This is a genomic window from Pseudomonas sp. MF6767 (genome assembly GCF_016405475.1).
Classification (GTDB): domain Bacteria; phylum Pseudomonadota; class Gammaproteobacteria; order Pseudomonadales; family Pseudomonadaceae; genus Aquipseudomonas; species Aquipseudomonas paracarnis.
In genome coordinates, this window is sequence record NZ_JAEKCY010000018.1 from 57,546 (window position 1) to 111,588 (window position 54,043).

42 protein-coding genes and 3 pseudogenes (1 of these 45 running past the window's edge) are annotated in these 54,043 nt (G+C 61.9%); 33 read left to right on the plus strand and 12 right to left on the minus strand.

Annotation, left to right across the window (positions count from 1 at the left end; all coding sequences use genetic code 11):
• Together JFT58_RS23650 and JFT58_RS23655 are read left to right on the plus strand one after the other, a co-directional pair.
• Window positions 1–1,179, plus strand: partial view of an MATE family efflux transporter gene (locus JFT58_RS23650; RefSeq protein ID WP_054896400.1) — the 3' portion only. Its footprint begins 168 nt before the window's first position; the window shows 1,179 of its 1,347 coding nt (coding positions 169–1,347); its start codon lies off the left edge, out of view; the stop codon is at window positions 1,177–1,179.
• Between the two features lie 100 nt (window positions 1,180–1,279).
• Window positions 1,280–1,606 (plus strand): hypothetical protein, encoded by a 327-nt coding sequence (locus tag JFT58_RS23655; protein ID WP_054896399.1) that lies wholly within the window; start codon window positions 1,280–1,282, stop codon window positions 1,604–1,606.
• An 80-nt stretch (window positions 1,607–1,686) separates the two neighbouring features.
• On the opposite strand, the gene speA is transcribed toward JFT58_RS23655, so the two are convergent.
• The 4 genes from speA to JFT58_RS23675 all read right to left on the minus strand — a co-directional run bounded on the left by speA (window position 1,687) and on the right by JFT58_RS23675 (window position 6,027).
• The gene (gene speA / locus JFT58_RS23660; protein WP_034126423.1) at window positions 1,687–3,600 is read right to left on the minus strand and encodes an arginine decarboxylase; all 1,914 of its coding nucleotides are present in this window, start codon (window positions 3,598–3,600) and stop codon (window positions 1,687–1,689) included.
• Between the two features lie 142 nt (window positions 3,601–3,742).
• Window positions 3,743–4,114 carry a translation initiation factor Sui1 gene (locus JFT58_RS23665; RefSeq protein WP_003188201.1) on the minus strand — a complete coding sequence of 124 codons (372 nt, stop codon included), beginning with the start codon at window positions 4,112–4,114 and terminating at the stop codon, window positions 3,743–3,745.
• Window positions 4,115–4,420: 306 nt separating this feature from the next.
• On the minus strand, window positions 4,421–4,957 hold the full coding sequence (locus tag JFT58_RS23670) for an NUDIX hydrolase (RefSeq protein WP_034126422.1): 537 nt from the start codon (window positions 4,955–4,957) through the stop codon (window positions 4,421–4,423).
• A gap of 2 nt (window positions 4,958–4,959) precedes the next feature.
• Window positions 4,960–6,027, minus strand: a complete 1,068-nt coding sequence (locus JFT58_RS23675; RefSeq protein WP_003188197.1) for a DUF2333 family protein — start codon at window positions 6,025–6,027, stop codon at window positions 4,960–4,962.
• A 298-nt stretch (window positions 6,028–6,325) separates the two neighbouring features.
• On the opposite strand from JFT58_RS23675, the gene JFT58_RS23680 reads away from it, so the two are divergent.
• From JFT58_RS23680 to JFT58_RS23740, 13 genes and pseudogenes are all read left to right on the plus strand, one after another.
• The gene (locus tag JFT58_RS23680; protein WP_034126420.1) at window positions 6,326–7,996 is read left to right on the plus strand and encodes a response regulator; all 1,671 of its coding nucleotides are present in this window, start codon (window positions 6,326–6,328) and stop codon (window positions 7,994–7,996) included.
• 1,499 nt (window positions 7,997–9,495) lie between these two features.
• A pseudogene (locus JFT58_RS30855) lies at window positions 9,496–10,011 on the plus strand (methyl-accepting chemotaxis protein); the annotation flags it as partial.
• Between the two features lie 304 nt (window positions 10,012–10,315).
• Window positions 10,316–10,771, plus strand: coding sequence for a type II 3-dehydroquinate dehydratase (aroQ, locus tag JFT58_RS23690; protein WP_003188192.1), 456 nt, complete (start codon window positions 10,316–10,318; stop codon window positions 10,769–10,771).
• Between the two features lie 24 nt (window positions 10,772–10,795).
• Complete coding sequence (accB, locus tag JFT58_RS23695) at window positions 10,796–11,260, plus strand: acetyl-CoA carboxylase biotin carboxyl carrier protein (protein WP_003188191.1); 465 nt, start codon at window positions 10,796–10,798, stop codon at window positions 11,258–11,260.
• A 17-nt stretch (window positions 11,261–11,277) separates the two neighbouring features.
• Window positions 11,278–12,639, plus strand: a complete 1,362-nt coding sequence (gene accC / locus JFT58_RS23700; protein WP_003188188.1) for an acetyl-CoA carboxylase biotin carboxylase subunit — start codon at window positions 11,278–11,280, stop codon at window positions 12,637–12,639.
• A gap of 262 nt (window positions 12,640–12,901) precedes the next feature.
• Window positions 12,902–13,780: a 50S ribosomal protein L11 methyltransferase gene (gene prmA / locus JFT58_RS23705; RefSeq protein ID WP_034134793.1), complete on the plus strand. Its 879-nt coding sequence runs from the start codon at window positions 12,902–12,904 to the stop codon at window positions 13,778–13,780.
• A gap of 30 nt (window positions 13,781–13,810) precedes the next feature.
• Entirely contained in the window at window positions 13,811–15,058 is a 1,248-nt protein-coding gene (locus JFT58_RS23710; RefSeq protein ID WP_054896397.1) for a DUF3426 domain-containing protein, read from the plus strand.
• A gap of 185 nt (window positions 15,059–15,243) precedes the next feature.
• The gene (dusB, locus tag JFT58_RS23715) at window positions 15,244–16,257 is read left to right on the plus strand and encodes a tRNA dihydrouridine synthase DusB (protein WP_034126416.1); all 1,014 of its coding nucleotides are present in this window, start codon (window positions 15,244–15,246) and stop codon (window positions 16,255–16,257) included.
• A complete protein-coding gene (fis, locus tag JFT58_RS23720) occupies window positions 16,254–16,574 on the plus strand; it encodes a DNA-binding transcriptional regulator Fis (RefSeq protein ID WP_002555375.1) in 321 nt (106 codons plus the stop codon). The genes dusB and fis overlap by 4 nt, the downstream gene beginning before the upstream one ends.
• 82 nt (window positions 16,575–16,656) lie before the next feature.
• A complete protein-coding gene (gene purH / locus JFT58_RS23725) occupies window positions 16,657–18,264 on the plus strand; it encodes a bifunctional phosphoribosylaminoimidazolecarboxamide formyltransferase/IMP cyclohydrolase (RefSeq protein WP_054896396.1) in 1,608 nt (535 codons plus the stop codon).
• Window positions 18,265–18,389: 125 nt separating this feature from the next.
• Complete coding sequence (gene purD / locus JFT58_RS23730; RefSeq protein ID WP_014716727.1) at window positions 18,390–19,682, plus strand: phosphoribosylamine--glycine ligase; 1,293 nt, start codon at window positions 18,390–18,392, stop codon at window positions 19,680–19,682.
• A gap of 116 nt (window positions 19,683–19,798) precedes the next feature.
• Window positions 19,799–22,573: a hybrid sensor histidine kinase/response regulator gene (locus tag JFT58_RS23735; RefSeq protein WP_034126413.1), complete on the plus strand. Its 2,775-nt coding sequence runs from the start codon at window positions 19,799–19,801 to the stop codon at window positions 22,571–22,573.
• A gap of 456 nt (window positions 22,574–23,029) precedes the next feature.
• Entirely contained in the window at window positions 23,030–23,626 is a 597-nt protein-coding gene (locus tag JFT58_RS23740; protein WP_003171467.1) for a MarC family protein, read from the plus strand.
• Here JFT58_RS23740 and JFT58_RS23745 read toward each other — a convergent pair.
• From JFT58_RS23745 to cobG, 5 genes are all read right to left on the minus strand, one after another.
• On the minus strand, window positions 23,623–24,402 hold the full coding sequence (locus JFT58_RS23745) for a hypothetical protein (RefSeq protein WP_054896395.1): 780 nt from the start codon (window positions 24,400–24,402) through the stop codon (window positions 23,623–23,625). The two genes, JFT58_RS23740 and JFT58_RS23745, sit on opposite strands and share 4 nt — an antisense overlap.
• A 237-nt stretch (window positions 24,403–24,639) precedes the next feature.
• Window positions 24,640–26,277 (minus strand): precorrin-3B C(17)-methyltransferase, encoded by a 1,638-nt coding sequence (gene cobJ, locus JFT58_RS23750; protein ID WP_054896394.1) that lies wholly within the window; start codon window positions 26,275–26,277, stop codon window positions 24,640–24,642.
• Window positions 26,277–27,008, minus strand: coding sequence for a precorrin-2 C(20)-methyltransferase (locus JFT58_RS23755; RefSeq protein ID WP_054896393.1), 732 nt, complete (start codon window positions 27,006–27,008; stop codon window positions 26,277–26,279). The genes cobJ and JFT58_RS23755 overlap by 1 nt, the downstream gene beginning before the upstream one ends.
• Entirely contained in the window at window positions 27,008–27,634 is a 627-nt protein-coding gene (locus JFT58_RS23760) for a precorrin-8X methylmutase (RefSeq protein ID WP_054896392.1), read from the minus strand. Before JFT58_RS23760 ends, JFT58_RS23755 begins: the two co-directional genes overlap by 1 nt.
• Window positions 27,627–28,973: a precorrin-3B synthase gene (gene cobG / locus JFT58_RS23765; RefSeq protein ID WP_054896391.1), complete on the minus strand. Its 1,347-nt coding sequence runs from the start codon at window positions 28,971–28,973 to the stop codon at window positions 27,627–27,629. Before cobG ends, JFT58_RS23760 begins: the two co-directional genes overlap by 8 nt.
• A gap of 38 nt (window positions 28,974–29,011) precedes the next feature.
• Between cobG and JFT58_RS23770 the strand changes: the two genes are divergently transcribed.
• The 18 genes and pseudogenes from JFT58_RS23770 to ureC all read left to right on the plus strand — a co-directional run bounded on the left by JFT58_RS23770 (window position 29,012) and on the right by ureC (window position 46,759).
• Window positions 29,012–30,217, plus strand: coding sequence for a bifunctional cobalt-precorrin-7 (C(5))-methyltransferase/cobalt-precorrin-6B (C(15))-methyltransferase (locus JFT58_RS23770; protein WP_054896390.1), 1,206 nt, complete (start codon window positions 29,012–29,014; stop codon window positions 30,215–30,217).
• Entirely contained in the window at window positions 30,214–30,933 is a 720-nt protein-coding gene (locus JFT58_RS23775) for a cobalt-precorrin-6A reductase (protein WP_054896389.1), read from the plus strand. The genes JFT58_RS23770 and JFT58_RS23775 overlap by 4 nt, the downstream gene beginning before the upstream one ends.
• Before the next feature lie 424 nt (window positions 30,934–31,357).
• A complete protein-coding gene (locus tag JFT58_RS23780) occupies window positions 31,358–31,750 on the plus strand; it encodes a DUF2946 domain-containing protein (protein ID WP_034126406.1) in 393 nt (130 codons plus the stop codon).
• Between the two features lie 47 nt (window positions 31,751–31,797).
• Window positions 31,798–32,280 (plus strand): copper chaperone PCu(A)C, encoded by a 483-nt coding sequence (locus JFT58_RS23785; protein WP_054896388.1) that lies wholly within the window; start codon window positions 31,798–31,800, stop codon window positions 32,278–32,280.
• 10 nt (window positions 32,281–32,290) lie between these two features.
• Entirely contained in the window at window positions 32,291–32,689 is a 399-nt protein-coding gene (locus JFT58_RS23790; RefSeq protein WP_034126404.1) for a DUF2946 domain-containing protein, read from the plus strand.
• Between the two features lie 93 nt (window positions 32,690–32,782).
• Entirely contained in the window at window positions 32,783–34,843 is a 2,061-nt protein-coding gene (locus JFT58_RS23795; RefSeq protein ID WP_054896386.1) for a TonB-dependent copper receptor, read from the plus strand.
• A 118-nt stretch (window positions 34,844–34,961) separates the two neighbouring features.
• Complete coding sequence (locus JFT58_RS23800; RefSeq protein ID WP_054896385.1) at window positions 34,962–36,323, plus strand: PepSY-associated TM helix domain-containing protein; 1,362 nt, start codon at window positions 34,962–34,964, stop codon at window positions 36,321–36,323.
• A 193-nt stretch (window positions 36,324–36,516) separates the two neighbouring features.
• Window positions 36,517–37,782, plus strand: coding sequence for an urea ABC transporter substrate-binding protein (gene urtA / locus JFT58_RS23805; protein WP_003188149.1), 1,266 nt, complete (start codon window positions 36,517–36,519; stop codon window positions 37,780–37,782).
• Between the two features lie 166 nt (window positions 37,783–37,948).
• Window positions 37,949–39,451 (plus strand): urea ABC transporter permease subunit UrtB, encoded by a 1,503-nt coding sequence (gene urtB, locus JFT58_RS23810; protein ID WP_198834667.1) that lies wholly within the window; start codon window positions 37,949–37,951, stop codon window positions 39,449–39,451.
• Window positions 39,451–40,518, plus strand: coding sequence for an urea ABC transporter permease subunit UrtC (gene urtC, locus JFT58_RS23815; protein ID WP_034126400.1), 1,068 nt, complete (start codon window positions 39,451–39,453; stop codon window positions 40,516–40,518). The genes urtB and urtC overlap by 1 nt, the downstream gene beginning before the upstream one ends.
• Window positions 40,515–41,348, plus strand: a complete 834-nt coding sequence (gene urtD, locus JFT58_RS23820; RefSeq protein WP_014716710.1) for an urea ABC transporter ATP-binding protein UrtD — start codon at window positions 40,515–40,517, stop codon at window positions 41,346–41,348. Before urtC ends, urtD begins: the two co-directional genes overlap by 4 nt.
• 147 nt (window positions 41,349–41,495) lie before the next feature.
• The gene (gene urtE, locus JFT58_RS23825; protein WP_054896383.1) at window positions 41,496–42,194 is read left to right on the plus strand and encodes an urea ABC transporter ATP-binding subunit UrtE; all 699 of its coding nucleotides are present in this window, start codon (window positions 41,496–41,498) and stop codon (window positions 42,192–42,194) included.
• Between the two features lie 30 nt (window positions 42,195–42,224).
• Entirely contained in the window at window positions 42,225–43,064 is an 840-nt protein-coding gene (locus JFT58_RS23830; RefSeq protein WP_054896382.1) for an urease accessory protein UreD, read from the plus strand.
• A gap of 158 nt (window positions 43,065–43,222) precedes the next feature.
• Window positions 43,223–43,525, plus strand: a complete 303-nt coding sequence (gene ureA / locus JFT58_RS23835) for an urease subunit gamma (RefSeq protein WP_003171437.1) — start codon at window positions 43,223–43,225, stop codon at window positions 43,523–43,525.
• Window positions 43,526–43,534: 9 nt separating this feature from the next.
• Entirely contained in the window at window positions 43,535–44,047 is a 513-nt protein-coding gene (locus JFT58_RS23840) for a GNAT family N-acetyltransferase (protein ID WP_054896381.1), read from the plus strand.
• Between the two features lie 5 nt (window positions 44,048–44,052).
• Window positions 44,053–44,586, plus strand: coding sequence for a GNAT family N-acetyltransferase (locus JFT58_RS23845; protein WP_054896380.1), 534 nt, complete (start codon window positions 44,053–44,055; stop codon window positions 44,584–44,586).
• Window positions 44,583–44,885: pseudogene (locus JFT58_RS23850) on the plus strand (urease subunit beta); the annotation flags it as partial. The gene JFT58_RS23845 and the pseudogene JFT58_RS23850, both read left to right, overlap by 4 nt.
• A 173-nt stretch (window positions 44,886–45,058) precedes the next feature.
• Window positions 45,059–46,759, plus strand: coding sequence for an urease subunit alpha (ureC, locus tag JFT58_RS23855; protein WP_054896378.1), 1,701 nt, complete (start codon window positions 45,059–45,061; stop codon window positions 46,757–46,759).
• Here the strand turns inward: ureC and JFT58_RS23860 are convergent.
• The 3 genes and pseudogenes from JFT58_RS23860 to JFT58_RS23870 all read right to left on the minus strand — a co-directional run.
• Window positions 46,756–51,927, minus strand: coding sequence for a dermonecrotic toxin domain-containing protein (locus tag JFT58_RS23860; protein ID WP_054896377.1), 5,172 nt, complete (start codon window positions 51,925–51,927; stop codon window positions 46,756–46,758). The two genes, ureC and JFT58_RS23860, sit on opposite strands and share 4 nt — an antisense overlap.
• An 83-nt stretch (window positions 51,928–52,010) precedes the next feature.
• Window positions 52,011–52,949: a DnaJ C-terminal domain-containing protein gene (locus tag JFT58_RS23865; RefSeq protein WP_034126393.1), complete on the minus strand. Its 939-nt coding sequence runs from the start codon at window positions 52,947–52,949 to the stop codon at window positions 52,011–52,013.
• Window positions 52,950–53,179: 230 nt separating this feature from the next.
• Window positions 53,180–54,043: pseudogene (locus JFT58_RS23870) on the minus strand (hypothetical protein); the annotation flags it as partial.

The window sequence follows — 54,043 nt, forward strand, 5'->3', positions numbered from 1 at the left end:
GGCGCCAGCCTGTATACCTTCCTCGCCTGGGCCATGGGTTTCCTGCGCATGGGCTCCACCGGGTTCGCCGCCCAGGCCGCCGGGCGTAACGATGGTGCAGCGTTGCGGCAAATCCTGTTGCAAGGCTTGCTGTTGGCGCTGGGGCTGGCGATTTTACTGGGTACCGTGGGCATTCCCCTGAGCCATCTGGCCCTGGAATGGATGCAGCCCTCGCCCGAACTGAACCAACTTACCCGCGAGTTTTTCCACACCCGCCTGTTCGGCCTGCCCGCCGCTCTCGCCAGTTATGCACTGGTCGGCTGGTTCCTCGGCACCCAGAATGCACGAGCGCCATTGGCGATTTTGCTGACCACCAACCTGGTCAACATCGCGCTTAACCTATGGTTCGTCCTCGGGCTGGACTGGGGCGTGGTCGGCTCCGCCCGAGCCTCGGTGATCGCAGAGTGGACCGGCGCCCTGCTCGGCCTGGCGCTTACGCAAAAAGCCCTGCGCGCCTATCCTGGGCATATCGCTTGGGCCGCCTTGAAATTGTGGCAAAGCTGGCGCCCGTTGCTGGCGGTCAACCGCGACATTTTTATCCGCAGCCTGGCGTTGCAGTCGGTGTTTTTCATGATCACGGTGCAAGGCGCAAGGCTGGGAGATGCCACAGTTGCAGCCAATGCCTTGCTGCTCAATGGGCTGTTACTGACGGCACATGCCCTGGATGGCCTGGCTCACGCGGTCGAGGCTCTGTGCGGCCACGCCATCGGCGCACGTGACCGGCAAGCGTTACGGCAGTCATTGGTGGTTGCCTGTGGTTGGTCGCTGATCGCCAGCGTGGGTTTCGCCCTGCTGTTCACCTTCGGCGGCCATCTGTTCATCGCCATGCAAACCGATATCCCCAGCGTGCGCGAAACCGCCGATATCTACCTGCCCTACCTCGCGGTATTGCCGTTGATTGCGGTGTGGAGTTATTTGCTCGATGGGCTGTTTATCGGTGCAACGCGGGCGCGGGAAATGCGCGATGGGATGTTGCTGACGGTGATGCTGGTACTGCCGATTGCCTGGGCCTTGCAGGGCTTGGGCAACCACGGACTGTGGATAACTTTTTTGCTATTCATGGCGGTACGCAGCTTGATCCTGGGGGCGATTGCCTGGTGGCTGAGCACGCAGAATCGCTGGCTGAGCGATACCCGCTGACACGAGCCCCTACCTGTTACTTCTGACAGGTTACAAGCCGATTTTTCAAGCGTTGAATAGCGGTGGGCAACCTCCCCTGCTTACGCCAAGGAAAATCGCTATGAATATCAAACGACAAACAGGCATCGTCACCCTTTGGGTAATCGCCACGCTGACTACCGCAGGCTGCACGGCGCCATCGAACTCAACAGCGCAGCCGGCCGGGACACTGCGGGTGGAGAACCAAATGGCCGGTGAGTACACACTCGTGGTGATACATGGGACTGAACAGCACAGAATCACCAAAGGCGAATCAAAGGACCTGACAATCGATGGAAAAGAGGTGCTCCTGTCGCGCCTCAACAGTCAGGGCACAATAACGCAGATAGCCCTCAACGTTCACTCAGAGAGCAAATGCCCAGTGACGCAATGCTTGCTCGTAAGGTGACTTGATCAACGTCGTGCCAATGCGGCCGGCCTCACAGGAACTAAACGAACACTCGCTCAGTTCCGGTGAGGCCGCACGACTCAAGAAGACAAGTAAGAAGAACGAGTCAACCCAAGACGCAACGCATCCAGGAACTGGGTACGCTCGGACGCCGAGATCTTCGCGCTCGCGCACTTGTCGCGGTAGTGCGTCATCAACTCTTCCGGCGACAAGTGCACATAGCGCAGCATGTCTTCGATGGTGTCGTGAGTCTCGATCCCGGCGCTGTACACCGAACCGTCTTCACGCTGGTAGATGTTCACCGAGTCGGTGTCACCGAACAGGTTGTGCATGTCGCCCAGGATTTCCTGATAGGCGCCGACCAGGAAGATACCCAGCAGGTAGTCCTCGCCTTCGTTCAAGCCGTGAACCGGCAGGCTGGTTTCGATGCTCTGCTCGTCGACGTATTGCTTGATCTTGCCGTCGGAGTCGCAGGTCAGGTCTTGCAGCACGGCGCGGCGCAGCGGCTCTTCGTCGAGGCGGTGCAGCGGCAGGATCGGCAAGACCTGGCCGATGGCCCACGTATCCGGCAAGCTCTGGAATACCGAGAAGTTGCAGATGTATTTGTCGGCCAGCTTGTCGTTGAGTTCGTCCAACACCTGGCGGTGCGAGCGCTGGCGGGCTTTCAACGAGTTGTGCAGGCGACGGCACACCGCGAAGTAGCACTGTTCGGCCAGGGCTTTTTCGGCCAGGGTCAGCTTGCCATCGGCGTACTGGGTGGCCACGTCGCTCATGTAGTGGGTGGCGCGCCAGTAGGTTTCGGTGACCATCTCGATGTCGGTCGGGCCCAGCAGGTCCACCAGCCATTGCACGGTTTCCGGCAGGCTTTCCTTGTTTTCGATGGTCGGGATTTCGTCGTTGTGCTTCTCGACGTCCGTCACCTGCACCACCAGCATGGCGTGGTGAGCGGTCAGGGAGCGGCCGCTTTCGGAGAAGATGTTCGGGTGCGGCAGGCTCTGCGCGTCGCAGAATTCCTTGAGCATGCCCACTACCACGCCGGCGTAGTCGTCCATGTCGTAGTTGATCGAACTGGCGTTGCGCGAGTGCGTGCCGTCGTAGTCCACGCCCAGGCCACCGCCGACGTCGATGTGGTCCACCGGCAGGCCGAGGTTGCGCAGTTCGCCGTAGTAACGAATGGCTTCCTTGAACCCGTGCTGGTAGTCGGCCAGGTTGGCAATCTGCGAGCCCATGTGGAAGTGCAGCAGGCGGATGCCCTGGTCCAGGCCGGCTGCGCGGAAGCGCTCGACCACCGACAGCAACTGGGCTGCCGACAGACCGAATTTGGATTTCTCGCCACCGGTGTCCGCCCACTTGCTCGATGCCAGGGACGACAGGCGCACACGCAGGCCCACCTGCGGCTTGACCTTGAGGCTCGCCGCCTCTTCGATCACCAGCCCCACCTCGGACTCTTTCTCGATCACGATGAACACGTTGTGGCCGAGCTTCTGGCCCATCAGCGCCAGGCGGATGAACTCACGGTCTTTGTAACCGTTGCAGACGATGGTGCCGCCCTTCGGCGCCAGGGCCAGCACGGCCAGCAGCTCAGGCTTGGAGCCGGCTTCCAGGCCGATGGAAACGTTCTGGGTGGCAATGATGTTCTCGATCACCGCTTCCTGCTGGTTCACCTTGATCGGGTACAGCGCGGTGTACTTGCTCTGGTATTCCAGGCGCTCGATGTTGGCATCGAAGGCACCGGTCAATTGGCGCACGCGGTCTTGCAGGATATCGGGGAAGCGCACCAGCAACGGCAACGACAGGCCGCTTTTGCGCAACTCATCGACTTGCTCGTACAGGTCGACGGGCGTGCTGTTCGGGCCGTTCGGACGGACTTCTACGCGACCGGCTTCATTGATCGCGAAATACCCGGCCCCCCAATGGCGAATCCCGTAAACACTGCGGCTGTCCGCAACTGTCCATTGGCTGCCATCGTCTTTGCGTGTGCGTCGTACGGACATCGAAGTCCCCTATTAATGAAGGCGAAGGCGCCACCTCTCGCGGAGGCTGGCGCAGTCTAAAGAATGAAAATGACGATTTGCCTGCAAGGGAAGTAGACCCCACTGGCAGGACAGAGTTTAGCCACAGGTTGGGAAGAGGCTTTCAGCCGCCGGACTTCTTGGCCTTGTACCCGAGCTTGATCAGCTCGGCCAACAGCAACTCGACGTGATCGCCCTGAATCTCGATAACCCCGTCTTTCAACGCGCCACCGGTGCCACAGCGCTTTTTCAGCGAGGTGGCCAATTCCTTCAGGGCTTCTTCAGCCAGGGGCACGCCGGTGATAGTGGTCACCGTCTTGCCGCCACGGCCTTTGCTCTCGCGACGCACGCGGGCAATACCGTCGCCTTCGGGGATCAGGGTCTGTTTGCAGGTGCACGAATCCACGGGCTGACGACAGTCCGGGCAGTGTCGACCTGCGTCGGTGGAAAATACCAGGCCACCAAGGGCGGCGAAGGATGCGGCTTTTTTGGCCACCGGCAATCCTCTTGGGAGGATGAAGACTGATCGGCGCCGCACAAGGCGGTGACCGACCGCGAAGCCCCACTCAGGCAGGGGCAGCGCTACCGAACCGTCAAGGCCACCACCATTGTAGGAGCGAGCTTGCTCGCGAAGATCGTCAACGATAACGCGGGCATTCAGCCAGCACGCGGTGTCTTGGCGTTTTTCGCGAGCAAGCTCGCTCCTACAGGGTGAAACAATAGCGGTTCGGGTGAAAAGGCGCGCAGTGTAACGGCAAAAAGCCAAGTTGCTAAGAGCCAAATGGCGCCAATTTATACAACTTTAGCGACGTGAGGCGAGATACCGCCGCAAGCCCTCTTGGGCGTCCGGGCAATAAGACTTTTGCTCGGCCTCTGCAAGCACCGTTTCAATGGATAGAAAACGCGCTTCCATGACCTCTTCAGGCTGCAAACACAGTGGGCCGTCCCATACAGCAGAGTAGGACGTACACCACAGGCGGCTGTCGCCATCTTCAAAGTAAAAATGATCGTGCTCGACCAACTCCACGCCACTCACGCCCAGCTCTTCCGCCAATTCCCGCTGTGCCGACAGGGCATAGCTTTCTCCCGCCGCCACCATCCCGCCCGCCGCCGTATCCCAGAACCCCGGGTACAGGGCTTTGCTCAGCGTGCGCCGGTGCACACACAGCTCGCCTTTGGAATTGAACAGGAAGATAAACGTGCAACGGCCGATCAAGCCGCGCTGGCGCAGGTCGGACCTGACCAGGTGACCGAGCAGGTGGTCCTGCTCGTCGACCCAGCAGATCAGTTCAGCGTCGGAGGCTGCTCGGTGTGCGGCCTCCTTTTGAGTAGCGTCCATCATCAACCCTGGTTGAGGAGCTGACGCAAGTCGATCACTGCAGCGTTTGCCCGGGAAATATAGTTGGCCATCACCAGCGAATGGTTCGCCAGTACGCCGAAGCCACTGCCGTTAAGAATCATAGGACTCCATACCGGTTCTTGCGAGGCCTCTAGCTCCCGAATGATCTGGCGCACGCTGACGGTGGCATTTTTCTTGGCCAGTACGTCGGCAAAATCGACTTCGATGGCACGCAGCAGATGGGACAGCGCCCATGCCTGGCCGCGCGCTTCGTAGAACACGTTGTCGATCTGCATCCATGGGGTTTCCACCACTTCTTCATCGACCTGCGGCACTTCACCCGGCGCCAGCGCCTCGGTTTTCAGCGCAGTGTTCAACTTGACCCGGCCCACGCTGGCGGACAGACGCTGGGACAGCGAGCCCAAACGTGTGGCCACATCGCCCAGCCAGTTGTTGAGGTTGTCGGCACGCGCATAAAACAGCGCGCCGCGCTGGTTCGGGTCAGACAGGCGCGCTTCGTAGCGGCTCAGGGAATTGATGCCTTCCTGGTATTCCGACTCACTGGATGGCAGCACCCAACTCTTGTTGTCGAAGTTGAAGCGCGGCTCGGCCTTGGCCAAGTCAGCGTCTTCAGCCGACTGCGACTGGGAGCGGGCGAAGTCTTTACGCAGGGCACGGGTGAGGTCACGCACCTGCACCAGCACGCCGTATTCCCAGCTCGGCATGTTGTCCATCCACAAGCCTGGCGGGAAACGGTCGTTGGAGATGTAGCCGCCTGGCTTGTTCAGCAAGGTGCCAACCACGGTCTTGAGGGTTTCGACGGTGGTGTAACCCACCACCATCTGCTTGCCTTCCTTCTCGGCGGCAAGCTGGGCATTTTGCTGCACCGGAAACAGCGCCGGCTCTTGGCTCCAGTACCAACCCAGGCCACCGGTGACCAGCAGGTACAAGCCGATGATGCTGAGCAACGCCCGGCTCATCAGCAGGTTGCGAAAATAGCTGCGGTTGGCCGACTTGGGCTCAGGGGCGGGGCCTTTGGCACTGCCTTCGCGGTTTTTCCAGTCCAGCATGGCGATATCCTTTCAATCACTTGAGTTCATGCACGTCAATTGTCCGGGTGCGTTCAGACATTCCGACCACAACCCTACCCCATCGTGCCCATCGGTGCGGGGCTTTTACACGAAAGTGGCGCACCAGCGCGCTTGGACTATAAAGGATGCACGCGATTTACGCTGCGCGACCCACTGGTCAATAACTGAATGGCAGGCACGCAGACTTAATTGACGTATGACACTCATCTATCAGAAAAGAGGTGCTAGCATAGAGCCATCAGTCGACCTCAGCATGCACCCTCACAGTAGTCAGGATATGACCGAGTCAGAAGACCCCAGCCGCGAGCGTCTCAAGCAGCACTTTGCCCAGCGGGTAATTCATCAGGCACGTCAAATTCTTGAGATCTGGCAGCGCCTGCAACGCAGCGAGTGGTCGAACGCCGACTTTTCCGAACTCAGCGAAGCCAACCTGCGCCTGCAACGCTTCGCCGAACGCTTCGAACAGCCCGAACACACACAACTGGCACGGCATATCAGTCAATCCTTGCAGGCTGTGGACGAGAACCGTGGCCGTCTGAGCAGCCAACTGATCACCGAGCTCAACCGCTTGATGCAACGCCTGTCCCGCACCGGCCTGCGCCAGGGCGATCAGCTGGAGCAAACCTTCCTGCCGCCGATGCGCAAGCCGATCTATGTGATGCTGGCCGACCATGACCGCGCCGAACGCCTGGCCAAGCAGTTGGAGTTCTTCGGCATGGGCGCCCACGCCCTGGACAGCGTCGCCGCCTTTCGCGCGTCCATGGCCGAGCGTTTGCCGTCAGCGATCGTGATGGACGTGGACTTCTGCGGCACGGGCCTGGGCCTGAAGCTCGCGGCAGAGGCCCAGGAGGGCCTGGAGCAAAAGCTGCCGCTGTTGTTTTTCAGCCTGCACGAAACCGACACCCCGACACGCCTGGCCGCCGTACGCGCCGGCGGCGAAGAGTTCCTGACCGGCACCCTGGAGGCCTCAAGCCTGCTGGAAAAGATCGAAGTGCTAACCTGCGCGGCCCAGTACGAACCGTACAAAGTGCTGATCATCGACGACTCGCGGGCCCAGGCGCTGCACACCGAACGCCTGCTCAACAGTGCCGGCATTGTCACTCGCACATTGACCGAACCGATCCAGGCCATGGCCGAGCTGGCGGATTTCCAGCCCGACCTGATCATCCTCGACATGTACATGCCTGCCTGTACCGGCACCGAACTGGCCAAGGTGATTCGCCACAACGACCGCTACGTCAGTGTGCCGATCATTTACCTGTCGGCTGAGGACGACCTGGATAAACAGCTGGATGCGATGAGCGAGGGCGGTGACGATTTCCTCACCAAACCGATCAAGCCGCGTCACCTGATCACCACCGTGCGCAACCGTGCGTCGCGTGCACGCAACCTGAAGGCACGGATGGTGCGCGACAGCCTGACCGGGCTGTACAACCACACGCATATCCTGCAACTGCTCGAAGATTGCAGCTTCCGCGCACGCCGTGAGAACAAGCCGTTGAGCTTTGCCATGCTCGATATCGACCACTTCAAGCGCGTCAATGACAGCCACGGCCACCCCATGGGCGACCGGGTGATCAAGAGCCTGGCACTGTTTCTCAAGCAGCGTTTGCGCAAGACCGATTACATCGGCCGCTACGGCGGTGAAGAGTTCGCCATCGTGATGCCCGACACCGACCTGGAATCGGCCTGCAAGGTGCTGGACGACATTCGTCGGCGCTTTGCAGAAATCCACTACCCCGCCCAACCGCAGGATTTGTGGTGCACCTTCAGCGCCGGCCTGGTGGAGCTGTGCGACGGTTCCGACAGCTTGATGATGGCCGCCCAGGCTGACGAAGCGCTGTACCGCGCCAAAGACGCCGGACGTAATCGCGTGCAAGCCGCTCGTACATCAAAGCAAAGTGCCATCTTTTCACCAGAATCCACCGATTCGGTCATAACGCTGTAATACAAACGCAATAAATTCAGGCGCTTATCTCTTGCCGTCGGTTGAAACCCCGCATGCGCCTGAAGCTGCTGACCAATCTCAATACCCTTCTGCTGGTGGCTGTGTGCCTGGCCCTCGGGGCGACACTGTGGTGGTCGCAACGGGCGCTGGAGCGTCCGTACTTGTTGATGGAGCGCTACCTCGGGTTGTCCCAGGTCTTTCAAAACCAGGCTGCCCGTAACATCGAGGACTACTTGGCCAGCGGCGATGCCCTGCGGCTGAGCAGTGCCACCCAGAGCCTGGAAAGCCTGCAGCTTCAGCTGGGCGAACTGCCGCCCGACTTGGCGCAAAACCTGCGCCCCAGCCTCATGGACCTGGAGACTTTCAGCAAGACCGACCTGTTGGCCGCCGGTAAATTGGCTGGCGACCCGCAAGCCCTGTTGCTGCAAGCCGAGCGTGAACTGGGCGCGAACCTGGAACAATTGAGCCAGTACGCCAGCGGTGTCAATTCCGCGGAGGCTGCGCATTATATGTCGCCATTGCTCGCAGCCTCACAGCACCTGGGCAAACTGTCCCTGGCCCGCGACAAGCTAGTCAGCAGCGGGCGCGCCGAGTTGGCCGCGGATGTCGAGCGGGAAGTGACCAACCTGCGCACTCAGGCCGACCTGCTTGCGCAGTTGCCCTTATTGGGAATAAAGGCCAGCGCTGAATCAAACACCGATGATTTTTCCGCGTTGATGGGCCTGGAAAATACCGAAAAAACCGAAGCCCAGGACACCGGCGTCGACCTCAAGCGCGAACTCAACAGCCTGTTGACCCGCTACCCCGCCGAACTCCAACGCACCCGTGAACAGATCCAGCAACGCGCCGATCTCGCCGCCAGCACCCACCTTAAAATCACCAACGTACAACAGGCCATCGCCGGCCTGGAACCCGTGGTGCGCGCGCAACACGCGAAGATTCAGGGTGAAGTGCGTGTGATGCAGGGGGTGATGATTGGTCTGATCCTGCTGATCGCATTGCTGATCGATACCCTGCAACGCCGCCTGGCGCGCGTGCTGACCAACCTGGCACCCGCCTTGTCGACCTGGGCCGAAGGCGACTTCAGCCAACCGATTGCCCTGGGCAAGACCAACCGTGAACTGCACGATATCGAGGCCTCCCTTAACCGCCTGCGCGCCTACCTGGTGGATCTGGTCGGCACCATCCGTGGCAATGCCGAAGAAGTGGCAGGCAGCAGCCGCGCCCTGGCCGAACTGAGCAGCGGCCTGCACGACGGAGCCGAGCGCCAGGCCGGCGACACCGCGCAAATCCGTGATTCCCTGGGCGAGCTGGAAGCCACCATCCAGCAAGTCGCCGGGGATGCCAGCCAGGCCGCCGGGGCCAGTCGCAGTGCAGGCCAAGCCGTGGAGCAAGGCCAGCGCGTTATCGGCCTGAGCCTCACCGGGCTGCATGCGCTGGTAGGCGAAGTGCAGCAAAACGCGCAGATGATCGAGAAACTTGCCGAAGAGTCCGCCACCATCGGCGGCGTGCTCACGGTGATTCGCTCGATTGCCGACCAGACCAACCTGCTGGCGCTCAACGCCGCTATCGAAGCCGCCCGCGCCGGTGAAGCCGGACGTGGTTTCGCCGTGGTAGCCGACGAAGTGCGCTCCCTGGCCCAGCGTACTGCCGGCGCCACCGCCGAAATCCAGGGCCTGATCGCCGGCCTGCAAAGCGCCGCGCACCAGTCGGTAGAAGGCATGCGCGCCCAGGTCGAACACGCCGAAGCCACCGCCCAGCAGGCCCAGGCGGCGGATGGCGCGCTGGATGAAATCGTCGGGGCGATCCAGACCATCTCGGATACCGCCGTACGCATTGCCGATGTGACCGCGCAGCAGAGTGGCGCCGTGAGCGAGATACGCGACAACAGTGAGCGGATTCATCAATTGGGTGAGGATAATTTGCTGCGTATTGGCCAGGGCCGTAGCCAGGGCGAGCACCTGCTGGTACTGGGTGGGCAACTGACTACCGCCGTGCAAGCCTTCCGCGTCTAACCCGATCCGGCCCTCTATGAAGACCGCAATGTGGCTGATCGTTCCCACGCTCCGCGTGGGAATGTCGCCCCAGACGCTCCGCGTCCCGCTTTAAAGCCGTGACGCAGAGCGTCACTGGATGCGTGCCCACGCGGAGCGTGGGTGCGATCAGCTCCCACACTGACCAAATGCCGTCTCCCAGTCACAAATTTTGCGCAATCCTCGCTAATCGTGCCGGCTACTGCATAGAACTGGACAGTCACAAAGGCTTTGCGGCATAGTCGCCGGGTTCTGACGCACCCACACCAATAACAAGGAACAGCCAATGGCGACCTTACTGGTTCTTCACGGACCCAACCTGAACCTGCTTGGCACCCGCGAACCGGGCGTCTACGGGGCAGTGACCCTGGACCAGATCAACCTCGACCTGGAAAAGCGGGCCCGTGAAGCCGGCCACCATTTGCTCTACCTGCAAAGCAATGCCGAGTATGAATTGATTGATCGCATCCATGCCGCGCGCGGCGAAGGCGTGGACTTTATTCTGATCAATCCCGCCGCTTTTACGCACACAAGCGTTGCATTACGTGACGCGCTGCTGGCGGTGAGCATCCCATTCATCGAAGTGCATTTATCGAACGTGCACAAACGCGAAGCTTTCCGCCATCACTCTTACTTCTCCGACGTAGCGGTAGGAGTGATCTGCGGCCTTGGCGCCAGCGGTTACCGACTGGCCCTGGAGGCCGCCCTGGAACACATTGAAGAACAGGCTAAACGCCCCTGACCGACCCTTGGGAGTTGATGATTCATGGATATCCGTAAAGTTAAGAAACTGATCGAACTGCTGGAAGAATCCGGTATCGACGAGCTGGAAATCAAGGAAGGCGAAGAGTCCGTACGGATCAGCCGTCACAGCAAGACCCCGGCCCAACAGTTCTACGCGCCACAGATGCAAGCACCGGCTCCAGCCGCTGCAGCTCCGGCTGCCGCACCTGCCGCCGCCGCTGCACCTGCCGCCCCAGCCGCTCCTGCGCTGAACGGCTTCGTGGTCAAGTCGCCAATGGTCGGTACTTTCTACCGCACCCCGGCACCGACCTCGCCAGCCTTCGTTGAAGTGGGCAAGACCGTGAAAGTGGGCGACACCATCTGCATCGTTGAAGCGATGAAAATGATGAACCACATCACCGCGGAAAAAGCCGGCGTCATTGAATCCATCCTGGTAGAAAACGGTCAGCCGGTTGAGTACGACCAGCCGCTGTTCACCATCGTTTGAACCGCGGAGCGCCTTCGATGTTGAAACCTGCGAAGAAACTGCAAAAAGTCCTGATCGCCAACCGCGGCGAGATCGCGCTGCGTATCCTGCGCGCCTGTAAGGAAGAGGGCATCAAGACCGTCGCTGTTTACTCGACGGCCGATACCGAATTGATGCACGTGAAACTGGCGGACGAAAGCATCTGCATCGGCCCGCCACTGGCCACGAACTCGTACCTGAAAGTCTCGAATATCATCGCCGCGGCAGAAGTGACCGGCGCCGATGGCATCCACCCGGGCTACGGCTTCCTCGCGGAAAACGCCGACTTCGCCGAACAAGTGGAAAAATCCGGGTTTGCCTTCATCGGCCCGAAAGCCGAAACCATTCGCCTGATGGGCGACAAGGTCTCGGCCAAGGACGCCATGATCGCGGCCGGTGTGCCCACCGTTCCAGGCTCCGACGGCCCACTGCCTGAAGACGAGGAAACCGCTCTGCGCATTGGTCGCGAAGTCGGCTACCCGGTGATCATCAAGGCCGCCGGTGGCGGTGGTGGTCGCGGCATGCGCGTGGTGCACAAGGAAGAAGACCTGATCGAAGCCGCCAAGCAGACCCGCTCCGAAGCGGGCGCCTGGTTCGGCAACCCGATGGTCTACCTGGAGAAGTACCTGACCAACCCACGTCACGTGGAGGTCCAGGTACTGTCCGACGGCCAGGGCCACGCCATCCACCTGGGTGATCGCGATTGCTCGCTGCAACGTCGCCACCAGAAGGTATTGGAAGAAGCCCCGGCACCGGGCCTGGACGAGAAAGCCCGCCAGGAAGTACTGGCGCGTTGCGTCAAGGCGTGCATCGACATCAACTACCGTGGCGCCGGTACCTTCGAGTTCCTCTACGAAAACGGCCGCTTCTACTTCATCGAGATGAACACTCGTGTGCAGGTAGAGCACCCGGTATCGGAGATGGTCACCGGTATCGACATCGTCAAGGAGATGCTGAGCATCGCAGCCGGTAACGTGCTGTCCTTCACCCAGGACGACGTGAAGATGCACGGCCACTCCCTGGAGTGCCGCATCAACGCCGAAGACCCGAAAACCTTTATCCCAAGCCCTGGCCTGGTCAAGCATTTCCACGCGCCCGGCGGCAACGGCGTACGTGTGGATTCGCACCTGTACAGCGGCTACAAGGTTCCGTCCAACTACGACTCGCTGATCGGCAAGCTGATCACCTGGGGCGCCACTCGCGACGAGGCCATGGCCCGTATGCGCAACGCCCTGGACGAAATCGTGGTCGACGGCATCAAGACCAACATCCCGCTGCATCGGGATCTGGTTCGTGATGAAGGCTTCTGCGAAGGTGGTGTGAACATTCACTACCTGGAACACAAGCTGGCCAACCAGTAAGTGCTCCACCCAACAAAACCGCCTTCGGGCGGTTTTGTTGTTTATGGGCCACCGCCCCCTGATCGTTCCCACGCGTGGGAACGCCTCTTGTGGCGCTCCGCACCACGCCTTAACAACGGGACGCGGAGCGTCCGAGGCGGCATTCCCACGCCGAGCGCGGGAACGATCGTCGGCGCAGTCGTCTTCTGGCTTGCTCTCGCGTAAACTTGCGCGCTTTCGCGGCCTGCCCGCCGCACATTCATTTTTTTCAAAGGTGCCCGCCATGCCTTGGCTGCAAGTCCGTCTCGCCATCAGCCCAGAACAAGCCGAAACCTACGAAGACGCGTTCCTCGAAGTGGGCGCCGTGTCGGTGACCTTCATGGACGCCGAAGACCAGCCGATTTTCGAGCCGGAACTCAACACCACGCCGCTGTGGTCCCACACCCACTTGCTGGCCCTGTTCGAGGACGGCACCGACGCCGCCGCCGTGCTGGCCCATATGGAACTGCTCACCGGCGGCCCGCTGCCCGAGCATCACAGCGAAGTCATCGAAGACCAGGACTGGGAACGCAGCTGGATGGACAACTTCCAGCCCATGCGTTTCGGCCAGCGCCTGTGGATCGTGCCAAGCTGGCACGCCGCGCCCGAGCCAGACGCCGTCAACCTGCTGCTGGACCCGGGCCTTGCGTTCGGTACCGGCACGCACCCGACCACCGCCCTGTGCCTGGAATGGCTGGACGGCCAGGACCTGACCGATAGCAACGTACTGGACTTCGGTTGCGGCTCGGGGATCCTGGCCATCGCCGCCCTGCTGTTGGGCGCCAAGGAGGCCGTGGGCACCGATATCGACGTGCAGGCCCTGGAAGCCTCCCGCGATAACGCCGGGCGCAACAACATTGCCGAAGGCAAATTCCCACTCTACCTGCCTGAGGACCTGCCCCAGGTTCAAGCCGATGTGCTGGTGGCCAATATCCTCGCCGGGCCACTGGTGTCGCTGGCGCCGCAACTGTCGAGCCTGGTCAAGCCGGGCGGGCGCCTGGCGCTGTCGGGCATCCTCGCCGAGCAAGGTGAAGACGTGGCTGCGGCCTACGCCAAAGACTTCGAGCTGGACCCGATCGCCAACCGTGATGGCTGGGTACGCATCAGCGGTCGTCGGCGCTAGAATGAGCGCTTGCCTGAATCGGATGGCCGCATGACCGACAGTTTCGTCACCCAGTGCCCACATTGCCAATCGCGCTTTCGCGTCAACCACGCTCAATTGAGCGTGGCCCGCGGCGTGGTGCGTTGCGGCTCGTGCCTGCAAGTGTTCAACGCCGCTCGCCAGTTGCTGGAGCAACGTGCCCAGGCGTCTGCGCCGGAACCTGAAGCGCCGACAACCCCCGAACCGATTGGCGAAGCACCTCCCGAGCCACCACGGGCCATCAGCCAGAAACAGTGGACGGCCGAAGAGCTGGACCTGGATAACCTGGACAAGGAACTGGCCAAGCTGGAACGTCGCGAGATCCAACATACCCAGGCCTTGGGTGCGGAACGTCGCCAGCCAGGTGCCGACCGCCGGCAAAAGGAAGAGTCCTTCAGCGCCAGCCGCGATACGGTCAAGGCCGAGGAAGAAAAGTGGGCGGCCAGCCTGTTCAGTGAGCCACCCGAAGAGCGCGCCCAGGCACCAGAAGAAGAGCCCGAGCCGGTTAAGGCACCTGCGTCCAAACAGCGCACCGAACCGTCCATGTCGGCCCACGTCGACGAACTCGATGACGAACCAGCTCTGCACGCCACTACCGTGGATGACGACCTCGACCCGCCGCTGATACCCACCCGCGACGAGCACGATGAACCTGAACCCGAAGACCGCGCACAGCCGCGCCCCAAGCGCGCGCGAACGGAGGCTGGTGTACACGACGAGTTACTCCAGGACCTGGAAGACGACCCCCTGCACCTGTATGCGCAGAAGCGTCCGTCAAGCTGGGGTCGCCGTCTGGTCTGGATATTGTTGGTGGTACTCGCCGCTGCCGGTCTGGCCGGCCAGTACATCGCCTACCAATTCGACGACCTGGCCCGCCAGGACGCCTACCGTCCCTGGTTCCAGGCGTTATGCCCGAAACTGGGGTGCACCGTGCCATCGCGGGTCGACATTACTCACATAAAGAGCAGCAATCTGGTGGTGCGCAGCCACCCCGAATTCGCCGGGGCGCTGGTGGTCGATGCCATCATCTATAACCGTGCGACCTTCTCCCAGCCCTTCCCGCTGCTGGAGTTGCGCTTTGCGGACTTGAACGGCAGCCTGATTGCCAGTCGTCGCTTCAAGCCCGCCGAATACCTCAGCGGCGAGTTGGCTGGCGTCAGCGAAATGCCCTCGCAGACGCCTATCCACATCTCCCTGGACATTCTTGATCCGGGCAATAGAGCCGTGAACTACAGCCTGAGCTTCCACTCGCCCGAGTAAAACGGCGTGCCCACCGAGGTTTGACGGCGGATTATTGACTTGACCGCCGTCAACCAAACCGATGGCGATAAAAAAGTAACTGTTCAGATTTTATCCAATTCAGCCTTTAACCAGTCATCGAGAGCGGGTATCATGCCAACCCTTTTTCGAACTCTAATGATCCGGCCCCACAACAGGGAAGTCCTATGTCGGCGGTACGCATCGGCCCATACACATTGCAAAACGGCTTGATCCTCGCCCCGATGGCGGGTGTCACCGACCAGCCCTTTCGTCAGCTGTGCAAGCGTCTGGGCGCGGGTCTAGTAGTCTCTGAAATGGTTACCAGCGACATGAGTCTGTGGAACACCCGCAAGTCGCGGATGCGCATGATCCACGAAGGTGATCCCGAGCCACGCTCGGTGCAGATCGCCGGGGGCGATGCGCAGATGCTGGCGGATGCCGCACGGGCCAATGTGGAGCTGGGTGCACAGATCATCGATATCAACATGGGCTGCCCGGCCAAGAAGGTCTGCAACAAGGCCGCCGGTTCCGCACTGTTGAAAGATGAGCAGTTGGTCGCCGAGATCCTGCAGGCCGTTGTCGGCGCAGTGGATGTACCGGTGACCCTGAAGATTCGTACCGGTTGGGACCGGGACAACAAGAATGGCCTGACGGTGGCGAAGATCGCTGAACAGGCAGGCATTACAGCGCTGGCGGTGCATGGCCGTACCCGCGCCGACCTTTATACCGGTGAAGCCGAGTACGACACCATTGCCGCGATCAAGCAGGCCGTGTCGATGCCCGTCTTTGCCAATGGCGACATCGACAGTGCCGAGAAAGCCCGGCGCGTGCTGCACGCGACCGGTGCCGATGGCTTGTTGATTGGCCGGGCCGCCCAGGGGCGGCCGTGGATTTTTCGTGAAATCGAGCATTTCCTGCGTACCGGTGAAGTCTTGCCGGCACCAGAGTTGGTCGAGGTGGAACGTATTCTGCTAGAGCATCTGGCCGCCCTGCACGCCTTTTATGGGGACGTGATGGGAGTACGCATTGCTCGCAAGCATGTCGGCTGGTATCTCGCCACCTTGCCGGGCGCCAAGGAATTCCGCGCTCAGTTCAATCGTTTGGATGAAACGCAGGCACAGGTCGCCACCGTTCGTGAGTTCTTCGCCGGACGCGACAAGAGCCTGGGAACAGGGGATGGAGAAGGGGTGGCCGCATGACGATGATGACCGAGACTTTAGTGAGTGGAACAACACCCGTGAGCGACAATGTCAATTTGAAACAGCACCTCAACACGCCCAGCGAAGAAGGCCAGACCCTTCGCGGGAGTGTCGAGAAGGCGCTGCACAATTATTTCGCCCACCTTGAGGGCGCTTCCGTCACGGATGTGTACAACCTGGTGCTCTCCGAAGTCGAGGCGCCCTTGCTCGAAAGCGTGATGAACTACGTCAAGGGCAACCAGACCAAAGCCAGTGAGCTGCTGGGCCTCAACCGTGGCACGTTGCGCAAAAAGCTCAAGCAGTACGATTTGCTGTAAGCATTCAATCAAACCAGAAAGGCGCCCGCGTAAAACCGGTCGCCTTTTTTGCTGACTTCCTTTGCTTTTGATGGAAATTGAGATGACCGACCAGACCACCCGCCTGCCGATCCGCCGTGCCTTGATCAGTGTTTCCGACAAGACCGGGATCCTTGAATTTGCCCGGGAGCTGGAAGCCCTGGGTGTGGAAATCCTCTCCACGGGCGGGACCTTCAAACTGCTGCAGGACAACGGCGTGGCCGCAGTGGAAGTCGCGGACTACACCGGTTTCGCAGAGATGATGGACGGTCGCGTCAAGACCCTGCACCCGAAAATTCACGGCGGCATCCTTGGCCGTCGCGGCATCGACGACGCCATCATGACCGAGCACGGCATCAAGCCGATCGACCTGGTGGCCGTTAACCTCTACCCGTTCGAAGCCACCATCAACAAGCCAGGTTGCGGCCTGCCGACCGCCATCGAAAACATCGATATCGGCGGCCCGACCATGGTGCGCTCGGCGGCCAAGAACCATAAGGACGTGGCCATCGTGGTCAATGCCGGCGACTACGCCAACGTCCTGGAAAACCTCAAGGCCGGTGGCCTGACCTACGCCCAGCGCTTCGACCTGATGCTCAAGGCGTTCGAACACACCGCCGCCTATGACGGCATGATCGCCAACTACATGGGCACCGTGAACCAAGCGGCTGACACCCTGAGCACAGAAGGTCGCAGCCAGTTCCCGCGCACCTTCAACAGCCAGTTCATCAAGGCCCAGGAAATGCGCTACGGCGAGAACCCGCACCAGAGTGCGGCGTTCTACGTGGAAGCCAAGCCGGCCGAAGTGGGCATCGCCACCGCCACTCAACTGCAAGGCAAAGAACTCTCCTACAACAACGTGGCCGACACTGACGCCGCGCTGGAATGCGTAAAGAGCTTCGTCAAGCCGGCCTGCGTGATCGTCAAGCACGCCAACCCGTGCGGCGTGGCAGTCAGCCCGGACGCTGAAGGCGGTATCCGCCAGGCGTACGAACTGGCCTACGCCACCGACACCGAATCCGCATTCGGCGGCATCATTGCCTTCAACCGCGAACTGGATGCCGAGACCGCCAAGGCCATCGTCGAGCGTCAGTTCGTCGAAGTGATCATCGCCCCAAGCGTCAGCGAAGAAGCCCGCGCCATCGTCGCCGCCAAAACCAACGTGCGCCTGCTGGCCTGTGGCGAGTGGTCGGCAGACCGCGCCGCGGCCTGGGACTACAAGCGCGTCAATGGCGGCCTGCTGGTACAGAGCCGCGACATCGGCATGATCGGCAGCGATGACCTGAAAGTCGTGACCAAGCGCGCGCCGACCGAGCAAGAGATCAACGACCTGATCTTCGCCTGGAAAGTGGCCAAATACGTCAAGTCCAACGCCATCGTCTACGCCAAGAACCGCCAGACCATCGGTGTCGGCGCCGGCCAGATGAGCCGCGTGAACTCGGCACGTATCGCCGCGATCAAGGCTGAACATGCCGGTTTGCAGGTGGTGGGTTCGGTGATGGCTTCCGATGCGTTCTTCCCGTTCCGTGACGGCCTGGACAACGCCGCGAAAGCTGGCGTGACCGCCGTGATCCAACCGGGCGGTTCGATGCGTGATGCAGAAGTCATCGCCGCTGCTGATGAAGCTGGCATTGCGATGGTCTTCACCGGCATGCGCCACTTCCGCCACTGATTGATCGTTCCCACGCTCCGCGTGGGAACGCAGCCAGGGACGCTCCGCGTCCCTCGGACGCAGAGCGTCCGTAGAGGCATTCCCACGCAGAGCGTGGGAACGATCATCCTAACGAGGTTTTTGAAATGAATGTTTTGATCATTGGCAGCGGTGGCCGTGAACACGCCCTGGCCTGGAAAGTAGCCCAGGACCCACGCGTGCAGAAAGTCTTCGTTGCTCCCGGCAACGCCGGCACCGCCATCGAAGCCAAGTGTGAAAACGTCGCCATCGACGTGCTGGCCCTGGAGCAGTTGGCGGATTTTGCCGAGAAGAATGTTTCCCTGACCATCGTCGGCCCGGAAGTGCCACTGGTAGCAGGCGTCGTCGATCTGTTCCGCAGCCGTGGCCTGGATTGCTTTGGCCCTACCGCTGGCGCCGCCCAGCTGGAAGGCTCGAAAGCCTTTACCAAGGACTTCCTGGCTCGCCACAAGATCCCGACGGCCGACTACCAGAACTTCACCGAGATCGAACCGGCCCTGGCTTACCTGCGTGAGAAAGGCGCACCGATCGTGATCAAGGCCGATGGCCTGGCTGCCGGCAAAGGCGTGATCGTCGCCATGACCCTGCAGGAAGCCGAAGACGCCGTGCGCGACATGCTCGCCGGCAATGCCTTTGGTGACGCCGGTTCACGCGTAGTCATCGAGGAGTTCCTCGACGGCGAGGAAGCCAGTTTTATCGTGATGGTCGACGGCAAGAACGTATTGCCGATGGCCACCAGCCAGGACCACAAGCGCGTCGGCAACGGCGACAGTGGCCCGAACACCGGCGGCATGGGTGCCTACTCCCCGGCGCCCGTTGTCACCGCCGACGTCCACCAGCGCGTCATGGACCTGGTGATCTGGCCAACCGTGCGCGGCATGGCGGATGAAGGCAACGTGTACACCGGTTTCCTCTATGCCGGCCTGATGATCGACAAAGCCGGTAACCCCAAAGTCATCGAGTTCAACTGCCGCTTCGGCGATCCGGAAACCCAACCGGTGATGCTGCGCCTGCAATCGAGCCTGGTGCTGCTGGTGGAAGCCGCCCTCGCCCAGGCCCTGGACAAGGTCGAAGCGCAGTGGGACCCACGACCTAGCGTTGGGATTGTGCTGGCGGCCGGTGGCTACCCCGCCGACTACGCCAAGGGCGATGTGATCGAAGGCCTCGACGCCGCCGCTGCGCTGGAAGGCAAGGTGTTCCATGCAGGCACCGCGCTCAAGGACGGCAAAGTTGTAACCGCCGGTGGCCGCGTGTTGTGCGCCACCGCGATGGGTGCCAGTGTCGATGCCGCGCAACAACAGGCATACAAACTGGCGGCGAAAATCGACTGGAAGGGCTGCTTCTACCGCACCGACATTGGCTACCGTGCCATTGCCCGCGAACGCGGTGAGAACAACTGAGCAGCTACACTTGCAGTAGCTATCCGTTCGGTTAGGTAAGGGCCTTTGGCCCTTGCCGTACCCTGTTGCCCCGCGCATAGTTAACCCTTGCATCCACCTACCGAAGGGATTTCGCCGTGCGCTGGCTCAGGATCGCCATAGGTTTCACAATCAGTCTGCTGACCCTGCTCTGCTTGCTACCGGCCCAGGCCGCTGCGCAAGGCAGTGGCTGGGCAGTATTGCTTGATGAACAGGCCGACCTGCAACTGAGCGATATCCGTTCCGCCCGCTATACCAATCAATTCAGCCCCATCGAACTGGACCGGATCACCGCCGCGCAGCCGGACGGTGCGTTGTGGGTGCGTTTCAGGTTGCAGCCCGGCAAGCACGAACAAGTGCTGCGGGTGTTCGCCCCGGACCTCTCCAGCCTGAGCCTGTATGTGCTGGACGGCGACACCCTGGTGGAGCAACAAACCACCGGCACACGCCAACCCCAGGCTGAGCGCTCGTTGCCCAGCAGTGACTTCATGCTGCCGATGCCTCAGAGCCAACGGCCACTGGAGGTATACCTGCGCCTGGTCTCGGAACACGAGCTGCGCCCTTACATCACCCTGGAACCAGCGGTGCTGGCCGCCGCCAACCAGAACCAGACGCTGATCTACGGCCTGCTGTTCGGCGTGCTGTCGATGCTGATCCTGCACAACCTCACGCGCTTCGCCTACCACCGCTCGCGCAGCAGCCTGTGGCTGGCCGCGTGCGAGTTCCTGTTGATGCTCAGCCTGGCGCTGTTGCTCAACCTGGTGGGGCCATGGCTGCCGAACTGGCACGCAATCCAGACCCCCGGTGCCTACCTGGCCCTGCTGCTGACCGCACCCTGTGGGCTGATGTTCGCCTACCGCTTCTTCATGCCCCTGGGCCCGCACCCGCTGAACAAAGTGTTGATGGCCGACATCCTGCTGATCATCCTGTGCGGCCTGCTCCTGTTGTTCGTCAACACCTTGCCGCTGAACATCATCACCTATGCCCTGGTCGCGCTGGCGGGCCTGAGCATGCTGTTTGTCTCGGCCTATCACTGGCAAAAAGGCTACCGCCCGGCGCGCTTGTTCGTGGCGGCCATGGTGGTATTCAACATCGGCACGTTGATCATTCTGCCCGCACTGCTCGGCCTTACCCTGGTGGCGCCACAGGGGCTGATCGTCACCCTGTTGAGCTTTATCTGCCTCAGTGGCCTGCTGATGAGCCTGGCCCTCGGCGAGCGCCAGCGCGCCATTGTCGAAACCCGTTTCAGCCTGAGCCGCGACCTGGCGGCCAGCAATGCCGAAATCGCCGCCAAAGCCGAGTTCCTGGCGAAGATCAGCCACGAAATCCGCACGCCCATGAACGGTGTGCTGGGCATGACCGAGTTGCTGCTGGGCACGCCGTTGTCGGTGAAGCAACGCGACTATGTGCAGACCATCCACAGCGCCGGTAATGAGTTGCTCACCCTGATCAACGAGATTCTCGACATTTCCAAGCTCGAATCCGGGCAGATCGAACTCGATGATGTGCAGTTCGATCTCAATGCATTGATCGACGACTGCCTGAGCATCTTCCGCGCCAAGGCCGAGCAACAGAATGTCGAGCTGATCAGCTTCATCCAACCCCAGGTACCACGAGTGATCAGCGGTGACCCGACGCGACTGCGCCAGGCTTTACTGAGCCTTCTGGAAAACGCCCTGCACAAAACCGATGAAGGCGAAGTGCTGATCGTTGTCGCCCTGGATGAGCGCAGCACCAAGCCACGCCTGCGCATTGCCGTGCAAGACAGCGGCGTGCCCATGGAAGCTGCCGAACGCGACGCCCTGTTGCACAGCGAACTGCACAGCAAGAACTTCCTTTCGGCGACGCGCTTGAGCGGCCACTTGGGCTTGGTCATCGCACGCCAGCTGATCTTGTTGATGAACGGCGAGTTCGGCGTCAAGAGTGGGAGCCACCAGGGCAGTACCCTGTGGCTGACCCTGCCGCTGGACCCGGAACGCCTGGAACACCCGACCAGCGACCTCGACGGCCCGCTCAAGGACGCCCGCGTGCTGGTGGTGGACGACAACGACACCTGCCGCAAAGTCCTGGTGCAACAATGCACGGCCTGGGGCCTGAACGTCAGCGCCGTGCCTTCGGGCAAGGAGGCCCTGGCGCTGCTGCGCACCAAGGCGCACCTGCGTGATTATTTCGACGTGGTACTGCTGGACCAGAACATGCCCGGCATGACCGGCATGCAACTGGCGGCGAAAATCAAGGAAGACCCGAGCCTGAACCACGACATCCTGCTGATCATGCTCACCGGAATCAGTAACGCACCGAGCAAGATCATTGCGCGCAACTGCGGGATCAAGCGCATCCTCGCCAAACCGGTGGCTGGCTACACCCTCAAGACCACCCTGGCCGATGAACTGGCCCAGCGCAGCAAAGGCGCCCCCGTGGCACGCCCGGCCCCCAGCGCACCGGCAGCCATGACCGTGCCCAGCGATTTCCGCATCCTGGTAGCCGAAGACAACAGCATCTCCACCAAAGTGATTCGTGGCATGCTCGGCAAGCTCAATCTCGACCCGGACACCGCCAGCAACGGCGAAGAAGCGCTGCAAGCGATGAAAGCCCAGCGCTATGACCTGGTATTGATGGACTGCGAAATGCCGATTCTCGATGGCTTCTCCGCCACACAGCAACTGCGGGCATGGGAAGTCAGCCACCAACGCGTGCGCACGCCAGTGGTGGCGCTCACCGCGCATATCCTGTCGGAACACAAAGAACGCGCACGCCAGGCAGGCATGGACGGGCATATGGCCAAGCCGGTGGAACTGTCGCAGCTGCGCGAGCTGGTGGACTACTGGGTCGCGCAGCGCCAACAGCGCCCTGAGCACAGCACCCTTTCCTGATGATCGTTCCCACGCGTGGGAATGCCGCCCGGGACGCTCCGCGTCCTGCTTGAACGCGACGCAGAGCGTCACTGGATGCATTCCCACGCAGAGCGTGGGAACGATCACACCCACCACTATCGCAGGCAAGCCAGCTCTCACATTTGATCTGTGTCGGATAGACTCCTCCACACTTTCCCCGCCCGCGAGCCGCCCCCATGCTCCATGTGTTATTCAGCGTTTACCTGAAGATACTGGTGCTCTACAGCCCGTGATGATCGTTCCCACGCTCCGCGTGGGAATGCCGCCCGGGACGCTCCGCGTCCTGCTTGAACGCGACGCAGGGCGTCACTGGATGTATTCCCACGCAGAGCGTGGGAACGATCACACCCACCGCTATCGCAGGCAAGCCAGCTCCCACATTTGATCTGTGTCGGATAGACTCCTCCACACTTTCCCCGCCCGCGAGCCGCCCCCATGCTCCATGTGTTATTCAGCGTTTACCTGAAGATGCTGGTGCTCTACAGCCCGTTCTTTGTGCTGTCCTGCTTTATCAGCCTGACCCGTGGCTACTCCAGCAAGGAGCGTCGGCGCCTGGCGTGGAAAGTTGCACTGGCCACCCTGGTATCGAGCGTGCTGCTCTACCTGTTTGGCCGGGTGATTTTCAGTGTGTTCGGCATTACCGTCGACGCGTTCCGTATCGGCGCCGGCAGTGTGTTGTTTATCTCCGCCCTGGGCATGGCCCAGGGCAAGTCGGCGGTGCAGACCGACAACGTGCAGCAGGACGTGACCATCGTGCCGCTGACCATCCCTCTCACCGTCGGCCCCGGCACCATCGGCGCCTTGCTGGTGATGGGCGTCAGCCAACCACACTGGGACGACAAGCTTACCGCCATCCTCAGTATTGCCCTGGCCAGCCTGACGGTAGGCGTGGTGCTGTACCTGTCCAACCGTATCGAACGCATTCTCGGCGACCAGGGCTTGCAGATTGTCAGCCGGTTGATGGGCCTGTTCGTCTGCGCCCTGGCCGCGCAAATCATTTTTACCGGGGTACGCGGCTACCTGGTGCCCTAGATCCGGTATTTGGCGATAGCCATTTCCACTTTGTCACCGGCGCTTTCGCGCATCAGTTGGATGGTTTTCTCGTTGACCATAGAGGTATTGAGCACCAGGCAAGTCTGCCCGCTGAACGCCTCGAACGAGGAGCTATCCCACTCCAGGAAGGGCAGGCCCACCTGTTTATCCACACCATGGGTGCTGTAGGTCACCAGCACCATGATCAACTCGCCGTCTGTTTCAGCGCAGGAGGCCAGGCCGAAATCGCCGCCCTCATGCACCGCGCAATTGCGCTTGAACAGCTCGAAAGACGCTGGCTGACGCTTCAATGCATCCAGCGCATCGGCGGCCAGCTTGGGCAAGGCGCTAAGCAGTGGCCCGAACAGCGCCGTCGACGTCAGCATCGAGGCGATGATATTCAGCGCCGCCAGTTGCACCGTCAGGCCATTGCCCGCACGCGAGACCCGTTCAAAGCGACTGCGCAGCGGCAGCCACCCCAGGCTGACCATCACCTTGATAAATTCCTCGTACCACGCCTCGCTGCCCCGCTGGACCTTCAGCACATCGCTCACATAACTGCTGGCCAGCAGATAGCTTTTGCGTACGTATTCGCGATTCAACGCCGACAAGCCTTCGGCAAATGAAATCACCCCGTTGTTGACCACGGCCGCATTGCAATCATCGTCGCTATCCAGCGCGCAAGCGGCCTGCCTGGCAGGTGCGCCCGGCAATTTGTAGGCAGCAATCAACTTGCGCCTTTTTTTACTGTTGATCCTTCTGTGACGTCGCTCCATTTTCTGTTCTCCACAAGCACCCCACATGGGGCTTGCTTCCACCCTAGTCCAGGGAGCAGCGGGGTTTCCATGCGATAAACATCCCTTGGACTGCCCCGCCCAAAACCAGCGTCCAGCAATGACAAGGCGCGGCGGGCAGGCCTGCGGTTTTCATCGCATAAAAAAGAAAAAGCCCCGAACAACGCCAGGGGAATCCCTGGGTTATTCGGAGCTTTCCGGCAGCCAACCGGGCTGTTTTCAGGAGTTGGGTTTGTCGCCATACCAACGTGGTGTGTACACCCACTCGCCGCCACCCGCGCGCGGGAACACACAGGTGGTGGATGAACCGATCAGCACCATGGTGCGCATGTCCACCTGCTCGGGCGTCAGTTGCCCCAAGGTAGTGACGCGCAGCGTCTGGCCTGGACGACCGATGTCACGGCCCAGCACCACCGGCGTCTGCGGCGTGCGATGCAGCGCGACGATCTCCAGGGCGCGTCCCAGTTGCCAAGGCCGCGACCTGGAGATCGGGTTGTAGAACGCCAAGGCCAGGTCGGCCTGGGAAGCCAGGTCCAGGCGTTTTTCGATGATCGCCCAGGGCTTGAGATTATCCGACAGCGACATCACACAGAAATCATGCCCCAGCGGCGCGCCCGCCTGGGCAGCGGTGGCCAGCGAAGCGGAAACCCCCGGCAGGATTTCCAGGTCGACCTGATGCCAGGCCGGCTCGCTGGACTCGTGCAGCGCCTCGATCACCGCTGCGGCCATGGCGAATACACCTGGGTCACCAGAGGACACCACCACCACCGAGCGGCCTTGCGCGGCTAGCTCGAAGGCGTGGCGGGCGCGCTGCATTTCTTCGCGGTTGTCAGTGCAGTGTTGCACTTGGTCGTCCCGGAACGGCCCGGCCATGCGCACGTAGGTTTCATACCCCAGCACATCGGTGCAACGCGCCAGTTCCGCCTTCACCGCCGGCACCATCAATTCAGCAGCGCCGGGGCCCAGGCCAATCACCGCCAGACGCCCGCGGGGGCGCCCAACCTGTGACAGATCCAAGGGCTGCTCGGCCACGGTGATACTGATGTCCGCAACGGGTTCCAGTACGGCAAAACGCAGCGGTACACCCAAGGCCGACGCGGCTTCATGCAAGGACGCGTCAGCCATCTGCAGGTCGCTGGCCAGCAGGCAGGCCAGGGATTGCACGGCCACGCCAGCCTCCTGCAACGCCGAGCGCACACGCTCGGCCAACTGCGCACCCGGCCGGCAGGTGGCGTAGACATTCTGCGGGTAAATCAGCAACTCGTTGGCTGCCGGTGTGCGCTCGGCACTGCCCACATGAATCGCCAGGCGCGCCTGTTGATCCTGAGGCAGGTTAGCGTCCTCCAGCCATGGCGCCGCGCCTTCAATGCGCACGCTTTCGCCGGCCAGAAGGTCGCAGACAAAGCGTTTGCCCAGCTCGATGTCGGCCAGTTGATAGCCCGCCGGCGGGTTGAGCAGGCAGGTGCCAAAACGCAACTCGCCGCTGGTGGTGATGGCGGCGGACACGCCGAGCGCTGCCGCAATATCGCGCGCCATGAGGTTCACGCCCCCCAGGCCACCGAGCAACGGCACCACAGCGCTGCCGTCTTCAGCCACGGCCAGCACGGCGGGTTCTTCACCCTTTTCCAGCAGCAACGGTGCCAGGGTGCGAATCACAATGCCCGCGGCGCACAGGGCAATTAGCGGCGTGCCCTGCTGATAGAGCTGACGCAAGGTCGCGCCGAATTCGCTGTAGGTACGGTCTGCCCCCTCAACCCGTGTGGCCAAACCGTGGATCAACGCGCCGGGGTAAACCTGTTGGAGCTTGCGCGCAGTCGCCAGGCTGCCTTGACCCAGAATCACAATCGCCGGGGTCATCAACCTTGCCACCGTTCACCGGGCACGATGATCAGTGAGAAATACGGCGACGACATCGGCTCCACCTGATCCAGCGACACGATCTTCTGGTTGGCCATGGTCGCGCGTTCCACGTACAACGCCCGCTCGGCCAGACCCAGCTCTTCCAACACCTGGCGCACTTTCGGGAAGTTGCGCCCCAGCTTCATGATCACTGCGGCATCGGCATCGGCCAGGCGGCGCTTGAGATCCTCATGGGGCAATACGCCCGAGAGCACCGACAAGCTCTGATTGCGATACACCAACGGCGCGCCGAGTACCGAGGCACCACCGAGCATCGAGCACACACCTGGAATCACCTGGGCCTCGTAGCGCTCGGCCAGGCGGTCATGCAGGTACATGTAGGAGCCGTAGAAAAACGGGTCACCTTCGCAGATCACCGCCACGTCGCGGCCCGCGTCCAGGTGCGCGGCCACGTCGAGGCTGGCATTGTCGTAGAAGTCGCTGATCACCTGCTCGTAGGACAGCGGCGCCGGCAGCACTTCGGTGGTTACCGGGTACACCAGCGGCATCAGGGTCTGTTGCGGCACCAGGTGGTCCTCGATGATGCCGAAGGCGTTGCCCTTCTTGCCCTTGGCCACGAAGTACGCCACCACCGGCGATTCACGCAGCAGGCGCAGGGCTTTGAGGGTAATCAGTTCCGGGTCACCGGGGCCGACGCCCAGGCCGATCAAACGTCCGCGCACCTGCATTATTCAACCTCCGTGGCCAGGGCATTGACGGCGGCAGCAGCCATGGCGCTGCCGCCCAGGCGACCTTGCATGATCACGAACGGCACCCCACGACTATCAGCGGCGAGCATGGCCTTGGATTCGGCGGCGCCGACAAAGCCCACCGGGAAACCCAGGATCAACGCCGGTTTCGGCGCGCCGGCATCGAGCATTTCCAACAGATAGAACAACGCGGTCGGCGCGTTGCCGATCACCACCACACTGCCTTCCAGATGCGGGCGCCACAGTTCAAGGGCGGCGGCGGAACGGGTATTGCCCAGTTCCCGCGCCAGCTCCGGCACGCTGTCGTCGCGCAGGGTGCAGATCACTGGGTTATTGGCTGGCAGGCGCGCGCGGGTCACGCCTTCGGAGACCATCCGCGCATCGCACAGAATCGGCGCGCCAGCGGCCAGCGCATCGCGCCCGGCCTTGCCCGCACCTTCGGAGAATTGCAGACCGTCGATGGCCTCGACCATGCCGCACGCATGGATCAACCGCACCGCGAGTTTTTCCAAATCGGCCGGGATGCGGTCCAACTTGGCTTCCGCGCGAATAATGGCGAAGGAGTTGCGATAGATCTCCTGACCGTCGCGGATGTAATCAATCATCGGTGTTGCTCCGTGGACGAGCGCGCAACAGGGCGCCCGCCGCTTCAATGGAAAGAGTGCGCGCGTGCAGCCGGCCAAAACCAGGCTGGGCTGCATCGCGAAAATAGAGGTCGTAGTGGCCGGGGCTCACCGCCAGCAAGGTGACTGGCGCGGTGTGCGCGGCAGCGCAGGAGCGCAGGCAGCCGGACAGATGCACCTCAACGCCCGGTTGCAGAGCGGCCAGTTGCACGGCGTCGGCCTTGGTGTCGGCCAAGCCTTTTGCGCAGCCGCTGGAACCGGTGCAGGCAATCATGCGCGCCAGCGGGTGGCCGAGCGAGCAGATAAAGCCCAGTTGCGCCAGGCGCTCGGTCAAGGCGTGAGGCTTTTCGACGTTGGGCACCAGCACGCCTTGCCAGGGGGTAAAGCGCAAGGTGCCGTCCCCATAGTCACTGGCCAGTTGTGCGGCGCCCTTGAGCATCGCCGGGTTCAGGCGGCCCAATGGCGCGAGGGCGGCGACGTAGAACTGATTCTTTTGCACTTGTGGATAAGTGCCCACCTGGAGCGACGCGTCGCTGGGCGGGCGTATGAAGCCGTCGGCTGGCAGCAACGGCAAGCGCAAATGGTTCAGCACGTTATCCACAGACAAATGGCGCATGCGCGTTTGTTCTGGGGTGGCGAGGTCCAGAAACGCTTCCAGCACGGCCACGACCAACCCATGCCCCTGGTTCAAAGGCACGGCGGCCAGGGGCGCATCCAGGCCCGGACAGCCGGCCAGGCCGAACGCGAGCAGGGTTTCGCCATGGCGTAAGAAGGCCGACAACCACAGGTCGTGGTGATGCTCGAGCATCGCCAGGTCTTCGCCGCCATCGAGTTGCACCGCGAACTTGGCCGACAGTTCATGGAAACGCGGATGGTTCTCCAGGGTGGCGAGGATCTGCGCGGCCAGTGGGCGGGTGTCGAACAGCATCTGCGGGTCAATGCCGGCGCTGGGGCTGAGCATCAGGTTGCGCACGTCGTCACCGCCCGCGTTGCTGGGGCCCAGGCCCGCCGCCAGTAGTCGGGCGATCAACGCCTCCTGCTCAGCGCCGATGCCGCGGATCTGCAGGTTGGCGCGGTTGGTCGCCTCAATCACCCCGCCCGCATACGCCTGGGCCGCGTCCGCCACGGCGTGGGCCTGGGCGGCAGTGATCGCGCCGCCCGCCAATTTGACTCGGCAAATGCCACCGTCCAACGCCTGGACAATACGCAGCAACCCCGGACAAGCCGAGGGGCGCAAGGTATTCACAGCGGGCGTTGGGTTCACGGGGCTACCGGTTGACGGGTAAAGGCGCGGTATTATGCCTGCTTTGTCCGGCGGCATGAAAAGCCTGCCCGTCGGATGTCGTTCAAGGAATTGATATGTCGCCCTGGCTGACGGTTGTAGGCATCGGTGAAGACGGCTTCAAAGGCCTGGGCAGAAATGCCCGGCATGCCCTGTTGCGCGCCACGCGGATTATAGGCGGCCAACGCCAGTTGGACCTGTTGCCGGTGTGTATTCGTGGCGAACGCCAGGTGTGGCCGACCCCGTTTTCCCTGAAGCCAGTGTTGTCGCGGCGCGGGGAGCCCGTGTGCGTTCTGGCCAGTGGCGATCCGATGTTCTATGGCGTCGGCGCCAGCCTGGCGCGGCAAGTGCCAGCTGAAGAGTTGTTGATTTTGCCCGCGCCATCGTCGGTATCCCTGGCGGCGGCGCGCCTGGGCTGGCCGTTGCAGGAGGTGGTGACGTTATCCGTGGTGGCTCGTCCGGTGGCGGCACTTAATGCGCATCTGGCCAGTGGCGTGCGCTTGTTGGTGTTGAGCAATGATGCCAGCAGCCCCGCCTTGATTGCCGCGTTGTTGGTCGAACGTGGTTTTGGCTCCAGCCGCATCAGTGTGTTTGAACATTTGGGCGGCCCGGCTGAACGGCGTATCGACGGGCACGCGCAAGCGTGGGAGCACACGGCGGTTGCCGATTTGAACCTGATCGCCATCGACTGCCTGGCGGATGCGAACGCACCGCGTCTGTCGCGTCTTGCCGGCTTGCCGGACTCGGCCTTTAAACACGATGGCCAACTGACCAAACGCGATGTGCGCGCCCTGACCCTCGCCCGCCTCGCGCCCATGCCGGGCGAACTGTTATGGGACGTAGGCGCGGGCAGTGGCTCCATCGGTATTGAATGGATGCGCACCCATCCCAGCTGTCGCGCCTTCGCGATCGAAGCCGACGCAGGCCGACAAAGCCTGATCGAACACAACCGCGACGCCCTCGGCGTGCCCGGCCTGCAACTGATTCGCGGCAAGGCGCCGGAGGCGTTAAGCGGCCTGGAAACGCCGGACGCCATCTTTATCGGCGGCGGCGTCACCCGCGACGGCGTGCTCGACACCTGCTGGCAACACCTGCGCCCCGGTGGCCGCCTGGTTGCCAATGCCGTGACCCTGCAAAGCGAAATGACCTTGATGAACTGGCGCGCCGAGCATGGCGGTGAACTGACCCGCATCCACGTGGCCCAGGCGCAGCCCCTGGGCGAGTTCGATACCTGGCGCCAGGCGCTGCCGATCACGTTGCTGGAAGTGATCAAGCCGCTATGAAAAGGATGCTATTACTGGGCGGGGTCACGGAAGCGCTGGCCATCGCCCGTACCCTGGGGCCGCAGCATATCTACAGCCTGGCCGGCGTGGGCCGCGTACCAACCGACCTGAACTGCAAGGTTCGTGTCGGGGGTTACGGAGGCGCTGAAGGGTTAGCGCAGTTTATTCGTGACGAACGTATCAGCCTGATCATTGACGCCACCCATCCGTATGCAGCGCAGATCAGCCAAAACGCGGCCCAAGCGGCGCAATTGAGCGATGTGCCTTGCTGGGCATTGCGACGCCCAGCCTGGCAGCCGCAGCCGGGGGATGATTGGCGAGAGGTCGCCGACTGGGCCGAACTGGTCGAAGCGCTCAAACCCTTCAAGCGCCCGCTGTTCACCTTGGGTCGCGAACCCTTGCAGCACCTCGACGAAATCCCCGCCGAGCAGTTCTGGACCTTGCGCGCGCTGGATGTGTATCCCGGCAACGAGCGCTGTGAGGTGATCGGCGCACGCGGGCCGTTTTTGATCGAGGATGAACGGACGTTATTCGAAGAACGGCGGATTGATGTGCTGATCAGCAAGAACAGCGGCAGCACCGCCACCGAGCCGAAGCTGGAAGTGGCGCGTGAGCGTGGGGTGCCGGTGCTGGTGTTGAAGCGGCCGGTGTTGGCTGCCGTAGATCGAGAGTTCACAGCAGTGCCGGCGTTGCTACAAGCAATCACTCTTTTCTAAACACCACCTATCCAATGTGGGAGCGTGCTTGCTCGCTCCCACACTTTGGAATTGCGTTATCAAATGACGGTAGTAGATCAGCCAGCCAAGGCGCTAGCTCAATCAACTGCGCAACCATTGGCTGGAAAAAGCCCTATACCTGACTTGATCGTTCCCACGCTCCGCGTGGGAATGCATCCTGTGACGCTCCGCGTCACGGCTTTAAAAGCGGACGCAGAGCGTCCAACGCGGCATTCCCACGCAGAGCGTGGGAACGATCAGCCCGCCTGGTGCGCCGCGTCCTTTCTGCAAAATTGGCAAGCGGCCGTTCTCGTCTATCCTCAAACCCAACACTGCGACACCAAACCACACCCGCCCTTTTTACTTATCCCCCCCGATCAGGCTAAATACCCGCCTGATCGTTTAACCCTACGGATTATCCGCCATGGCCCGTCAACGCTTTGCAATTGCCTGGATCGCCTGCCTTGCAGTGCTGTTCAATGCGTTTGCCATGCCGTTGGCCAGTGCAATGCAGCAGACCGATGACCCGGTCAAGCGTCTGATGTGGGGCGGGTTCTGTTCGTCCAATGGCGCGAGCCTCAAGGCGATTGCCCTGGGCAAGCTGGAAATTCCCGCACCGCCGGACGATCACTCTGCCATGCAGCATTGCTGGTGTTGCTCGGGCTCTGCGCCGTTGGTGGCGTTGCCGGGGCATGTGCCGCAGTTGTATGTGACGCGCTTCGAGGCGGTGCAGAACTTGCCGCCGCGCTTATTGCGCAATCCAACCCCGCGCCAGCAATGGCCGAGCCTTAACCCCCGCGCTTCTCCAACGGTCTGATCTTCTTCGCAAGTGAACTGCGTTTAGAACCGTTCTGGAGAACTGCCATGCTTAAATCTTCCCTGCTTCTGGCTGCGTTGCTGCTGCCGGTGTTCAGTGCTGCCAATGCCGAAGACTACAAGGCCGGCGATTTGCTGGTGAGCGCCCCCTGGTCTCAGGAGTTGCCACCGAATGCGCCTACCGTCGCCGCCTACTTTGTAATTCATAACACCGGGGCGGCCCCGGATCGCCTGCTCAGCGTTGAAACCAGCGTTGCCGAAAAAGCCGAGCTGCATGAGCACGTGATGCAAGGCGATTTGATGAAGATGCAACAAGTGCCCAGCGTCGCCGTACCGGCCAAGGGTGAACTGACCTTCGCGCCGATGGCCTATCACGTCATGCTGCTTGGCCTCAAAGACCGCAGCCTGCTGGCCGACGGCAAGCAATTCCCGCTGACCCTGACCTTCGAAAAAGCCGGCAAGGTCGAGGTGCAAGTGTCGGTACAGAGAATGCCACCGATGGCCGGCCACGAGCACATGCACGCCCAGTAAGCCAACCTCGATGGGCGCCCCTCGCGCCAGGTTGTCTCCCCACCGCCGCCTGATGCGCGGCAGTTGGATCAGCCTGTTCGCCATGCTGATGATCTTTATCGGTCCGCTGATTTCCCAAGCGATGCCGATGGATCATCACGCCAGCATGTCCATGACCATGGACATGCCCAACTGCCATGGTGAACCTGCTCAGCACAGCAAAGCCCCCGACGAGCATCATGTTCTCTGGGAAAAATGCGGCTATTGCAGCTTGCTGTTCAGTTGCCCGGCCCTGCCCGGCAGCGTCTCCTACGTAACCCTCGGCACCCCGCCACCCGCCAACGCCCTCACCCCCGCCACGCGCCTGGGCCATGCCCGGCAGAGCATCTTCCCCGGCGCGCGCAGCCGCGCGCCGCCTGTCGTTTCGTAAGCCCTTCATTGCGCTCCTTCACCCCGGCCGACTTTAGACAGACAGCCGCAGGCTGCTGGCCGTGTTGTTTACGATTGATTGATGGAATTTGTCATGTCCAGGTTTTCTGCTGACACCCGTTTGGGAAGTACTGCCCTGCTCACTGCCTTATGCGGCGCACTATTGGCTGCCCACGCTCACGCCGACGAGCATGAGCTGAGCCCTACCGTCATCACCGCGATCGCCCCCAGCTCACCGCTGACCGTGGTCACCAACCCCAAAGACCCTCGCCAACCGGTGCCCGCCAGCGATGGTGGCGACTACCTCAAGACCATCCCCGGCTTCGCCCTGGTGCGCAACGGCGGCACCAACGGCGACCCGGTGCTGCGCGGCATGTTCGGCTCGCGCCTGAATATCCTCACCAACGGCGGCATGATGCTCGGCGCGTGCCCGGGCCGCATGGATGCGCCAACTTCGTATATTTCGCCGGAAACCTACGACAAGCTCACCGTGATCAAAGGCCCGCAAACCGTGCTCTGGGGCCCGGGCGCGTCAGCGGGCACCATCCTGTTCGACCGTGAACCCGAGCAGTTCGGCGAGCTGGGCACGCGGGTCAACGCCAGCGTATTGGCCGGTTCCAACGGGCGTTTCGACAAGGTCATCGATGCTGCTGCCGGCGGCCCATTGGGCTATGTGCGCGTGATCGGCAACCAGGCCCACGCCGACGATTACAAGGACGGCAACAACGACACCGTCGCCTCGCGCTATGACAAGTGGAACGGTGACGTGGCTGTGGGCTTCACGCCCGACGCCGACACCCTGCTGGAACTCACCGCCGGGCGTGGCGATGGTGAAGCGCGCTACGCCGGTCGCGGCATGGACGGCTCGCAGTTCCTGCGCGAAAGCCTGGGGCTGCGTTTCGAGAAATCCAATATCGGCGAGGTGCTGGATAAGGTCGAGGCCCAGGTCTACTACAACTACGCCGACCATGTGATGGACAACTACAGCCTGCGTGTCCCTTCGGGCACCGGCATGATGGCGGGCCCCATGGCGTCCAACGTCGACCGCCGCACCCTTGGCGCACGCATCAAGGCCACCTGGCGCTGGGCGGATGTGCAATTGATCAGCGGCCTAGATGCGCAGACCAATGAACACCGTGCGCGCAGCAGCATGGGCATCGACACGTATAAGGATTTGCCGCGCAACAAGGACGCCAATTTCCACAACTACGGTGTGTTCGGCGAACTGACCTGGTACGCCGCCGACAACGATCGCCTGATCACCGGCGCGCGCTTGGACCGCGCCTCGGCCAAGGACTTCCGTCAACGCACCGGCTCGGGAATGATGTCGCGCCCGAACCCGACCGCCGGCGACACCCGCGCCGATACATTGCCCTCGGGCTTTGTGCGTTATGAGCACGACCTGGCGGACAGCCCCACCACGCTGTATGCCGGCCTGGGCCACGCGGAACGTTTCCCGGATTACTGGGAACTGTTCTCCCCCAACACCGGCGCGGCCGGCTCGGTGAATGCCTTCGACGGCGTGAAGCCCGAGAAAACCACTCAGCTCGACTTCGGTGCCCAGTACAAGAGCGCCGACCTGGAAGCCTGGGTGTCGGGCTATGTCGGCCAGGTGCGCGACTTCATCCTGTTTGACTACAGGCCCGGCATGATGGGCACCACCTCCCAGGCGCGCAATGTGGACGCACGTATCATGGGCGGCGAAGTGGGCGCAGCGTACAAGCTGAGCCAACACTGGAAAGCCGACGCCAGCCTCGCCTATGCCTGGGGCAAGAACAGCAGCGACGGCAAGGCCCTGCCACAAATGCCACCGCTGGACACGCGCCTGGGCCTGACCTACAGCGAAGACGATTGGAGCGCTGGTGCGTTGTGGAGGGTGGTCGCGGCGCAACACCGTATCGATCCAAACAAAGGCAACGTGGTCGGCAAGGACTACGACAAGAGTGGCGGCTTCGGCGTGTTCTCGCTGAACGCGGCATACCGCGTCAACAAGCACTTCAAGGTCAGCACCGGGGTCGACAACCTGTTCGGCAAGGCTTATGCCGAGCATCTGAATCTGGCCGGTAACGCAGGCTTCGGTTACCCAGCCAACGACCCGCAGGCCATCAAGGAGCCGGGGCGTACGCTCTGGACCAAGGTGGACATGAGCTTCTAAAAGCGTCGCAGGCAAGCCTGCGCCCACAGGTGGATTACAGTCCCCTGTGGGAGCTGGCTTGCCTGCGATGGCGGTGTAACAGACCAAGAAAAATCAAAAGCCTTATGCGGAGCACCCGATGACCACACAAAAAATTTCCTTCTATAACCTGGCCTGGCGCTGGCACTTTTACGCCGGCCTCTTCGTCGCCCCCTTCATGGTGCTGCTGGCCCTCACCGGCGGCATCTACCTGTTCAAACCCCAGCTCGACCCGCTGATGTACGGCCACCTGCTCACCGTGCCCGCCGCCGAACACGCGCTGAGCGCCGACGAGCAACTGCAGCGCGCCCAGGCCGCCTACCCCCACGCCGCGATCAGCAAATACCTGCCCCCTGCCGATGCCACTCGCAGCGCGCAGTTCGTGATGCGCAACGGCGCCCACGAAGTGACGGTGTTCATCGACCCCTATCGCGGTACCGTCCTCGGTGAGCAGGACGCAAACAACAACCTGCAAGCCATCGTCCGCGCCCTGCACGGCGAACTGATGATCGGCACCGTCGGCGATCGCCTGATCGAACTCGCCGCCGGCTGGGGCGTGATGCTGGTGGTGTCCGGCCTGTACCTGTGGTGGCCGCGGGGCAAGTCATCTGCAGGCATTCTGTGGCCTCGCTTCAATACCCGTGGTCGGGTGTTCTGGCGTGACCTGCACGCTGTCGCCGGCTTCTGGGGCGCGGCGTTCCTGCTGGTGATGCTGCTCAGCGGCATGACCTGGACCGGGTTCTGGGGCAAGCAATACGCCGACCTGTGGAACACCTTCCCAGCCGCGATGTGGAACAGCGTGCCGCAGTCCGACCAGCAGGCCCGTGTGCTCAACACCGCCACCCAGCAGACCGTGCCCTGGGCCCTGGAAAACACGCCGATGCCAATGTCCGGCGACCACGCCGAGCATATGAATCACGGCGCAATGCACGCAGGCCCGGCCGCACCCACGGTGCGTCTGCAACAGGTGGTCGACCTGGCCAACGCACGCAAGGTCGAGCCCGGCTACAGCATTACCTTCCCCACCACCGCCACTGGTGTATTCACCGTCGCGGTGTTCGCCGACGACCCGCGCAACGACGCCACCCTGCACGTGGACCAGTACACCGGCAAGGTCCTGGCCGATGTACGTTGGGATCATTACAACCTGGTCGCACGCGCCACCGAAACCGGCGTGATGCTGCACGAGGGCAAGATGTTCGGCTGGGTCAACCAACTGATCGTGCTGTTGATCTGCCTGATGATTCTGCTCAGCGCGGTCAGCGGCGTGGTGATCTGGTGGAAGCGCCGGCCACAAGGCGGGCTAGGTGTACCGCCGCTGCGCCATGACCTGCCCAAGTGGAAAACCGCGATGGCGATCATGCTCGGGCTGGCGATCATTTTTCCGTTGGTAGGGGCTTCGTTGGTCCTGGTGTGGGCGCTGGATCGCTTGTTGCTGTCACGCATCAGCGCAACCGCCTGAAGCATTGTCGCGCAACGCCCTCTTTTGAAGCCTGCCGTGCACTCAACGGCCTCCGTGGCGCCAACCTGGTGCGCCACGGAGCGGCTTTACCTCACGAACCCGCCGGTAATCCGTGTCTGGCGTAGCAGGCACAGCCTTTGCAAAGCCCTGTGTATCTGCCCCACAACAATTATCGGTACACGGAGATCGCACCATGAAGCGTCGCAGCTTGATCAAGGCTTTCACTTTGTCGGCATCCATTGCCGCCATGGGTTTGACCTGGACCGTCCAGGCCGCCGAGACCATCAAGGTCGGCATCCTGCACTCGCTGTCCGGGACCATGGCGATCTCCGAAACCTCGCTCAAAGACATGGCGCTGATGACCATCGACGAGATCAACGCCAAGGGCGGGGTGAACGGCAAGATGCTCGAACCGGTGGTGGTGGACCCGGCGTCCAACTGGCCGCTGTTCGCCGAGAAAGGTCGGCAACTGTTGACCCAGGACAAGGTGGCCGTGGTGTTCGGCTGCTGGACCTCGGTGTCGCGTAAATCCGTACTGCCGGTGTTCGAAGAACTCAACGGCTTGCTGTTCTACCCGGTGCAGTACGAAGGCGAAGAGATGTCGCCCAACGTGTTCTATACCGGTGCGGCCCCGAACCAGCAGGCGATCCCGGCGGTGGAATACCTGATGAGCGAAGAAGGCGGCAGCGCCAAGCGTTTCTTCCTGCTCGGCACCGACTACGTGTACCCGCGCACCACCAACAAGATCCTGCGCTCGTTCCTGCATTCCAAAGGCGTGGCGGATAAAGACATCGAGGAGGTCTACACCCCGTTCGGCCACGCCGATTACCAGACCATCGTCGCCAACATCAAGAAGTTCTCCGCCGGTGGCAAGACCGCGGTGGTCTCCACCGTGAACGGCGACTCCAACGTGCCCTTCTACAAAGAACTGGCCAACCAGGGCTTGAAAGCCACCGAGGTACCGGTGGTGGCGTTCTCGGTGGGTGAAGAAGAACTGCGCGGCATCGACACCAAGCCGCTGGTAGGCAACCTCGCGGCCTGGAACTACTTCCAGTCGGTGGAAAACCCGGTGAACCAGAAGTTCGTGGCCGACTGGAAAGCCTACGCCAAGAAACACAACCTGCCGGGCGCCGACAAAGCCGTGACCAACGACCCGATGGAAGCCACCTATGTGGGCATCCATATGTGGGCGCAGGCGGCGGAAAAAGCCAAGTCCACCGACGTCGACAAGGTGCGTGAAGCCCTGGGCGGCCAGACCTTCGCTGCGCCGTCGGGCTTCACCCTGACCATGGACAAGACCAACCACCACCTGCACAAGCCGGTGATGATCGGTGAGATCCAGGCCGACGGGCAGTTCTCGGTGGTGTGGCAGACCGAAGCGCCGATTCGTGCACAGCCGTGGAGCCCTTACATTCCGGGCAATGACAAAAAACCGGACTATGCCGTGAAGAGCAACTAACGCCCCCACGGCTCGAATGTGGGACATGGTCACTGTGGGAGCTGGCTTGCCTGCGATGCAAACAACTCGGTGTGCCTGACACACCGCAGCGATGCCATCGCAGGCAAGCCAGCTCTTACACACAGCCTGCTCCCACACTGTCCCCGCATGACCAGGACATTTTTATATGCCCACTGCCCTCCACCGCCTCATCCTCGCCCTGCTGTTGTTGCTGCCCTTTGGCGCACACGCCAGCGACGCCGAAGACTTCCTTGCCGCCAACCCGGTGCAGCAAGCCAAACTCCTGCAGGACTGGGCCGCCCAACCCGACCCAACGCGTATCGAGTTGGTGGATGCCCTTGAGCAAGGCCAACTCACACTCAACGGTGAAACCAAGACCGTGCGCCTGAACAACCGCCTGCGCGGTTTGATCAATAACGTGCAAGCCAGCCAGCAACTGCTCGCCGCCGACCCCAAGGTGCGCCTGGACGCAGCGCGCACCCTGCAAAAAAGCGCGGTGCCTGCACAACTTAAATTCCTCGACCAGCAGGTCGCCGCCGAGACGGATGAGCAGGTGCACAGCGCCCTCAGCCTGGCCCTGGCCAACCTGCAACTGGTCGACCCCGACCCGGTGGTGCGCCTGGCGGCCGTGCGCTTGCTCGGCAGCACCGGCGACCCGCTGGCCCGCACGCGCCTAGAGGCGCTGCTGGCGCCAGGCGTGGAAGCCGACGCCGCCGTACACACCGCCGCTGAGACCAGCCTGGCCCAGGTCAAACGCAAACTGATGATGGGTGAGATCCTCGGCCAGGCGTTCAGCGGCATGTCCCTGGGCTCGATCCTGCTGCTGGCGGCCCTGGGCCTGGCGATCACCTTCGGCCTGCTCGGCGTGATCAACATGGCCCACGGCGAGATGCTGATGCTCGGCGCCTACTCCACCTATGTGGTGCAATTGATGATGCAGCGCTATGTGCCCCAGGCCATCGAGTTCTACCCGTTGATCGCATTGCCGGTGGCGTTTTTTGTCACCGCGGCCATCGGCATGGCGCTGGAACGCACAGTCATTCGTCACTTGTATGGCCGCCCCCTGGAAACCCTACTCGCCACCTGGGGCATCAGCCTGATGCTGATCCAGCTGGTGCGCCTGGTGTTCGGTGCGCAGAACGTCGAAGTGTCTAACCCGGCCTGGCTGTCTGGCGGCATCCAGGTACTGCCCAATCTGGTGCTGCCGTACAACCGCATCGTGATCATCGCCTTTGCGCTGTTCGTGGTGGTGCTCACTTGGCTGCTGCTGAACAAGACGCGCCTGGGTCTGAACGTGCGCGCCGTCACCCAGAACCGCAACATGGCCGCCTGCTGCGGCGTGCCCACCGGGCGCGTGGACATGCTCGCCTTTGGCCTCGGCTCCGGTATCGCAGGTTTGGGCGGCGTGGCGCTGAGCCAGATCGGCAACGTCGGCCCGGACCTGGGCCAGAGCTACATCATCGACTCGTTCCTGGTGGTGGTGCTCGGCGGCGTCGGCCAGTTGGCCGGCAGTGTCATGGCCGCCTTTGGCTTAGGAATAGCCAACAAAATCCTCGAACCCCAGGTCGGCGCCGTGCTCGGCAAGATCCTGATCCTCGCGCTGATCATTCTGTTTATCCAGAAACGCCCGCAAGGACTCTTCGCACTGAAAGGACGGGTGATCGACTGATGAACCAGCCATTGATGCTTACGGCCACGCAAAAGGCCGGCCCCAAAGTCACGATTGCAGTCGGTGCAGTCATCCTGCTCCTGCTGCTGGCCTTGCCCCTGTGTTCACTCTTGTCTGCCGACAACCCGCTGCATGTGTCGGCCTACACCTTGACCCTGGTGGGCAAAATTCTCTGTTACGCCATCGTCGCCCTGGCGCTGGACCTGGTGTGGGGTTACGCCGGGATGTTGTCCCTGGGCCACGGTTTGTTCTTCGCCCTGGGCGGCTACGCCATGGGCATGTACTTGATGCGCCAGGCGGCAGGCAGCGAGTTGCCGGCGTTCATGACCTTTTTGTCCTGGACCGAATTGCCCTGGTACTGGGCCGGCACCGACCACTTCCTGTGGGCGTTGTGCCTGGTGGTACTGGCCCCCGGTGTGCTGGCCTTGGTGTTCGGTTTCTTCGCCTTCCGCTCGCGGATCAAGGGCGTGTATTTCTCGATCATGACCCAGGCCCTGACGTTCGCGGGGATGCTGTTGTTCTTTCGCAACGAGACCGGGTTCGGCGGCAACAACGGCTTTACCAACTTCCGCAGCATCTTAGGTTTTGGCATCACTGAACCTGGCACCCGGGCGGTGTTGTTTTTCGCCACGGTGCTGTTGCTGGTGGCCAGCCTCTACATCGGCTGGCGCCTGGCGAAAAGCAAGTTCGGCCGCGTGCTCACCGCCCTGCGCGATGCCGAGAACCGCCTGATGTTCTGCGGCTACGACCCACGCGGTTTCAAGCTGTTCGTGTGGGTGTTGAGCGCAGTGTTGTGCGGGCTTGCCGGTGCGCTGTATGTGCCGCAGGTGGGCATCATCAACCCCAGCGAAATGTCACCGACCAACTCCATCGAAGCCGCCGTGTGGGTAGCGCTGGGCGGGCGTGGCACGTTGATCGGGCCGTTGCTCGGCGCTGGTGTGGTCAATGGCATGAAGAGCTGGTTCACCGTGGCCTTCCCCGAGTACTGGCTGTTCTTCCTGGGCGCGCTGTTCATCATCGTCACCCTGTACCTGCCCAAGGGCGTTATCGGCCTGCTGAAGAAATGAGGAACGTCATGCTTGAACCTATTTTCGACGCAGGCAGCGGCCGCGATGCGATTGGCATCGGCCAGGTCGCGGGCAAAGGGCTCAACACCCGGCACGGCACCATTCTGACCCTGGAAGATATCAGCGTCAGCTTCGACGGTTTCAAGGCCCTCAACGACCTGAACCTGTACATCGGTGTTGGCGAATTGCGCTGCATCATCGGCCCCAACGGCGCGGGCAAGACCACGCTGATGGACGTGATCACCGGCAAGACCCGGCCCAGCCACGGCAAGGCCTGGTTTGGCGAGACCCTGGACCTGACCCGCATGAGCGAAGTGCAGATCGCCCAGGCCGGCATCGGGCGCAAGTTCCAGAAGCCCACGGTGTTCGAAGCCCTCAGCGTGTTCGAAAACCTCGAGCTGGCGCAGAAGACCGACAAGTCGGTGTGGGCCAGCCTGCGTGCGCGCCTGAACGGGGAACAGAAGGACCGCATCGAGGAAGTGCTCGACACCATCCGCCTCACCGCCTCGGTGCATCGCCCCGCCGGCTTGCTGTCCCACGGCCAGAAGCAGTTCCTGGAAATCGGTATGTTGCTGATGCAAGACCCGCAACTGTTGCTGCTGGATGAACCGGTAGCAGGCATGACCGATGCCGAAACCGAATTCACCGCCGAGCTGTTCAAGCGCCTGGCCGGCAAGCACTCGTTGATGGTTGTGGAACATGACATGGGGTTTGTCGGCTCGATTGCCGACCACGTGACGGTGTTGCACCAGGGCAGCGTGCTGGCCGAAGGGTCGCTGGAACAGGTGCAGGAAAACGAGCGGGTGATCGAGGTTTACCTCGGCCGCTAACGCTGACACGAACGGCTGATCGTTCCCACGCTCCGCGTGGGAATGCCAAGTTGGACGCTCCGCGTCCCGCTGAGCAACGGTGACGCAGAGCGTCACGGGAAGCATTCCCACGCAGAGCGTGGGAACGATCATTGAGGAGAATCGAACATGCTGCAAATCGACAAGCTGCACCAGTACTACGGCGGTAGCCACATCCTGCGTGGGCTGTCTTTTGACGTGAAGATCGGCGAAGTCACCTGCCTGCTCGGGCGTAACGGCGTGGGCAAGACCACCCTGCTCAAGTGCCTGATGGGCCTGCTGCCGGCCAAGGAGGGCGCAGTGAACTGGGAAGGCAAGGCCATCACCGGTTTCAAGCCGCACCAGCGCGTACATGCCGGCATCGCCTACGTGCCCCAGGGCCGGGAGATATTCGGGCGGCTGACCGTAGAAGAAAACCTGCTGATGGGACTGTCGCGTTTCCCCGGTTCCGAAGCCAAAGAGGTGCCGGCCTTCATCTACGAACTGTTCCCGGTGTTGCTGCAAATGAAGCATCGACGCGGCGGCGACTTGTCCGGCGGGCAGCAGCAACAGTTGGCGATTGGCCGTGCCCTGGCGAGCCGCCCGCGCCTGTTGATTCTCGATGAGCCCACCGAAGGCATCCAGCCGTCGGTGATCAAGGAAATCGGCGCGGTGATCAAGAAGCTCGCGGCGCGCGGCGATATGGCGATCCTGTTGGTGGAGCAGTTCTATGACTTTGCCGCTGAACTGGCTGACCAGTACCTGGTGATGTCCCGTGGGGAAATCGTGCAGCAGGGCCGTGGTGAAAATATGGAACGCGAAGGTGTGCGTGGGCTGGTAACCATCTAATCTGTAGCCTCCTAACGATAAGCACACGCCATGAACCTGCCCGTTACCCCTGCCCTGTTCACGCCCAGCTGGCACGCCGAGCTGGAACTCGGCTACGCGCGTGTCAATGACACCACGCGCCCGGTGCTGCGCCGCCACCTTGGCCCGCTGCGGGTGCAAAAACACCTGTACGCCGAAGGCCCCGAGGTATGCCAGCACATCATCGTGCATCCGCCCGGCGGGATTGCCGGTGGCGATCGCCTGGACATCAGCGCCCATGTGGGCACGGGTGCCTGGGCACAACTGACCAGCCCCGGCGCCGCCAAGTGGTACCGCGCCAGCGGCCCGGCGTTTCAACACGTCAAGTTGACCGTCGAGGCCGGCGCGACGCTGGAATGGCTGCCCCAGGAAACCATCGTATTCAGCGCCGCCCAGGCCGAACTGACCACGCGAGTGGAGCTGTCGGGCGATGCGCGGTTGTTCTACTGGGATGTGGTCGCTCTGGGCCGCCCGGCCAGTGGCGAACGGTTCGACCTTGGCCACTTTCAATCGCACCTGGACATTCGCCGCGACGGCCAGTTGCTCTGGCATGAGCGCCAGCGCATTGTGGGCGCCGATGGATTGCTGGATTCGCCTATCGGGCTGGATGGGCAACCGGTGTTTGCCACGTTGCTGGTGACAGGCGAGATCGACCCTGAACTGCTTGAGCAATGCCGCTCACTGCCCCATGCGGTGCGCGGGGATTTGACCCAATTGCCTGGCTTACTGGTGGCGCGTTGTTTGGCCAGTGAAGCGCTGCTGGCGCGGGGGTGGTTGATTGATTTATGGCGGCTTTTACGCCCGGCGCTGTTTGGGCGTGAAGCAGTCGCACCAAGAATCTGGAGCACATGAAGATGCGCCCTTTTGTAGGAGCGAGCTTGCTCGCGAAAATCGTTAACGATAACGCGGGCATCCTGAATGCACGCGGCGCCCTCGGGTTTTTCGCGAGCAAGCTCGCTCCTACAGGGGTAAGCGCTCGTCTTTTTAACTGCCTTACTACGGACTGAACCATGGACCTGACCCCACGGGAAAAAGACAAACTGCTGATCTTCACCGCAGGCCTGGTCGCCGAACGGCGCCTGGCACGCGGAGTGAAGCTCAACTACCCGGAGACCATCGCCTATATCTCCGCCGCCCTGATGGAAGGCGCCCGCGATGGCCGCACGGTGGCCGACCTGATGCACTACGGCACCACCCTGCTCAGCCGCGAACAGGTTATGGAAGGTATCCCGGAAATGATCCCGGATATCCAGGTGGAAGCCACGTTCCCCGACGGCACCAAGCTGGTCACCGTCCACCAGCCCATTGCCTGAGGCGCAGCCATGATTCGTGATGCAACCGAACACGACCTGCCGGCGATCCGCGCCATCTACAACGACGCGGTGTTGAACACCACGGCGATCTGGAACGAGCAACCGGTGGACCTGGCCAACCGCCAGGCCTGGTTCAGTGCGCGCCAGGCCCAGCAGTACCCGATCCTGGTCACGGTGGACAACGACGAAGTCACCGGCTACGCCTCATTCGGCGACTGGCGCCCCTTCGAAGGCTTCCGCTACAGCGTCGAACACTCGGTATACGTGCGCAATGACCAGCGCGGCAAAGGCCTCGGCCCGCGCCTGATGCAGGCCCTGATCGAGCGCGCCCGCAGCTGCGGCAAGCACGTCATGGTCGCCGCCATCGAAAGCGGCAACCTGGCCTCGATCCGCCTGCATGAGCGCCTGGGTTTCGTGACTACCGGGCAAATGCCGCAAGTGGGCATCAAGTTCGGCCGCTGGCTGGACCTGACCTTTATGCAACTGACGTTGAATCCGGGCGCCGAACCGCCCCAGGAGTGAGATCGATGAGCGCTGCACAACTGCGTCGAGTCAATGCTGAAAGCTTTGCCCATTACCGCCGGGGCTTGATCGAGCTGTTGCTGGACGCGGTGCAGCACGGCGCTTCGGTGGGCTTCATGGCCGACTTCGATGAGGCCCAGGCCCGGGACTACCTGACCGGCGTGCAAGCCGGCGTCGAGGACACCAGCCTGCTGCTGTGGGTAGTGGTGCGCGACGAGCAGGTGATCGCCAGCGTGCAATTGGCGTTGTGCCAGAAAGCCAACGGCCTGAACCGCGCCGAGGTGCAAAAGTTGCTGGTGCACAGCAGCGCCCGTCGCCATGGCCTGGGCCAGCAATTGATGAATACCCTGGAACTCGCCGCGCGCCAGCACAAGCGTGGCCTGCTGTACCTGGACACCGAGGCCGGCTCCGGCGCCGAAGCCTTTTATCAGTCGCTGCGCTACACCAAGCTCGGTGAGCTGCCCGACTACTGCCAAAGCCCGGACGGGCGCTACAGCCCGACCGCCATCTACTACAAGACCCTGGGGCAACCTGCATGATTCCTGGTGAATATCAGATCCAGCCTGGCGAGATCGAACTGAATGTCGGCCGCCGCACCCTCATCCTCGGCGTAGCCAACAGCGGCGACCGGCCGATCCAGGTGGGCTCGCATTACCACTTTTTCGAGACCAATGACGCGCTGGAATTCGACCGCGCGGCCAGCCGTGGCATGCGCCTTAATATTCCGGCGGGCACGGCGGTGCGGTTTGAGCCGGGGCAACGTCGGGAGGTGGAGTTGGTGGAGTTGAGTGGTGCAAGGCGGGTATTTGGGTTTGCAGGGCGAGTCATGGGCGACCTTGAGGGCCTCATCGCAGGCGAGCCAGCTCCCACCGTTGGAATGCAATTAGATCGTTCCCACGCTCCGCGTGGGAACGCCGCCAGGGACGCTCTGCGTCCGCTCTTTACGTCGTGACGCAGAGCGTCACAGGATGCATTCCCACGCAGAACGTGGGAACGATCGAGGACACACCCATGAAGATATCCAGACAAGCCTACGCCGACATGTACGGCCCCACCGTCGGTGACAAGGTGCGCCTGGCCGACACCGAACTGTTCGTCGAAGTCGAGCAGGACTTCACCGTCTATGGCGAAGAAGTCAAATTCGGCGGCGGCAAGGTGATCCGTGACGGCCAGGGCCAGAGCCAATTGCTCGCCCATGAAGTGGTCGACACACTAATCACCAACGCATTGATCATCGACCACTGGGGCATCGTCAAGGCCGACGTCGGCTTGAAGAATGGCCGCATCCACGCGATTGGCAAAGCCGGCAACCCGGACATCCAGCCCGGCGTGACCATGGCCATCGGCGCGAGCACCGAAGTGATCGCCGGGGAAGGCATGATCCTCACCGCCGGCGGCATCGACTCCCACGTGCATTTCATTTGCCCACAGCAGATCGAAGAGGCCCTGACCAGCGGCGTCACCACCATGATCGGCGGCGGCACGGGGCCGGCCACCGGCACCAACGCCACCACCTGCACTTCCGGCCCGTGGCACCTTGCGCGGATGCTGCAGGCCAGCGATTCGTTCCCGATGAACATTGGCTTTACCGGCAAGGGCAACGCCAGTTTGCCCGAGCCGCTGATCGAGCAGGTCAAGGCCGGTGCTATCGGCTTGAAGCTACATGAAGACTGGGGCACCACACCCGCGAGCATCGACAACTGCCTGAGCGTCGCTGATGCCTACGACGTGCAGGTGGCGATCCACAGTGACACCCTCAATGAGTCGGGCTTTGTCGAAACCACCCTCGCCGCGCTCAAAGGCCGCACCATCCACACGTACCACACCGAAGGTGCCGGTGGCGGCCATGCACCAGACATCATCAAGGCCTGCGGTTTCCCCAATGTGCTGCCCAGCTCCACCAACCCGACGCGGCCGTTCACGCGTAACACCATCGACGAACACCTGGACATGTTGATGGTGTGTCACCATCTGGACCCAAGCATTGCCGAAGACGTGGCCTTCGCCGAAAGCCGCATCCGCCGCGAAACCATCGCCGCCGAAGACATCCTGCACGACCTCGGCGCGTTCTCGATGATCAGCTCCGACAGCCAGGCCATGGGCCGTGTCGGCGAAGTGATCACGCGCACCTGGCAGACCGCCGACAAGATGAAAAAACAGCGTGGCCCCCTGCCGGGCGACGGCGTGGGCAACGATAACTTCCGCGCCAAACGCTACATCGCCAAGTACACCATCAACCCGGCGATCACCCACGGTATCAGCCATATCGTCGGTTCCATCGAAGTCGGCAAATGGGCCGACCTGGTGCTGTGGCGCCCGGCGTTTTTCGGCATCAAGCCCACGCTGATCCTCAAGGGCGGCGCCATTGCTTCGAGCCTGATGGGCGACGCCAACGCCTCGATCCCGACGCCGCAGCCGGTGCATTACCGCCCCATGTTCGCCAGCTTCGGCAGCTCCCTGCACGCCACCAGCCTGACGTTTATCAGCCAGGCCGCGCAGGCGGCCGGACTGCCCGAGGCCCTGGGCCTGAAGAAGCAGATCGCGGTGGTCAAAGGTTGCCGCGACGTGCAGAAAACCGACCTGATCCACAACGATTACCTGCCGGATATCGAGGTGGACCCACAGACCTATCAGGTCAAGGCTGACGGTCAGTTGCTGTGGTGCGAACCGGCCGAGGTGTTGCCGATGGCCCAGCGGTACTTCCTGTTCTAGAGGATGGCGCGGATCGCTTGATCGGTCAGTGTCTGGTTCAAGGTGATCAGTTCGGCATTGATGCGGCCAAAGGTGCCATCGTAGTCTTGCTGGGACATCAACTGCCCCGGTTCACTTTGCGAAGCCGGTCGGCCCAGGCGCTGAGCCGACCGGCTGATGGTTTGGCGCAGGGCCTGCCTCGCGCTCTCAGGGAGGTTGGCTGCGGCGGCCCATTGTTCCTGCGCGGCCTGATAGTCAATCAGTGCATCGAATTTTGCGGCAATCGACGCGTAGTCAGCTGGATGAGCCCGCTGCAGAAAGTCGGTCCACATCGGTTGCTCCAGCAGGTTGCCACGCAGCAGCTCGCCTTGGTCCAGTAGCTGTACGCGGTTGAATGCCTCCTCGACCATGGGCGCCGTCACATAATCCTCGCGGAACATCATGCTCCGCGATTGCCAGGGCAGGTCCAGACGGGTTGCCAATGGCGTTGTGTACGCCAGGTAGATCTCGACTTCGTCGATATCAGCGATCAAATTGCCGCGGGCATCGTAATGATCGATGCGTGCGCCTTTGGCGTCGTACTCCGGAAACTTGACGCCGTCATCCTGCAGTTGGGACACGCGCTCATGGGCGATACGGCCCAACTCATCGAGCCGCCACTTGCCCCTGGCCAGGTTGAAGACAGTTTTGCGCACGGAGGCCACGTCCTCGCTGAAGTACGCCGACCAATGCAGCACGGCAACGCCCATCGAATTGAACAACTGCGCCCCGGCGTCCACGCAGGCCGCAGGGTCCCGGGCCATCAGGAACAACTGCTCGCGCAATTCGGCGTCTTCGCCCATCGCCTCAAGTATGCGCCAGACCTTGGCGGTCAGTTCCGGCAACCATACGCCGCCCCTGAGTGTCGAGTCCCCGGAGTTTCTGACGGCACGAAGAACATTGAAAAAGCCCTCAGAGCCAAACGAACCTTCAAGCATGTCCCATAACACCTGCCTGGAGGGCCATTCCTGCGCCGAATAACCGGTTTTCCACCGCTCGCTGTCGAGCGCGCCCCTTTTCGGCAATTGGCGATCCGGATCCCGGCCGGCAGCCTCGATGTACCGCTTGAATTGAGCAAGCAGTTCAGGCGTCAGCGTTTCACGGGTGAGGAAGGTTTTCGCCACAATCAATGCCTTATCCGAGCCCGGCGCGAACTCGGGAATCCGCGCTATCGGGTTCTGCCGCATATCCAGAATGAAGTCTTCCGGCCTGGGCACACGGAACACACTGCTAGGCCACTCCACCAGGCTTGCTTCATTGAGCAGCAAGGTATGTAAGCGCGGCATGCGCCCGACATCGGGTGGCAAGCCGAGTGGGTTCATTTCCAAAAATAACTCTTTGAGATGCACCCGATCTTTCAAGCGCAAGACGTCTTCAGGCGTAAGGACAATACTGTTACCGCCCAAATGCAACCGCTGCAAATGCGGCATCTGTTCGATGGCTGACGGCAGGCGTGTCAGTTGAGCGGCCTCGATCCCTAATTGACGCAGACCGCGAAAGTTGGCGAGCAGTGGCTGCACATCCGCATCCGTCAGCTGCGAGCCTTCGGTTCCCACAATGCCCAAGTAGCTGACATGGTCGAAGTTTGCAGTCAGTGCGGGCAAGGTTCGGAGCTGCTGCGCCAGGTCCTCTTCCAACCATTCGATTTTCTGCCCCAAGAGGCGCCCATTTCGATCGTAGTGCCGTGGGCCAACCTTTCTCCAGGCGTCATCCAGCGCCGTATAAATCTTGCGCCTGGCCCTCAGCACCTGGCGTTGCTGGTCACCGAACGCCTCCATGCCTTGGGGCGGTGTGCTCAACCAGTTGTGCAAGGTGGCCTGCAGGGTCTTGTACTCTTGCTCCAACGCACGCAGCCAGCTCAGATCCAGCGCGCCGCGCTCGTTGATCAGGGCGAGCATTTCGTCCCGGGTGATTTCCGGGTACAGGCTGCGGACCCGCTCGCGTGTGATTTTTTCCCACTCAGTGCCACCGCGCCCGCTCAATGGATAGCCGCGACGCTCGCCCGGCAACACGCTCGGCGGTCGAAAAAACGGCAGCTTTTCCGGCGACATGCCCAAGGCTTTGCGCAACGGTGCTCGGCCTAATGCATGTTGCTGGATCAACCCCTTCAATTGCTCACCCTGGCCGACATGGGGCAGGCCAATCGCGTTGCGATGGGCGTCGGTCAACGCGTGCTGCAAGGCGCCATAGAAACCATTGAGGCCATGCAGATCCTGACCGCGCTCATCAAAGGCTTGATAACGTCCATCCTCCGTACGTGCCAGGACCTTGCGATTGCTCGCCTCCTGAGGGCCAAAACTGGCACGCAATGGGCCTTCAAACCGACCCTCGCGCACTTCCAGGCGCAGATTGTCCGACCAGCCGGGCAGCGCCGGCAGTGTGTGGAGGGCCAGGGTTTCGGTGTCTGGGCCGGCCAACGCATCGAGGTACAAGCCTTCATACGCGAGGGTCAGGCGCATTTGCTGCTGCGCCCGGCGCGCCTTTTCAGCGAGGCGCAGGGGAATGCGCTTGGCACGGCTCATCGTGTCGCGCTCGGTCGGCGTCGCGTCCGCCAGCACTTCGCGCGCCAAAATCGTCGGCACACCGCTGAAGTCACGCTGGATCAGCATAATCGCGGTGTCGGAGAGTGGCTGCTGCTCGACGTAAATACTCTTCATCAACCGCTCGCGCACCTCGATGGCCCTTTGTTCGAGTTTCAATTGCAGGGCCTCGGTTCTCGCCTCGGGTGTGCGGGCGGTGTAACTGCCCACCAGAGCATCGCGCTGAGGTTCGCTGAACGCTTCGATAATGCGTATGGGCAACTGGCCGCTCATCAATTCGGCGCGGTGGACCTGCACGGTGTCCGCCGCCGCAGCCTGCTGATTACCGTATTTGATCGACGGCCCGCTCAACTCGGTGCCGGAAAATGCCTCGATCGCCTTGCTCGCTGGCCATCCAGGCAACTCCACCGCCAGGGATGCGGCATAGCTGCACAGTGCGCTGCTGAGCGAGCCCTGGCGAATACCCTCGGCGACGCTCACCGCATCGCGATACGCCCTGAACTGGCGCAGGGTGTCGAGCAGGATCGCCGGTACCGGCTCGCCTTCCACATGCACGCGGCGCAGCACGTCCTCACTCACCGCCGCAACGCTGCGCACCTGCTCCAACTCGGCATCACTGAAGCCCTCCGTCACCGGGCCCAATCGCCGCATCAACGTGGCGCCTTCCCAGGTGTGCGGGCGTTCCACTTCATGGTTCCAGAGGCCAGCGCCGTTGCTCTTCAATATCGGTTGATAGGCCTCGGCGCGCGTGGGATGGAGGATGCGGTATTGCTCGGTCAGCGGGTCTTGTTGCACGGCATAGCGTTTACCCTCCAATGGCAGCACGGTCTGGCCGTTGTGCCGGTGCAGGCCTTGCTCATCCGCCGCCACTGAAGGTAGGGACGCGGTGTGCTCATAGGTCGACAAGTCGGGTTTCCACAGCCGAGTCTTGCCACTGGGGAGAGTGACGGCCTTGAGCTGCTCGATAAACGGCGACACGGTGAAGTGCACCACGGCTGCCTGCACCGCCAGCGTCGCCAGGTTTTCCACCACGTCGGTGATGTGCGCCCAGCCCTCTTCGCGATCGCCTTCGCTCAGCTCGATGACACCTTCGATGACTTCGTAGAGCATTTGCCCGGCCATCGCCACGGCCATCAGCACGCCAAGCGGTGGCACCGCCATGGCCACCAGGTTGAGACCGAACAGGCCAATGCTCATGTAATGCGCGGCGCGCAGTGAGCGCGAGGCCTCATCGACATCGGCGGTGCTCACCGCACGATGCCGCGCATTCTCGAACAGGCGGGCACGCAGGCTGCCCAGGCGATAGGTCCACAGGTCTGCAACTTGCCATAGGTCCGTCAGGGTGTGGGCGCGAATGTTGAATTCAGGGGCAGTGGCATGCACGCGCACGTAGGGATGTGGTTCGCCCAGTGTCGAAGGCGTGGCAAAGGACGGAGAAGTGAGCAGGCGCCCCCATTCCGATCGCAAGGCCTGTGCGCCAAACGGCTGGGGAGGTGCGTCCAGCACCAGTTCGGTCAGCCGTTTGTAGTAGTAGGCGCGGTCTTTGTCGGCAACGAACCGGGCAAAAAAATGCTGGTTCGGCGTAGCCCTCCAGCCTTGGGAGCGGTCAGCTTCCTGGGTGGTTTTCGCGCTCAGGCGCTCGGTCAATGCAGTGCTGAAGTCATTGAAGGTGTCATAGCGCTTGATGGGATGGTCGGGGTCATCGGGAATATAAACGATGACCCAGCAGGTGTAGCCAGGCTTGGCGCAAGCGTCGATGACCAGGCAATCATGCAGGTGCAGGTTCATCAGGCTCAGGCTGCGATACACGATGGGCTTGCCGTCGCTGAGAATGTGTTTTTCCCCGGCCGCCACACGCATCAGCAAGGCGTGGTCGCTGTCACCAATGTCGCCCTTGAGCAACGCCAGGTACGCTGCCGCCTTGAAGGCGGCTTTCTGGTGCCGGACATAACGCTCGCGCAGTTCGGCCTGGGACTCGGCGTGGTCAGGTTTCAACTGCGCCTTGAGGTGAGCCTGGTACTGCTTGCCCAGGTCCAGGTCTCGGCACAGCTGGGTGAACGCATGAATCTTCAGGGTCGTGGTGTGGCGCTCGAAATGATCGCGCACGTCCGGTTGGGTGATGAAACCTGAGGCACTGTCGAAATAGCCCTCTCGAGTCTCGCGTTGCTCAAAGTTGCCAAGGGCAGCGTGCAGCAGGGAGAACGTTTTGACCCTGAAGCCACTGGTCTTTACGCCAAAGGCATCTTCGACCGGTACATACAGGCGCAACCAGGTTTGATTGACGTCCAGCTCGTGGCCGATAGCCTTTAGCTTGGCTTCCAACAAGGGTTGGGCAAACGCTTGCTCCGAGCGTATGTGACTGAAGGTTTTCTCCAGTTCGTTGAGCGACTCGCAACGGGCGTCCAGCAACACTTTGAGCTGATCTTTGTGCGCCTGGGAAGCAGCGTCATACCAGCGGGGAATGGCTGGCGGCGTGTCTTTGAGGGCCTTGCGACGGGAGGGCGAACTGTTGACCAGGCAAGTAGGGATCGCCTGTTTGATCAGTTCGTAATGTTGGCCCTGCTCACCAGGAAGCGGGGTGACGGGGTCGGTGACCTGAAAGTCCGGCATGGGATGACAACCTTTTCTTGGAAGAGGTTGTCATCCTAGGCACGCCGTTTTTGCGGCTGGCGCTAACTAAATCAATGACCCGTTCAGAACTGCTCGCGCGGGTTGAACGCAGCCTTTTGCGCCAGGGCCTCCCACAATGCCTTGACCTCATCATCCGCCGCCTTGGGCATGACGGCCTTGAGCTGGATGAACAGGTAGCCACGTTGCCCGGCCTTGTTCAGCAAACCATGGCCCTTGGCACGCATGCGCTGGCCGTTCTGGCTACCGGCAGGCACCTTGAGGTTGATCTTGCCGGTGAGGGTCGGCACGGCCACTTCCGTGCCCAGCGCCAACTCCCAGGGTGCCAGCGGCAGGTTGATGATCAGGTTTTCGCCGTCCACCTCGAACCTGGGGTGGGGCGCAAACTTGATGATCAGGTACAAATCACCATTGGCCCCGCCGCCAATGCCAGGCGCGCCCTGGGCCTTGAGGCGAATGCGCTCGCCATCGGCCACACCGGCCGGGATCTTCACGTTCAGGCTTTTGGTGGTGTTGCTCACATGCCGACCGGAGGCATCGTATTGCGGCACCTGGAAGCTGATCTGCTTGGACTCAGTGGACAGGGTTTCCTCCAGGGAGACCGTGAGCTGCATCTCCACATCCTGGCCCTTGCGCCCGGTAGGACGGCGCTGGCCGCCACCGAAAGCATCACCACGCGAGCCGAAGATCGAACTGAAAAAGTCCGAAAAGTCGCCCGCGTCCTGGCCACCACCAAAGCCGCCACGGCTCTGCCAGCCCGGTGGACCCTGGAACGGCTGGCCATGCTGGCCGTACTTGCGCAGTTCGTCGTATTCGGCGCGCTTGTCGGCGCTTTTAAGCGCTTCATAGGCCTCGGACGCATCCTTGAACTTGGCTTCGGCGTCCTTTTCCTTGCTGACGTCCGGGTGATATTTGCGCGCCAGCTTGCGATAAGCCGACTTGATCTCTTTGTCATCAGCCGTGGGCTCGACACCGAGAATCTTGTAGTAGTCTTTGAAATCCATGGGGGCATCACCATCCGTTATCGATATCGCGCAGCCCGCCACACGGCACGCCATGGCTGGCAGCCTGGGAATTGATGTCAGGGCGCGTCATAAGTTAATCGGCGGCACACAGGGTCAGTGCAATCACTGTGTACCGCCTGGATATGCCCACAAGATTGGGGCAAAACCCGCCCTTTCAAGATGGGATATGGCTATTTACGACGACAGACCCTTTACTTACTCGGGTAGGATCAAGCAAACAGGTTTTTTATTGCCCCCTCAGTGTACTGATAATCCATGCGCAGCTCGGCGCCCGCTGAAATGTCTTCAGTGGCAAATACCGCCGTCAGTATCAAATTCTCGCGTTTGGTTCGCGCACCCTCCCCTACCCCCATCCACCTGTCTGCCTCGACATTGAAGCCCACCGCTTCAACGTTGTAGCCACTGGGGGCCTGGCGCAACGGTTTGCCCTGGGCGTCATACTCGAAGAGGGTATTGATTCTGGAAATAATATTATCCCCCGACAGGTGGATCGGCTCTTCCACCAGGGTATTGCCCCGCGCGACCTCCTTGCTTCCTACCCTCATGGTGTACGTCTGCCCGCTGGGTCCGAAGATCCCCATGGGCAATACCGTTCCGCCGTACACGCCGACGATCTCGCCCTTGGCGATACGCCGGTTGGCAACCACCGTGGCCTGGCCTATCAACGCGCTTTCACCGGGCGCTTTCATGTCCTGGGCCGTAAACGAACGTAGCTGGAGTTTCTCTTCATAGCGTGCGCCCACCTGCTCATAGCCCTGAAATTGAATGTAGGGCTTGATCTGCTCCGAGGTGTAGCGCACACCGGGATCTATCGTGACCGCTTGCTCCAATTCGCGAATGCGGATCGCCCGGCCTTGATAGTCCCTGAGCGGGTATTTGCCGTTATTGGCACGGTTATAACTGCCGATGCGATTGGGGCTGGCCGTAAAGTGGATATCGCGACGCATATGGCGCAGTTCCTCCGCCGTGTAGGGCGTTACCGGCATGGACTCCGACGCGTCGAAAAACTCATCGTCGGAGCCCTGCGGCTTCATCCCACCCGCCAACCCCCTGCGCTTCCAGACCTGTCCCTT

What these genes read in the sequence shown, in the direction of transcription:
- JFT58_RS23655 (WP_054896399.1), top strand. Translation starts at nt 1,280, where the DNA reads ATGAATATCAAACGACAAACAGGCATCGTCACCCTTTGGGTAATCGCC.
- speA (WP_034126423.1), bottom strand. Translation starts at nt 3,600, where the DNA reads ATGTCCGTACGACGCACACGCAAAGACGATGGCAGCCAATGGACAGTT.
- JFT58_RS23670 (WP_034126422.1), bottom strand. Translation starts at nt 4,957, where the DNA reads ATGGACGCTACTCAAAAGGAGGCCGCACACCGAGCAGCCTCCGACGCT.
- JFT58_RS23675 (WP_003188197.1), bottom strand. Translation starts at nt 6,027, where the DNA reads ATGCTGGACTGGAAAAACCGCGAAGGCAGTGCCAAAGGCCCCGCCCCT.
- JFT58_RS23680 (WP_034126420.1), top strand. Translation starts at nt 6,326, where the DNA reads ATGACCGAGTCAGAAGACCCCAGCCGCGAGCGTCTCAAGCAGCACTTT.
- aroQ (WP_003188192.1), top strand. Translation starts at nt 10,316, where the DNA reads ATGGCGACCTTACTGGTTCTTCACGGACCCAACCTGAACCTGCTTGGC.
- accB (WP_003188191.1), top strand. Translation starts at nt 10,796, where the DNA reads ATGGATATCCGTAAAGTTAAGAAACTGATCGAACTGCTGGAAGAATCC.
- accC (WP_003188188.1), top strand. Translation starts at nt 11,278, where the DNA reads ATGTTGAAACCTGCGAAGAAACTGCAAAAAGTCCTGATCGCCAACCGC.
- prmA (WP_034134793.1), top strand. Translation starts at nt 12,902, where the DNA reads ATGCCTTGGCTGCAAGTCCGTCTCGCCATCAGCCCAGAACAAGCCGAA.
- JFT58_RS23710 (WP_054896397.1), top strand. Translation starts at nt 13,811, where the DNA reads ATGACCGACAGTTTCGTCACCCAGTGCCCACATTGCCAATCGCGCTTT.
- dusB (WP_034126416.1), top strand. Translation starts at nt 15,244, where the DNA reads ATGTCGGCGGTACGCATCGGCCCATACACATTGCAAAACGGCTTGATC.
- fis (WP_002555375.1), top strand. Translation starts at nt 16,254, where the DNA reads ATGACGATGATGACCGAGACTTTAGTGAGTGGAACAACACCCGTGAGC.
- purH (WP_054896396.1), top strand. Translation starts at nt 16,657, where the DNA reads ATGACCGACCAGACCACCCGCCTGCCGATCCGCCGTGCCTTGATCAGT.
- purD (WP_014716727.1), top strand. Translation starts at nt 18,390, where the DNA reads ATGAATGTTTTGATCATTGGCAGCGGTGGCCGTGAACACGCCCTGGCC.
- JFT58_RS23740 (WP_003171467.1), top strand. Translation starts at nt 23,030, where the DNA reads ATGCTCCATGTGTTATTCAGCGTTTACCTGAAGATGCTGGTGCTCTAC.
- JFT58_RS23745 (WP_054896395.1), bottom strand. Translation starts at nt 24,402, where the DNA reads ATGGAGCGACGTCACAGAAGGATCAACAGTAAAAAAAGGCGCAAGTTG.
- cobJ (WP_054896394.1), bottom strand. Translation starts at nt 26,277, where the DNA reads ATGACCCCGGCGATTGTGATTCTGGGTCAAGGCAGCCTGGCGACTGCG.
- JFT58_RS23755 (WP_054896393.1), bottom strand. Translation starts at nt 27,008, where the DNA reads ATGCAGGTGCGCGGACGTTTGATCGGCCTGGGCGTCGGCCCCGGTGAC.
- JFT58_RS23760 (WP_054896392.1), bottom strand. Translation starts at nt 27,634, where the DNA reads ATGATTGATTACATCCGCGACGGTCAGGAGATCTATCGCAACTCCTTC.
- cobG (WP_054896391.1), bottom strand. Translation starts at nt 28,973, where the DNA reads ATGCCGCCGGACAAAGCAGGCATAATACCGCGCCTTTACCCGTCAACC.
- JFT58_RS23770 (WP_054896390.1), top strand. Translation starts at nt 29,012, where the DNA reads ATGTCGCCCTGGCTGACGGTTGTAGGCATCGGTGAAGACGGCTTCAAA.
- JFT58_RS23775 (WP_054896389.1), top strand. Translation starts at nt 30,214, where the DNA reads ATGAAAAGGATGCTATTACTGGGCGGGGTCACGGAAGCGCTGGCCATC.
- JFT58_RS23780 (WP_034126406.1), top strand. Translation starts at nt 31,358, where the DNA reads ATGGCCCGTCAACGCTTTGCAATTGCCTGGATCGCCTGCCTTGCAGTG.
- JFT58_RS23785 (WP_054896388.1), top strand. Translation starts at nt 31,798, where the DNA reads ATGCTTAAATCTTCCCTGCTTCTGGCTGCGTTGCTGCTGCCGGTGTTC.
- JFT58_RS23790 (WP_034126404.1), top strand. Translation starts at nt 32,291, where the DNA reads ATGGGCGCCCCTCGCGCCAGGTTGTCTCCCCACCGCCGCCTGATGCGC.
- JFT58_RS23795 (WP_054896386.1), top strand. Translation starts at nt 32,783, where the DNA reads ATGTCCAGGTTTTCTGCTGACACCCGTTTGGGAAGTACTGCCCTGCTC.
- JFT58_RS23800 (WP_054896385.1), top strand. Translation starts at nt 34,962, where the DNA reads ATGACCACACAAAAAATTTCCTTCTATAACCTGGCCTGGCGCTGGCAC.
- urtA (WP_003188149.1), top strand. Translation starts at nt 36,517, where the DNA reads ATGAAGCGTCGCAGCTTGATCAAGGCTTTCACTTTGTCGGCATCCATT.
- urtB (WP_198834667.1), top strand. Translation starts at nt 37,949, where the DNA reads ATGCCCACTGCCCTCCACCGCCTCATCCTCGCCCTGCTGTTGTTGCTG.
- urtC (WP_034126400.1), top strand. Translation starts at nt 39,451, where the DNA reads ATGAACCAGCCATTGATGCTTACGGCCACGCAAAAGGCCGGCCCCAAA.
- urtD (WP_014716710.1), top strand. Translation starts at nt 40,515, where the DNA reads ATGAGGAACGTCATGCTTGAACCTATTTTCGACGCAGGCAGCGGCCGC.
- urtE (WP_054896383.1), top strand. Translation starts at nt 41,496, where the DNA reads ATGCTGCAAATCGACAAGCTGCACCAGTACTACGGCGGTAGCCACATC.
- JFT58_RS23830 (WP_054896382.1), top strand. Translation starts at nt 42,225, where the DNA reads ATGAACCTGCCCGTTACCCCTGCCCTGTTCACGCCCAGCTGGCACGCC.
- ureA (WP_003171437.1), top strand. Translation starts at nt 43,223, where the DNA reads ATGGACCTGACCCCACGGGAAAAAGACAAACTGCTGATCTTCACCGCA.
- JFT58_RS23840 (WP_054896381.1), top strand. Translation starts at nt 43,535, where the DNA reads ATGATTCGTGATGCAACCGAACACGACCTGCCGGCGATCCGCGCCATC.
- JFT58_RS23845 (WP_054896380.1), top strand. Translation starts at nt 44,053, where the DNA reads ATGAGCGCTGCACAACTGCGTCGAGTCAATGCTGAAAGCTTTGCCCAT.
- ureC (WP_054896378.1), top strand. Translation starts at nt 45,059, where the DNA reads ATGAAGATATCCAGACAAGCCTACGCCGACATGTACGGCCCCACCGTC.
- JFT58_RS23860 (WP_054896377.1), bottom strand. Translation starts at nt 51,927, where the DNA reads ATGCCGGACTTTCAGGTCACCGACCCCGTCACCCCGCTTCCTGGTGAG.
- JFT58_RS23865 (WP_034126393.1), bottom strand. Translation starts at nt 52,949, where the DNA reads ATGGATTTCAAAGACTACTACAAGATTCTCGGTGTCGAGCCCACGGCT.